The following is a 57146-nucleotide window of genomic DNA, read 5'->3' as shown; positions in this document are numbered from 1 at the left end:
AGCTCGGCGTGGGTGGTGGTCCCGTAGATCTCCGGCTGCCGTCGCCCCAGTCGACCCAGGTTCGGGCCGTTGAGCACGAGCACGGGCCGCGGCGCCTCGCTCATGCGTGCGCCCGCATCAGTGCGTCGGCGGCGCGCAGGTGCTCCTCGGCGGGCCCCGCGAGGATGCGCGGGCGGCCCACGGCGTCCAGGACCACGAGCCGCAGCTGGTCGCCCCGGGTCTTCTTGTCCAGCTTCATGCCGGCCAGCAGCTCCTCGAAGTCGGCGCCGTCGTAGCCGGTGGGCAGCCCGACGCGCGCGAAGGCGGCGCGGTGCCGGGCGGCGGTGGCCTCGTCCAGGACGCCCGCCAGCCGGGCGACCTCGGCGACGTAGCAGCAGCCGATGGCCACGCCGTCCCCGTGCCGCATGCCGTAGTGCTCGGCGCGCTCGATGGCGTGGCCCATCGTGTGGCCGTAGTTGAGCGCCTCGCGACCGGGGTGGGCGCCCGTCAGCTCGGAGCCCCCGGCCTCCTTGAGGTCGCCCACGACGACGTCGATCTTCACCGCGACGGCCCGCTCCACCAGCTCGCGCAGCACGGGTCCGTCGGTGTCGAGCACCGCCTCCACGTCCTGGGTCTCCACCAGCTCCAGGATGCGCTCGTCGGCGATGAAGCCGCACTTGACGACCTCGCCCATGCCGGCGACGAGGTCGCGGCGGGGCAGGCCGGCCAGCAGCGACAGGTCGCACAGCACGCCCGCGGGCTCGTGGAAGGCGCCGACCAGGTTCTTGCCCGCGTCCGTGTTCACGCCGGTCTTGCCGCCGACGGCGGCGTCGACCATGGCCAGCAGCGTGGTCGGCACGTGCACGACCGGCACGCCGCGCAACCAGGAGGCGGCCACGAAGCCGCCGAGGTCGGTGGTGGCGCCACCACCGAAGGTGACCACGGCGTCGGAGCGGGTGAAGCCGGCCTCGCCGAGCGCGTCCCAGCACCGTGCGGCGACCGCCGGGGTCTTGGCGGCCTCGCCGTCGGGCACGACGACCTCGGTGAGCCTGTAGGCGCCCGCGAGCGCCTCGCGCACGGGGCCCGCGAGCTCGACGAGGGCCTCCGCGACGACGAGCGCGACCCGGGTCGGCCGCGTGCCGAGGAGGTCGACGAGCCGCTGGGCGACGCCGTGACCGACGACCACGTCGTAGGGGGCGGAGCCACCCACGTGCAGGACGGTGGGCTGGTCGGTGGTGCTCATCGCGGGGCCTCCTGCAGCAGCGCGGCGACCTCGGCGGCCACCTCGGCGGGGGTGCGCCCGTCGGTGTCGACGCTGTGCCGCGCGACGGACTCGTAGACGGGGGTGCGCTCGTCGATGAGCTGCTTGACGCGGGCGCGGACGTTGCCGAGCAGCATCGGCCGCGAGGAGCCCAGGCCGACGCGGCGCACGGCGTCGGTGAGCCCGACCCGGAGGAAGACGACGGGGTGCTCGGCGAGCAGGGCGCGGGTGGTGGGGTCGAGCACCGCTCCCCCGCCCAGGGCCAGGACGCCGGGGTGGTCGGCCAGCGCCGAGGCGACCGCTGCTCGTTCCAGCGCGCGGAAGTGCGCCTCGCCGTCGTCGACGAAGATGTCGCTGATCTCGCGACCCTCCGCGGCGACGATGTCGAGGTCGGTGTCGCGCACCTTGAGGCCCAGGAGCTCACCGAGCAGACCGGCCACCGTGGTCTTGCCGGCGCCCATGGTGCCCACGAGCACCACGCGCGGGCCGCCGCTCGGCTGGCTCATCGCCGGGTCCTGGCTCATCGGTAGTTCAGCGTCTCCATGTACGAGCGGACGTTGCGCGCGACCTCGGCCACCGAGTCGCCACCGAACTTCTCCAGGACGGCGTCGGCGATGACCAGCGCGACCATGGCCTCGGCGACGATGCCGGCGGCCGGCACGGCGCAGACGTCGGAGCGCTGGTGGTGCGCGACGGCCTCCTCGCCGGTGGCGACGTCGACGGTGCGCAGCGCCCGGGGCACGGTGGCGATGGGCTTCATCGCGGCACGCACGCGCAGCACCTCGCCGGTGCTCATGCCGCCCTCGGTGCCACCGGAGCGGCCCGAGGTGCGGCGGATCCCGTCGTCGGTGGGCACGATCTCGTCGTGGGCCTGCGAGCCCGGCGTCGAGGCGAGCTCGAAGCCGTCACCGACCTCGACGCCCTTGATCGCCTGGATGCCCATGAGGGCGCCGGCGAGCTTCGCGTCGAGGCGACGGTCCCAGTGGACGTGGCTGCCCAGCCCCGGCGGGAGGTCGTGGACGACGACCTCGACGACGCCGCCGAGCGTGTCGCCGTCGGAGTGGCCCTGGTCGATCCGCTCGGTCATCAGCTTGGCGGTGTCGGCGTCCCAGCAGCGGACCGGGTCGGCGTCGAGCGCCGCCACGGTGGCCTCGGAGGCGTCCGGGGGCACCGTGCCCGCGGGGACCTTGATCCCGGCGATCTCGACGACGTGGGAGAGCAGGCGGATGCCGCAGGCCTGCTCGAGGAAGTTGGACGCCACCCGGCCGAGTGCCACGCGCGCCGCGGTCTCGCGGGCCGAGGCGCGCTCCAGGATCGGCCGGGCCTCGTCGAAGCCGTACTTCTGCATGCCCACCAGGTCGGCGTGACCGGGGCGGGGCCGGGTGAGCTTGGCGTTGCGCGCGAGGCCGTCGAGGATCTCGGCGTCGACCGGGTCGGCCGACATGACCTGCTCCCACTTGGGCCACTCGGTGTTGCCGACCTCGATGGCGACGGGGCCGCCGAGCGTCTCGCCGTGGCGGACGCCGCCGGTGAGGGTCACCTGGTCCTGCTCGAACTTCATCCGCGCACCGCGGCCGTGGCCGAGCCGGCGCCGGGCCAGCGAGTCGGCGATGTCGCCCGACGTCACCTGGACGTGGGCGGGCAGACCTTCGAGGATCGCGACCAGGGCGGGTCCGTGGGACTCCCCCGCAGTGAGCCAACGCAGCATGGGGTCAGTGTTTCACGCTCGTCACACGGCGCCCGCAGCACCGTCACGGCGCGAGACCGACGGGCCTCAGAGCAGCGCACCGCCGAGCAGCGCCCCGAGCAGGGCACCGACGATCAGGCCCGGCCCGAGGGGCACGTGGCTGCGCAGCAGCGAGCGGTCGCGGCGTGCCACCACCCGCCCCAGGCCGGCGGCGCCGACGAGCAGGAAGCCCAGCCACAGCCCCAGCACCAGCTCGCCGGGGCCCAGCCGGGCCAGCGGCAGGCCGAGGAGCAGCGCGAGCCGGACGTCGCCGAAGCCGAGGCCGGAGGCGTTGACCCGCCACAGCACCCAGAAGACGCTGCGGGCCGCGAGCGCGAGCAGGACGGCGACCAGGACCGTGCGTCCGTGCCCGGCGACCAGCCACTCCAGCAGCGCCACGACGAGCACGACGCCGGTGGCGGGGAGCACCAGCACCCGGGGCAGCAGGCGGGTCCGCGCGTCGATCACGGCCAGCCAGGTGGCCACCGGGACGACGGGCAGCAGCCACGCGAGCCACCACCCGGCGCCCAGCGCCAGGGTGAGCAGTGCGGCGGCGGCCGCGGCGGCGAGCCCGCAGCCGACGGCAAGCCACCGGCCCGAGGCCAGCTCGGACCAGGAGGGACGCGGCGGGTCGTCGGGGTGCGGCTCCCCCGCCGGCGCCGGCAGGCGCCGCACCACGGCCGGCGCGCACGCGCCCAGCACGCCGACCACCAGCGCCGCCACGAGGGCGGTGATCAGCGGGTCGGCATCCACGACGTCCAGTCTTCCCTGCTCAGCGAGCGCCGTCGTCCCGACGCGCCGCCACGGCGGCCTCGCCCGCCGCGCGCATCGCGGCGAGCGGGCCCGGCACGCCCGTGAACTGCTCGAACTGGAGCACCGCCTGGTGCACCAGCAGGTCCAGCCCGGTCACCAGCACGCTGCCCTGCGCGAGGGCGGCCGCGGCCAGGGGCGTGGGCCACGGGTCGTAGACGACCTCGAAGACCACCGGGGCCTCGGCACGCGCGCACTGGCGGGCGTCCTGCGCGTCGGCCGGCACCGTCGAGACCAGGACGTCGGCCGGCACGCCGGTCGTCAGGTCCACCGCGTCGACACCTACCCCGGGCGCGTACGCGGTCACCGCGTCGACCGTGGCCCGGGCCCGCTCCGGGGAGCGCACCAGGAAGCTGATCGCCCGGGCGCCGAGGTCCGTCAGGGCCAGCGCCACCGACGCCGCCGTCGCACCGCCGCCGAGCACCGCGACGCGCTCGACGGCGCCGCTCCACCGCTCGCGCACGGCCGCGGCGGCGCCGGGCAGGTCGGTGTTGTCCACGCGCGCCCCGCCCGGCGCGGCGGGGTCGCGCACCCAGGTGTTGGCCCCGGAGGCGGCCTCGGCGTGCGGGCTGACGCCCCAACCACGCTCCCGGGCCAGGCCCAGCAGCTCCCGCTTGAGCGGCATGGTGACCGACAGCCCGCGCACGTCCTCGGGCAGGGAGTCGAGGAACGCGGCCAGCGCGCCCTCGGGCACCTGCTGGTGCTCGTAGCCCCAGCCGCTCAGCCCGGCCGCCTCGTAGCCGGCGCGGTGCAGCACCGGCGAGAGCGAGTGCGCGACCGGGTCCCCGATGACGAGGGCCCGGCCACGCTCGCGACCGGCGGCCGGTGTCATCGACCCGCCATCAGCAGGCGTCGCTGCTCTGGCAGTACTCCTTGGCCTTCGCCACGTTGGCGAGGTGCTCGGAGTAGGTGGCGGCGAACAGCGTCTTGCCCGTCTCGAAGTCGGGGACGAAGTACAGCCAGTCGCCCTCCTTCGGGTTCAGCGCCGCGCGCATGCTGACGCGACCGGGCGAGCCGATCGGGCCCGGCGGCAGGCCGGAGTACTTGTAGGTGTTGTAGAGGGAGTCGTCCTCCCGCTCCTCGGCCGTGGTCCACACGTCGCCCTCGCGACCGCTGACGTAGGAGACCGTGGAGTCCATCTGCAGCGCCATGCCGAGGTCGAGGCGGTTGTAGATGACGGTGGCGACCTTGGCGTAGTCGCCCTTGTTGTTGGCCTCGTACTCGAGGATGCTCGCGACGGTGATGATCTCGTGCGGGGTCAGGCCCAGGGCTTCGGCCTTCGCCGCGATGCCCAGCTCCTGCTCGACCGCGGTCGTCTGCGCGACCATGTCGGTGACCAGGCTCTTGGCGGTGGTGTCCGGCGTGATCGTGTAGGTCGCCGGGAAGAGGTAGCCCTCGGGGTTGCCGTCGGCCTCGGCCGGGAGACCGATCTTCTGCGGGCTGGCGAGCAGTCGGTTCAGCTGCTTGCGGGTGAAGTTGCTGTTGGAGGCCACCGCCTTGACGATGTCGCGGACGCGGGAGCCCTCGGGGATGGTCACCGTGCTGCCGACGAGGTTGGCCGGGTCGACGAGCACGTCGATCGCGTCGGCGGCGCTCATCTGCTTGGCCAGCTCGTAGTAGCCGACCTGGATGCCTGCGGCGTCCTCGTTGACGTTCGCGGCGGCGATGCAGGCGTCGACGGAGGCGACGACGTCCTCGTCCGCGAGGACGCGGCAGATGTCGGTGGCCGTCTCGCCCTCGCCGACCTCGACCAGGACCCGGCCGCGGCCGGGGCCGTCGTAGTCCTCGGGCGTGTAGGTCAGGGAGCGGAGGAACTCGGTGCCCTTCTGCACGCCGTAGTAGCCGCCGACGCCCACGAGGGCGAGGACGACGATGACGGCGAGGTAGCCGGGCAGCCGGCTCTTGCGCCGACGTCGACGACCTCCGGGGTCGTAGGCCGAGGCGGCGGGGGCTGCCTCGGACTGCCCCGTGCGCTCCTCGGTGGGCTCCTCGGCGGGCTCGGAGAACAGGCCGCCGATCGCACCGCCCGTCGGCTCGGGGCCGACGGCGGGGTCGCGGTCGTGGTCACTCATCGTGCGGGCTCCTCGACGATCTCGCCCGGCGGCGTGCCGGTGGCGCGCTCGGTGTCGAGCGCGTGCTGAAGGATGACGACTGCGGCCGCCTGGTCGACGACCTCGCGGCGCTTGCTGCCCTTGCGCCCCTGGCCGCGAAGGATAGCCTCCGCGGCCACGGTGCTGAGCCGTTCGTCGACGAGGCGGACCGGAACGGGCGCGAACCTGGCCGCCAGCTGTGCGGCGAACTCGCGCACCTTGGTGGCCGCGGGCCCCTCACCTCCGGCCAGCGAGCGGGGCAGCCCGACCACGACCTCGACGAGCTCGGACTCGGCCTGGATGTCCCCGCCGATGCGGCGGAGGCGGGACAGGTCACCCTTGCCCCGCTTCACCGTCTCGACGGGCGTGGCCAGGAACCCGGACGGGTCGCTGCGGGCGACGCCGATCCGGGCGTCCCCCGGGTCGACGCCCAACCGGACCCCGTGCCGCACGCTGACCGCCCCGCCTCAGGCGCCGACGGCCTTGCCGACCTCGGTGGCGACCAGCGCGAGCGCCTCGTCCACCTTGCCGACCTCGGTGCCGCCGCCCTGGGCCATGTCGGGCTTGCCGCCGCCCTTGCCGCCGAGCACGGGCGCGAGGACCTTCACCAGGTCTCCGGCCTTGACCCCGCGGCTGCGGGCCTCGTCGTTGGTGGCTGCGACCAGCGCGACCTTGCCGTCGGCGACGCCGACGACCACGACGACCCCGGCCTCGCCCTGCGGCAGCCGGTTGCGGACGTCGGTCGCGAGCGTGCGGACGTCGCCGCCGCTCGCGCCGTCGGCGCGGTGGGCCACGACGTTGACGGTGCCGACCTTCGCGGCGCCGCGGGCGATGTCGCCCGCCGACGCGAGCAGCTGGGCGACGCGGACGCGCTCGAGCTCCTTCTCGGCGCCGCGCAGACGCTCGACGAGGTCACCGACACGGCCGACGAGGTCGTCGGGCTGGGTCTTGAGGATGCCGGTGAGCTCGGCGACGACGTCGCGCTCCTTGGCCAGGTACCGGAAGCCCTCGACACCGGTGAGCGCCTCGACGCGGCGGTTGCCGGAGCCGACGGAGGACTCGCTGGTGAGGACGACGGTGCCGACCTGGCTGGAGTGGTCCACGTGCGTGCCACCGCACAGCTCGCGCGACCAGGGGCCGCCGATCTCGACGACGCGCACCTGGGACTCGTCGTAGGTCTCGCCGAACAGGGCGATGGCGCCCCAGTCCTTGGCCTCGGGCAGGCTCATGTACTGCCAGGAGACGGGCAGGTCGGCGCGCAGCGCCTCGTTGGAGACGTTCTCGATGTCCTTGACCTGCTCCGGCGTCAGCGCCTGGGTCCAGCCGAAGTCGAGGCGCAGGTAGCCGGGGCGGTTGTAGGAGCCGGCCTGCAGGGCGGTGGGGCCGAGCACCTCGCGCAGCGCTGCGTGCACCACGTGGGTGCCCGAGTGCGCCTGGCGGGCGCCGGTGCGCCACGAGGGGTCGACCGCGGCGTGCACGACCGCGTCCTGGGTCAGCTCGCCCTCCACGACCCGCACCTGGTGCACGACCAGGCCGCGCACGGGGCGCTGGACGTCGAGGACCTCCAGGCTGCCGCCGTCGAACGTCAGGGTGCCGGCGTCCGCGACCTGGCCGCCGGACTCGGCGTAGAACGGCGTCCGGTCGAGGACGACCTCGCCGACCTGGCCCGCGGTCAGCGCCTGCACGGGCTCGCCGCCGGCGAGCAGCGCGAGCGCCGTCGACTCCGTCTCCAGGGTCGAGTAGGCCAGCCAGTCGGTGGCGCCGTGCTCGTCGAGCACCGCGCGGTAGAGGTGGGTGTCGGCGTGCTGACCCTTCTTGGCCTTCGCGTCCGCCTTCGCGCGGGCACGCTGCTCGGCCATGAGGGAGCGGAAGCCCTCCTCGTCGACGCTCAGGCCGGCCTCCGAGGCCATCTCCAGCGTGAGGTCGATCGGGAAGCCGTAGGTGTCGTGCAGCGCGAACGCCTGCGCGCCGGCCAGGGTGGTGCCGCCGCCGGCCTTCACCTGGTCCGCGGCGTTGTCGAAGATCTGCGTGCCGGCCGCGAGCGTCTTGCGGAACGCGTCCTCCTCGGCGAAGGCGACGCGGGAGATCCGCTCCCAGCCGGACTCGACCTCGGGGTAGGAGGCCTTCATCCGGTCGCGGCTGACCGGCATGAGCTCGGCCAGGGCGTGGCCCTCGTAGCCCAGCAGGCGCATGGAGCGGACCGCACGGCGCAGCAGGCGGCGCAGCACGTAGCCGCGGCCCTCGTTGCCCGGGGTGACGCCGTCGTTGATCAGCATCAGCGCGGAGCGCACGTGGTCGGCGACGACCCGGAAGCGGACGTCGTCCACGTGGTTCTCGCCGTAGGTCCTGCCGGAGAGCTCGGCGGCCTTCTCGATGACGGGGAAGACCTCGTCGATCTCGTACATGTTCTGCTTGCCCTGGAGCAGGTAGGCGACCCGCTCGAGGCCCATGCCGGTGTCGATGTTCTTGGCCGGCAGCGGGCCCTCGACATCGAAGTCCGCCTTGGAGCGGACCTGGGAGAGCGACTCCTGCATGAAGACGAGGTTCCAGATCTCCAGGAACCGGTCCTCGTCGGCGTTCGGGCCGCCGTCGGGGCCGAACTCGGGCCCGCGGTCGATGTAGATCTCCGAGCAGGGGCCGCCCGGGCCGGGCACGCCCATGTTCCAGTAGTTGTCCTCGAGGCCACGCTCCTGGATGCGCTCGTACGGCATCCCGGCGACCTCGTGCCACAGCTCCTTGGCCTCGGTGTCGCTGGGCAGCACCGTGACCCAGATCTTCTCCGGGTCGAAGCCGAGACCACCCTCCTCGACGGACCCCGTGATGAGGGTCCAGGCGAAACGGATGGCGCCTTCCTTGAAGTAGTCGCCGAAGGAGAAGTTGCCGCACATCTGGAAGAACGTGCCGTGGCGGGTGGTCTTGCCGACCTCCTCGATGTCGAGGGTCCGCACGCACTTCTGCACGCTGGTGGCGCGGTTCCACTGCGGCGTCTCCTGGCCCAGGAAGTAAGGCTTGAAGGGCACCATGCCGGCGTTGACGAACAGGAGGTTCGGGTCGTCCAGCAGCAGCGAGGCGGAGGGGACGACGGTGTGCCCGTTCTTCTCGAAGTGGGCAGTGAACCTGCGCCGGATCTCGGCGGTCTCCATCAGTCGGTGCCTCTCTCGTTCTCGATCGGCCGCGGGGCGGCCTGCTCGACCTGGCTGGTCTGGGTACTGCTGCTCGTGGGCTGGTCCCCTGCTACGGGCAGGGCTCGCGGTCCATCTGGCGACATGCCGAGCCGCTCGCGCAAATCGGTTTCGGCGTCGGCGCGGCCCTGGGCGACCTCGTCGCGGACCATCCGGGCGCCGACGGACAGGGCGGAGAGCCGGTCGCGGAGCCCGTCGGCCGTGAGCGCCTCGGCCGCGCGGCGTGCGCGCACCATCGCCCACATCCCCGCTCCGGCCCCGGCGACGAACCAGAGGCCGCGGCTCATGCGACGCGCTCCGCCGCGTCCGGCTGCTGCCGCTGCCGGGCTGCCCAGGCCCGTCGGGCGAGCCGGGTCTCGACGCGGCGCTGCTTGCGGGAGCGGCGCAGCTCCTGCCGCATCGCCACTCGCACCCGCGCCCGCGTCTCGGGGTCGAGCGCGCGGCGCACGCCGGCGAGCAGCGCGCCCGCCTGGACGGTGGTCTCGCGCAGCACGAGGTCGGCGAAGAGCGGGGCGGGCACGGTCGGCGCCTCGTCCGCGGCGGCGCCGGCAGGCCGGGCGTGACCGGGCTCCGACCCGAGCTCGGTGATCACGAACTCCTCGGCCGGCCGGCTGGGCGTGGCCGTCGGCCGGGCCGTGCGCTCCAGGGCGCTGAGCCGCTCCCGCAGCACCGCTGCCTCGGAGGCGGCCTCGCGCCGGACGCGGCGGAGGCCGGCGTCCAGGACGACGACGGCGGCGGCGAGCAGCGCGAGCAGCACGAGGACGGCCACGGCCGCCCACGCAGGCACACCCCACTCGCCGGTCATGGGCGGGAGCCTACCCGTCGAACCCGGGGCCCCGACCCGCGCCCGGAGGTCACCGCTTGCCCCGGATGATCCGCCGCACGCGTTCCCAGCGCTCCTTGACGCCGGCCTCGGCCCCGATCTCCTTGGGCTGGTAGTACCGCGTGTCCCCCAGCACGTCGGGGAGGTACTGCTGGGCGGCGATCCCGTAGGGCTCGTCGTGCGGGTAGGCGTAGCCCTTGCCGTGGCCCAGGTCCTTCGCGCCGCCGTAGTGGGCGTCGCGCAGGTGGGGCGGCACCTGACCGATCTTGCCCGCCCGCACGTCGGCGAGCGCGGCGTCGATCCCGACGATGACGGCGTTGGACTTGGGCGCCATCGCGAGGTGGACGGTCGCCTGGGCCAGGTTGATGCGCGCCTCGGGCATGCCGATCAGCTGCACGGCCTGGGCCGCGGCCACGGCCGCCTGGAGGGCCGTCGGGTCGGCGAGGCCGATGTCCTCGCTGGCGTGCACCACCAGCCGTCGGGCGATGAAGCGGGGGTCCTCCCCCGCCTCGATCATCCGGGCCAGGTAGTGCAGGGCGGCGTCGGGGTCGGAGCCGCGGATGGACTTGATGAAGGCCGAGATGACGTCGTAGTGCTGGTCACCCTGCCGGTCGTAGCGCACCGCGGCGGTGTCGACGGCCGACTCGGCGGCCTCGAGGTCGATCGAGGTGACGCCTCGGCCGGCCGCGGCGCCGGCCGCCGCCTCCAGGTAGGTCAGCGAGCGGCGGGCGTCCCCGCCGGCCAGGCGGACGAGGTGGTCCGCCGCGTCCTCGGCGAGGGTGAACTCCCCCGCCAGGCCGCGCTCGTCGACCAGCGCCTGGTCCACGACGCGGCGCACGTCGTCGTCGGAGAGCGACTGGAGCTTGAGCAGGAGGCTGCGGGAGAGCAACGGGGAGATCACCGAGAAGAAGGGGTTCTCGGTGGTGGCGGCCACCAGCGTGACCCAGCGGTTCTCGACGCCGGGCAGCAGCGCGTCCTGCTGGGCCTTGGAGAACCGGTGCACCTCGTCGACGAAGAGCACCGTCTCCGTGCCCCCGCGCACCAGCGTGGCCCGCGCCCCGTCGATCGCGGCCCGCACCTCCTTGACCCCGGCCGTCACGGCCGAGACCTCGACGAAGGTGCGTGACGTCTGCTGGGAGACGATCGAGGCGATCGTCGTCTTGCCCGTGCCGGGCGGGCCCCACAGCAGGAGCGAGAGCGAGCGCTGGTCCTCGATCAGCTGGCGCAGCGGGGAGCCCGGCTCGCGCAGCTGCGGCTGCCCCACCAGCTCGTCCAGGGTGCGCGGACGCATCCGCACGGCGAGCGGTGCGGAGGCACTGGTGTTGACGGACAGCGAGCCGCCCCCGGTGACGGGGGCGGCTCCTGGGACGTCGAAGAGACCGCCGTCCCCGCTGTCGGCCATGGGTGGCGGGGTCAGGCGGACACCATCTCCCGGCGCTGGAGGTCGAACCACTGCTTCTCGTAGCCGGGGCCCTCGGCGATCGCGGTCGGCGTCACGCCGGCGTCGGGGCTGCCCTGGGAGTCGACGCCCAGCAGGCCGGCGGTGACGGGGTGCTGCGGCGCCTTGCCCAGCTCGGCCGGGAAGTGGCAGGCCACCTTGTGCCGCGGGCCGATCTGCATCAGCGGCGGCTCGACCTTGGCGCAGATCTCCTTCGCGATCGGGCAGCGGGTGCGGAACCGGCAGCCGGACGGCGGGTTGATCGGGCTCGGCACGTCGCCCTCGAGGCGGATGCGCTCACGACGACCGCCCACCGCGGCCTGCTTGATGTCCGGCACGGCGGAGAGCAGGGCCTGCGTGTACGGGTGGTGGCTGCTCTTGTAGAGCGTGTCCCGGTCGGCGATCTCGACGATCTTGCCCAGGTACATCACGGCCACCTCGGGGCAGAAGTGGCGCACGACCGCGAGGTCGTGGGCGATGAACAGGAAGGCGATGTCGAACTCCTTCTGCAGGTCCTGCAGGAGGTTGATCACCTGGGCCTGGATGGAGACGTCGAGCGCCGAGACCGGCTCGTCGGCGACGAGGAGCTTCGGGTTCAGCGTGAGGGCACGGGCGATGCCGATGCGCTGGCGCTGACCGCCGGAGAACTCGTTGGGGTACCGGTTGTAGTGCTCCGGGTTGAGGCCCACCACCTCGAGGAGCTCCTGGACCCGCTTGAGCACCTGCTTCTTCGGCACCACGTTGTGGACCTCGAGCGGGGCACCCACGATCGCGCCCACGGTGTGGCGGGGGTTCAGCGAGGTGTAGGGGTCCTGGAAGATCATCTGCACGTCGCGACGCAGCGGCTTGAGCTGCCGGTTCGACATGGCGGCGATGTCCTGCCGGTTCTCGCCGAAGTACATCGAGCCCGAGGTGGGCTTGTACAGGCGGGTGATCAGCCGGCCGGTGGTCGACTTGCCGCAGCCGGACTCCCCCACCAGGCCCAGGGCGCCACCCTTGGGGACCTCGAAGGACACGCCGTCCACGGCCTGCACGTGCCCGACGGTGCGGGAGACGACGCCGGAGGACTTCACCGGGAACCACATGCGCAGGTTGTCCACGGTCAGCACGGGCGGGGCGTCGGGGTCGAGCCGCGGCGGCTGGTGCTCCTGGCCGGCCAGGTCGGCGAAGCTGGCGCCGCCGGTGGCGTCCGTGGTCGGCTCGTTGGTCTCGGTCATCGGGGGTCGTTCTCCTCGAGCGTCTCGGGCGCGATCACGGGCAGGACCTCGGCCTGGTACACGGCGTCGGGGTCCGCCAGGTGGCAGCGCTTCAGGTGCCCCGGCACGGTCGGGCTCTCGAGGAGCTCCGGCATCTGCGAGGTGCACAGCCCGCCGGCGACCTTGTCCTTGTGGAGGCAGCGGGGGTTGAAGGCACAGCCCGGCGGCGGCTTCAGCAGCGACGGCGGGTTGCCCGGGATCGGGATCAGGGGGGCGTCGGTGTCACCGGCGACGTCGGGCACGCTCGAGAGCAGGCCCCAGGTGTAGGGCATCTGCGGACGCGTGAGGACGTCCTTCGCGGTGCCGTACTCCACGCCGCGGCCGCCGTACATCACGAGGATGTCGTCGGCCATCTCGGCGATGACGCCGAGGTCGTGGGTGATCATGATGATCGCGGAGTCGAACTCGCGCTGGAGGTCCTGGAGGAGGTCCAGGATCTGCGCCTGCACGGTGACGTCCAGGGCGGTCGTCGGCTCGTCCGCGACGATGAGCGACGGGTCGTTGATGAGGCCCATCGCGATCATGGCGCGCTGGCGCATGCCGCCGGAGAACTGGTGCGGGAAGTCGTCCGCGCGCCGGTCCGGCTGCGGGATGCCGACGCGGTCGAGCATCTCGATCGCCTTGCGGCGGGCCTCGCGCTTGGAGGCGCTGGGGTGGTGCACCCGGTAGGCCTCGGCGAGCTGGCCGCCGACCTTGTAGAAGGGGTGCAGTGCCGCGAGGGCGTCCTGGAAGATCATCGAGACCTGGCGGCCGCGGATCTTGCGCATCTTGGACTCGCTCAGACCGACGACCTCCTGGCCGTCGATGCGGATGCTGCCGGTGATCTTGGCCGACTTGGTGTCGTGCAGGCCGAGCACGGCCATGGACGAGACGGACTTGCCGGAGCCGGACTCGCCGACGATGCCGAGGGTCTTGCCCTTCTCGACGGAGTAGCTCAGGCCCTGGACTGCGGTGATCTGGCCGTCCTCGGTCGGGAACTTCACCGTCAGGTCCTCGACGACGAGGAACGGCTCGCCGCTGGACGCGCCCGGCCGGGTGCTGCTGGGGGCGGTCACGGTCACGAAAGCCTCACTCTCGGGTCGAGGGCGCTGTAGACGATGTCGACGAGCAGGTTGCTGACGATCAGCACCACGGCGCTGAAGAGCGCGGTCGCAGACACGATGGGCAGGTCGCGGTCGCCAATGGCGTTGAGGGCCCACAGGCCGATACCGCTGATGTCGAAGATCTTCTCGGTGAAGATGGTGCCGGCGAGCAGGGTGCCGAAGTCGATGCCGAAGATGGTCACGATCGGCACGAGGGCGGCGCGCAGGCCGTGCTTGTAGACCACGGTGCGCGTCGGCAGACCCTTGGCCTTGGCGGTGCGGATGTAGTCCTCGCTGAGGGCCTCCACCATCGCGCCACGCGCATATCGGGTGTACTGGGTGCAGCCGAAGACGCCGAGGCAGATCCAGGCGAGCGCCAGGCCGGAGACCCAGGCCGCGGGGTTCTCGGTGATCGGCGTGTAGCCGGGTGAGCCGATGCCGGGCACGCCCCACCACACCGCCACGTACAGGTAGGTGAGGAGGGCGAAGAGGTAGTAGGGCACGGAGCTGAGCACCAGGAACGAGGAGACCAGGGCCTTGTCGGCCAGCGTCCCTCGGCGTCTGGCGGCGGCCACGCCCATGGGCACGCCGATGATCAGGTAGAGGAACGCGCCGCCGACGGCCACGGAGATGGTGGCGGGCAGCCGGTCCTTCATGTCGTCCCACACGGGCTTGCCGGTGGTGTACGAGAGGCCGAAGCAGGGGGCGGGGCACTCGGTGGTCTGGCCGGAGATGGTGACGTCACGGCCGGTGACGATGCCGCCCATGTAGCGCCCGTACTCGGCGAACATGTTGTTGTTGTAGCCGAGCTCCTCGGTGAAGCGCTCGAGCCGGTCGTCGGTGCAGTGGTTCGAGGTCTTGGACTCGCACATCGGTCGAGCCGGCGCGCTCGGGCCGAACCAGAACAACGCGAACACCGAGAACGAGACGAGGAAGAGCACCACCACTCCCGAGAGCAGTCGCTTGACGATGTAGGCGTACACGAGTCTCCTCCAGTGCCGGCCCGGTGGGGCCGACGGGTGCGGAACGGTCCGGCCGGGGCATTCCGATGTTACGGGCCCGACCGTGGTGGTGGGGGCCCCCGGAGTCCGGGAGCCCCCACCACGCTGGTGTTGCTGGGTGCTGCTGGTGAGCTACAGGCTCACGATCAGTCAGCGGGCGACGAGGTCGCTCACTGCATCACGTAGAGGTTCTTGTAGTTCGGGGCGCCGGAAGCCTCGTCGCCGGAGGGGTTGCCGATCTTCGAGCCGAAGGTGAACAGCGTGTTGTAGTTCGCCAGCGGGATGGCCGGGAAGTAGTCGGTCATGATCTGCTCGTCGAGGGAACCCCAGGCGTCAGCCTGCTCCTCCTGCGGGAGGGTGGGGATCTCGTCGATGCGGCTGTTGATGTCGTCCTCGGAGAAGTAGCCCGTGTCGTAGGCCGCGTCACCGCGGAACAGCGGCGGGATGAACGTGAGGGCCGACGGCCAGTCGGAGCACCAGGCGACGCCTCGGACGTTCAGCTTCTTGTTGGTCGGGTCGTCTGGGGACAGCCAGGTGGCGTAGGGCGACTCGGTGACACCGATGGCGTTGACCGTGAAGCCGGCGTCCTCGAAGCCCTTGGTGATGACGTCCTGCGCGGCGACGGCCAGCGGGTCCGACTCGTAGTAGATCATCGTGACGGTCGGGTCGGTCTCGGACTCGGCCAGGTACTCCTTGGCCTTGTCGAGGTCGAAGGAGATCTCCTCGCCGTCGACGTAGTAGTCCGGCTTGCCGGCCATGCCCGGGGGCATGATCGTCGTCGCGTGGGTGCGGGTCACGCCCGGCAGCGAGCCACCGGCGGTCCACGCGTCCTCGTACGGGTAGGCGTAGGCCAGGGCCTTGCGGAACGCCATGTCCGTCTTGGAGTAGTCCGGGTACAGGAAGCTAGTGCACTGCTGGCTCTGCTGGACCAGGCGGTCACCCAGCTTGTCCTGGGCCTCGGTGTAGTTCGACGCCACCAGGTCCGTCGAGAGCGACGTCTGCGACTGAGCGTTGTCGCTCAGCATGATCTGGTCGGTCTGGTCGGGGTCGGCGTTGAACTTGAAGACCCACTTGTCGGCGTACTGGTGACGCGCCGGGTCGGTGTCGGCGTCCCACTGGTCGTTCTTGACCAGCACGAGCTCGTCGCTGGGGCGGAACGACTCGACCTTGTACGGGCCGGTGGACAGCACGTTCTGGCCGTAGTTCGGCGGGTTCGAGGTCTTGCCGAGCGGGATCGGGCCATGGCCATGAACGCGCCCCAGTAGTCCATGTCGGGGAACGGCTTGGACATGTTGATGGTGACGGTCTTGGCGTCGTTGTCGAACTCGACACCGCCCCAATCCTGCCAGTCCGTCTTCTTGTCCGTGTAGGGACCCTCGAAGTCGTTGTTGGCGAAGTACTTGGTGGAGTACTCGGTGCCCGGGCCACCGGGGAAGGTGGTGGAGTCCATCGAGCGCGCGATGCCGAACGCCACCTCCTCAGCGGTGATCGGATCGCCGTTCTGCCACGTCACGCCGTCCTTGAGGGTGAACACCCACTGGGTGTAGTCCTCGTTCGGCTGACCCAGGTCGGTGGCCAGGTCGGGGACGAGGGTGGCGTTGCCGTCCTCGTCGACCGCGTACTGGGTCAGCGACCGGGTGGTGAGGGCCTGCTGGATCGAGTTGCCGGTCACGGACCAGCCCTCGGTCGGGTCAAGGTTGTCCGGGCCGGGGTCGCCGGGCAGGTACACCGTGATGGTGCCACCCGCCGTCGCGCCCTCGATGTCGGCGGCCGGACCCGTGGCGTCCGGGTTCTTGTCCTCGCCGGCGTCAGTCTCCTGGAAGGTGCTGCCGTCGGTGGGGCTCTCGGAAGAGCCGCCACCGCCACCGCACGCGGCGAGCGTCGCGAGGGCAGCAACGCCGGCGACAAGGGCCAGCGGCTTGGTCCGTCTCATTGTCCAGCCTTTCTGTTTCTTGGGTGCGCGCCCCGAGGAGGAGGTCGGGACGACGTCTCACACGCCGAGCGCCAGGCTCAGCGGCGGGTCTTGGGGTCCAGGGCGTCGCGGATCGCGTCACCGAGGAGGTTCAGTGCGAGCACGAGAGCCACGATGGCGATCAGGGGCTCGTACAGGTACAGCGGGTAGTTACTGAAGAAGCTCGTGCCCTGGTCGAGCATCTGGCCCCACGACGGACGCGAGGTGATGCCGACGCCGAGGTAGGCCAGCCCGGCCTCGGCGGCCACGAACGCCGGGAGCATCAGCGAGGTGCTCACCACGATCGGGGCCACGATGTTGGGCAGCAGCTCCTTGACCAGGATGCGGCGCGTGGGCATGCCCATGACGCGGGCCGCGTGGATGAACTCCCGCTCGCGCAGCGAGAGGACCTCGCCGCGGATGAGGCGGGCCAGGCCCATCCAGCCGAAGAAGCTCAGCACGCACACCAGCGAGATGACCTGCGCCGTCGGGTAGAAGTCCGTGTTGTCACGGAACCGCTCGTTGACGATCGGGGCGATGGTCAGCGCGACCAGCAGGAACGGCAGCGTGAGGAACAGGTCGGTCACGAAGGTGAGGACCCGGTCCACGAGACCGCCCATGAAGCCGGCCAGCAGGCCGATCACGATGCCGAGCACCGTGGCGGTCAGCGTCGCCAGCGAGGCGATCTGGAGCGAGTTGCGCGCCCCCTCCAGCCAGTAGGCCAGGTTGTCGATCGCCGTGCGCGGCGCGATGCCGAACGGGTGGTCCATCGTGAACCCGCCGTAGGGCGGGCCGAACTCGGCCTTCGGGATCATGTTCAGCTCGAGGAACTGCGTCGGGTACTGCGTGTCCGTGGTGACGCCGAACGCCTTCGAGATCAGCGGCCCGAAGATGGCCAGCAGCACGAACAGCGCCACGACGCCGATGCAGACCACGGCGATCTTGTCGCGCATCAGACGCCCGAAGGCGATCCGCAGCGGCGACTTGCCGGAGATCTCGGTCGAGCTGCCCTTGGGTCGGGACTTCAGCGGATCGAGCTCCGCCGTCTCCTCGGCAACAGGTGCCGACATGCTCACCCCATCATTTCAGTGTGCGGCGCGGGGGTCTCCCGGCCGGCGCGCTCTGGCGTGCCGCAGTGACTCTAGGTGACCCCGCCGGTCGGCGGGGTCACTCACGAGTAACGATCTGGTCTCAGCGGCCCGTTCGTCTCAGGTCGATTTTCCCTGCAATGGTGCGGCGGGTCAGGCCTCCGGTGCAAGATCCTCCGCCGGAACGGCGTCCACACCGGCCTCCTTGCGCTGCTCCTCGGTGATGGGAGCGGGCGCCGCGGTGAGCGGGTCGTAGCCACCGCCGGACTTCGGGAACGCGATGACCTCCCGGATCGAGTCCGTGCCGGCCAGCAGGGCCGTGATGCGGTCCCAGCCGAAGGCGATGCCGCCGTGCGGGGGCGCGCCGTACTTGAACGCCTCGAGCAGGAAGCCGAACTTCTCGTCGGCGGTGGCCTCGTCCAGGCCCATCACGGAGAACACACGCTTCTGCACGTCGTCGCGGTGGATACGGATGGAGCCGCCGCCGATCTCGTTGCCGTTGCAGACGATGTCGTAGGCCCACGCGAGGGCGTTGCCCGGGTCGGCGTCGAAGGACTCCAGGTCCTTGGGCGAGGTGAAGGCGTGGTGGACGGCCGTCCAGGCGCCCGCGCCGACGGCCACGTCACCGCTGGCCACGGCGTCGGAGGCGGGCTCGAACAGGGGTGCGTCGACGACCCAGGTGAACGCCCAGGCGGACTCGTCGATCAGGCCGCAGCGGCGGCCGATCTCCAGGCGCGCCGCGCCCAGGAGGGCGCGGGAGGTCTTGACCGGGCCTGCGGCGAAGAAGATGCAGTCGCCCGGCTGTGCACCGACGTGCGCGGCCAGGCCGGCCTTCTCCTCGTCCGTGATGTTCTTGGCCACGGGGCCGCCGAGGGTGCCGTCCTCGCCGACGAGCACGTAGGCCAGGCCCTTGGCGCCGCGCTGCTTGGCCCAGTCCTGCCAGGCGTCCAGCTGCTTGCGCGGCTGTGAGGCGCCGCCTGGCATCACCACGGCGCCCACGTAGGGGGCCTGGAAGACCCGGAACGGGGTCTCGGAGAAGTACTCGGTGCACTCGACCAGCTCCTGACCCATCCGCAGGTCGGGCTTGTCGGAGCCGAAGCGGGCCATGGCCTCGGCGTAGGTGATCCGCGGGATCGGCGTGACGAGGTCGTGACCGATCAGTGACCACAGGCTCTTCAGGATGGCCTCGGCGAGCTCGATGACGTCGTCCTGCTCGACGAAGCTCATCTCGATGTCGAGCTGGGTGAACTCCGGCTGGCGGTCGGCGCGGAAGTCCTCGTCGCGGTAGCAGCGGGCGATCTGGAAGTACCGCTCCATGCCCGCCACCATCAGCAGCTGCTTGAACAGCTGCGGGCTCTGGGGCAGGGCGTACCAGGACCCGGGGCGCAGGCGCGCCGGCACCAGGAAGTCGCGGGCGCCCTCGGGGGTGGAGCGGGTCAGCGTCGGGGTCTCGACCTCCACGAAGTCCCGCTCGAGCAGGACGTCTCGGGCGGCCTTGTTCACCTTCGAGCGCAGGCGCAGCGCGCCGCCGGGGCCCGAGCGACGCAGGTCGAGGTAGCGGTGCCGCAGGCGCGACTCCTCCCCCACCTCGCCCGCGGAGTGTCCGCCCTCGTCGATCTGGAACGGCAGCGGCGCCGCCGCCGAGAGCACCTCGAGGTCGCTGACGATGACCTCGATGTCGCCGGTGGGCAGGTTGGCGTTGGCGTTGCCCTCGGGACGCAGCGAGACCTCGCCGGTCACCTTGATGCAGTACTCGCTGCGCAGGGCGTGCGCGACGTCCTCGTCGCGGACGACGACCTGGACGACGCCGGTCGACTCGCGCAGGTCGAGGAAGGCGACCCCGCCGTGATCGCGCCGACGTGCCACCCACCCGGCGAGGGTGACGGTCTGGCCGACGTGCTCGGCGCGGAGGGCGCCGGCGTCATGGGTGCGGATCACTGCTTGGTCTCCTTGGTGGTTGCTGCTGGTTGCTGCTGGTTGCACTGCGGTCTCCCCTGCTCGGGGAGGTGAACGGGGTGGGCGCTCAGGCGCCCGGAACGACCTGCGGACGCAGGTCCTCGGGCGATGGTGTCCAGACCGAGGGGTCCGCGTCCACCTGGTTGCCGTCGCGGATGTCCTTGACCTGGTGGCCGCCGTCGGCCTGGGGGAACCAGACGAAGGGGATGCCTCGCCGCTCCGCCACGCGGATCTGCTTGCCGAACTTCGCGGCGGTGGGCGCGACCTCGCACGGGATCGAGCGGGCGCGCAGGGCGGCGGCCACCGCCTCGGAGGCCGGGCGCGAGTCCTCGTCGGCCAGGGCCACGAGGACGGCGGAGGGCACGCTGCGCGAGGCCGTGAGGCCCGTGCGCGCGAGCAGCGGGACGAGGACCCGGCTGACGCCGAGGGAGATCCCGACGCCCGGGTAGGTGATCTTGCCGTCGGAGGCCAGCGCGTCGTAGCGGCCGCCGGAGCAGATCGAGCCCATTGACTCGTAGCCGTCCAGCCGGGTCTCGAAGACGGTGCCGGTGTAGTAGTCGAGGCCGCGGGCGATGGAGAGGTCGGCCTCCACGCGCACCCGGTCGCTGGTCAGGTCGGCGACACCGCGCACGAGGGCGGCGAGCTCGTCCAGCCCCTCGTCCAGGAGGGGGTGCGAGACGCGCAGCCCACGGACCTGCGCGACGAACGAGTCGTCGCCGGTGCGGATCGTGGCCAGGGAGAGGACGCGGTCGGCCTGCTCGGACGTCGCGCCCGCCTCGTCCACCAGCATCTGGTGCACCTTCTCGACGGGCAGCTTGTCGAGCTTGTCGACGATCCGCATGACCTCGTCGAGGTCCTCGAGGCCCAGGCCCGCGTAGAAGCCCTGGATGAGCTTGCGGTTGTTGACCTGGAGCCGGAACGCGGGCAGGAAGGAGAGCCGGGTGAGCGCGTCGACCATGACGCGGGTGACCTCGACGTCGTGGTGGAACGGCAGGACGTCGCGGCCGACGATGTCGATGTCGGCCTGCGCGAACTCGCGGAAGCGGCCCTCCTGGGGCCGCTCGCCGCGCCAGGCCTTCTGGATCTGGTAGCGGCGGAACGGGAACTCCAGCTTGCCCGCGTTCTCCAGGACGTAGCGCGCGAACGGGACGGTGAGGTCGAAGTGCAGGCCCATGCCCGCGTGGCCCTCCTCGGACGTCTCGTGCAGGCGGCGCAGCAGGTAGACCTCCTTCGAGGTGTCGCCCTTGCGCAGGAGCTGGTCGAGGGGCTCGACGGCGCGGGTCTCGATGCCGGCGAAGCCGTACAGCTCGAAGGTGGAGCGCAGCGTGTCGATCACCTGCTGCTCGACCGCGCGCTGGGCGGGGAGCAGTTCGGGGAAGCCGCTGAGCGGGGTGGGCTTGCTCATGGGGTGGTGAGGTCCTTCAGGTACGGGTTGGTGACGCGCTCGGCGCCGATGGAGGTCTGCTCGCCGTGGCCGGGCAGGACGACGACGTCGTCGGCCAGGGGCAGCACCTTGTCGCGCAGGCTGCGCAGGATCGTCGGGTGGTCGCCCCCGGGCAGGTCGGTGCGGCCGATCGAGCCCTTGAAGAGCAGGTCGCCGGAGAACATCACCTCGGAGACGTCCTCGTGCGGGTAGGGCGTGCGGAAGGTGACCGAGCCCTGCGTGTGACCGGGGGTGTGGTCGACGGCGAACGTGACCCCGGCCAGCTCCAGGCTCTGGGCGTCGGCGAGCTCGCGGACGTCGTCGGGCTCGGCGAAGGTGAGGTCCTGGCCGAGCAGCATCCGGGCGGTCTCGGGCGACATGCCGCTCATCGGGTCGGTGAGGAGATGTCGGTCGCGCGGGTGGATCCACGCGGTGGCGTCGTGGGTCCCCGCGACGGGGGCGACGCTCCACATGTGGTCGACGTGGCCGTGGGTCACCAGCACCGCCACGGGCTTGAGCCGGTGCTCGGCCACCACCTGGGCGACGCCGGGGGCGGCGTCCTGGCCGGGGTCGATGACGACGCACTCGGAGCCGGGGCCGGTGGCCACGACGTAGCAGTTGGTGCCCCACGCTCCTGCGGGGAAGCCGGCGATCAGCACCCACCCACCCTAACGACGACACGCCCCGTCCCCCGCCTCGCCCTCGTCCTGCTCGCCCGACCAGCCATTTCCACTAGCATGGGCGCGCCAGTGTGACCTGCCCGTGCGAGCGGGCGGGCGAACCGCGATCAGGAAGCCGAGCCGTGACGAGCCACCAGTGGGGCCGGGTCGACGACGACGGGAACGTCTACGTCAGGACCGGCGAGGGCGAACGCCCCGTCGGACAGTACTCCGAGGGGTCTGCGGAGGAGGCCCTCCGCTTCTTCACCGAGCGCTACGACGCGCTCGCGTTCGAGGTCGACCTCCTCGAGAAGCGGATCGGTTCCGGGGTGATGAGCCCCGAGGAGGCCGGCGAGTCCGTCTCGACGGTGCGCGCGCAGGTCACCGACGCCAACGCGGTGGGCGACCTCGCCTCCCTCGAGGCACGCCTGGACGCCCTGGCCCCCGTGATCGAGGAGCAGCGGGAGAAGCGCAAGGCCGAGCGGGCCCAGCGCAGCGCCGAGTCCCGCGCCGCGAAGGAGAAGGTGGTGGCCGAGGCCGAGACCATCTCCACCGGCAGCGACTGGCGCAACGGCGCGAACCGCCTGCGCGAGCTGCTCGAGGAGTGGAAGGCGATCCCGCGGATCGACCGCCCCTCCGACGACGCGCTGTGGCGCCGCTTCTCGACCGCCCGCACCACCTACACCCGCCGCCGCAAGGCCCACTTCGCCGAGCTCAACGAGCGGCGCGAGGGCGCACGTGTGGTGAAGGAGCGCCTGGCCACCGAGGCCGAGGCCCTGGCCGGCTCGACCGAGTGGGGCCCCACCGCCGGCAAGTATCGCGACCTGATGCGCGACTGGAAGGCCGCCGGACCGGCCCCCAAGGACGTCGACGACGCCCTGTGGAAGCGCTTCCGGGGCGCGCAGGACCAGTTCTTCGGCGCCCGCGACGCGGCCAACGCCGCCATGGACGCCGAGTTCGCCGCCAACGCCGAGGTCAAGGAGCAGATCCTGGTCGAGGCCGAGGCCCTGCTGCCCGTCGAGGACCTGGAGGCCGCCAAGCGCGCCTTCCGTGACCTCGCGGACCGCTGGGACGAGGCCGGCAAGGTGCCGCGTGCCCGGATCAAGGAGCTCGAGGGCCGCATGCGGAAGGTCGAGAACGCCATCCGCGACGTCGAGCAGGACCAGTGGAACCGGACCGACCCGGAGAAGTCCGCCCGCGCGGACGACATGATCACCAAGCTGCAGGAGGCCATCGACCAGGTCGAGGCCGACCTGGAGAAGGCCCGTGCCGCCGGCAACCCCAAGAAGGTCGCCGACCTCGAGGAGAACCTGGCCTCGCGCCAGCAGTTCCTCGAGATGGCCAAGCGCGCCGCCGCCGACTTCTCCTGAGGTCCCGAGGTCGTCCCTCCGAGGAACGAGGAGGGACGACACCGAGGGAGGTCGAGCGAGCGCACGGCCGAGCCTGCGAGGCCGTGACCGCGGGTCGAGACCCGGTCCGACCTGCGACACGGCCGTCCCTCCGAGCAACGAGGAGGGACGACACCGAGGGAGGTCGAGCGAGCGCACGGCCGAGCCTACGAGGCCGTGACCGCGGGTCGAGAGCCGGTCTGCGTGACGGCGCGGTGTCCGATGACGCGACATGGCCATCAGCGCACGAAGGCCCGCTCCCCCAGCACTCGCCCTGGGGAGCGGGCCTTCGCCGCGTCCGGCGACGCGGGCTGCTGCTACTGCGTGACGCGGTAGGCGTCGAAGACGCCGTTGACGTGCCGGACGGCGCGCAGCACGTTGTCGAGGTGCTTGGTCTCGGCCATCTCGAAGGTGAACCGGGACTTGGCGATCCGGTCGCGCGTGGTCGAGAGGTTGGCGGAGAGGATGTTCACGTGCGCGTCCGAGAGCGCCATGGTGATGTCGCTGAGCAGGCGCGCACGGTCCAGTGCCTCCACCTGGATGTTGACCAGGAACATCGAGGACTCGTTCGGGGCCCACTCGACCTCGAGGATCTTCTCGGGGCTGCGCTCGAGCTCGGTGGCGTTGGTGCAGTCCTTGCGGTGCACCGAGACTCCCCCGCCCTTGGTGACGAACCCGAGGATCGGGTCCGGCGGCACCGGGGTGCAGCACTTGGCGAGCTTGACCCACAGGTCGCTGGCGCCCTTGACGATGACGCCGGCGTCGCCGCCGGTCGCGCTGCGCCGGCTGCGGCCGGTGATGGTGACGGCCTCGGCGAGGTCCTCCTGAGCGCCTTCGGCCCCGCCGTGGATCTCCAGGACGTACTTGACCACGGCCTGCGCCGAGAGCTGGTTCTCGCCGACGGCGGCGTAGAGCGCGGAGATGTCGGCGAGCTTGAAGTGCTCGGCGCACAGGGTGAGCGACTCGTGGCTCATGACGCGCTTGAGGGGCAGCCCCTCCTTGCGCATGAGCTTGGCGATCTGCTCCTTGCCGTCCTCGATCGCCTCCTCGCGCCGCTCCTTGGTGAACCACTGACGGATCTTCGAGCGGGCGCGGTTGGACTTGGCGAAGCCGAGCCAGTCGCGCGAGGGGCCGGCGGTCGGCGACTTGGAGGTGAAGACCTCCACCACGTCACCGTTGTCGAGGGTCGACTCCAGCGGCACGAGGCGCCCGTTGACGCGCGCGCCGATGGTGTGGTGACCGACCTCCGTGTGCACCGCGTAGGCGAAGTCGACCGGCGTGGAGCCCGACGGCAGCGCGATGACGTCTCCGCGCGGGGTGAAGACGTAGGTCTCCGCCTGGTTCATCTCGAACCGCAGGGACTCCAGGAACTCCCCCGGGTCCTCGACCTCGCTCTGCCAGTCCAGCAGCTGCCGGACCCAGGTCATGTCGTCGAGGTCGCCGCGCTGGTCGGTGTCGACGCCGGTGCGGTTGTCCTCCTTGTACTTCCAGTGCGCCGCGACGCCGTACTCGGCGCGACGGTGCATCGCGAAGGTGCGGATCTGCAGCTCGACCGGCTTCCCCTGCGGGCCGATGACCGTCGTGTGCAGCGACTGGTACATGTTGAACTTCGGCATCGCGACGTAGTCCTTGAACCGGCCGAGGACCGGGTTCCAGCGCGAGTGCAGCACGCCGAGGACGGCGTAGCAGTCCCGGTCCTCCTCGACGAGGACGCGGATGCCGACGAGGTCGTAGATGTCGGAGAACTCCCGACCGCCCACGATCATCTTCTGGTAGATCGAGTAGTAGTGCTTCGGTCGCCCGGTCACCTTGGCCTTGATCTTGGCCTCGCGCAGATCGTTCTCGACCTGGGTGATGACCTCGGCCATGAACTGGTCGCGCGAGGGCGCCCGCTCGGCCACCAGCCGCACGATCTCGTCGTAGACCTTGGGGTGCAGGGTCGCGAACGCGAGGTCCTCCAGCTCCCACTTGATCGTGTTCATGCCCAGGCGGTGGGCCAGCGGGGCGTAGATGTCGAGCGTCTCGCGCGCCGTGCGCTCCTGGCTCTTGGCCGGGACGAAGCGCAGGGTCCGCATGTTGTGCAGACGGTCGGCCAGCTTGATGACCAGCACGCGGATGTCGCGGGCCATCGCCACGATCATCTTGCGGATGGTCTCGGCCTGGGCCGAGTCGCCGTAGACGACCTTGTCGAGCTTGGTGACGCCGTCGACCAGCCGGGCGACCTCGGTGCCGAAGTCGGCGGTGAGCTCCTCCAGTGTGTACGGGGTGTCTTCGACCGTGTCGTGGAGCAGCGCCGCGGCCAGCGTGGGCTCGGTCATGCCGATGCCGGCGAGGATCGTCGTCACCGCCAGCGGGTGCGTGATGTAGGGGTCGCCGCTCTTGCGCATCTGCGTGCCGTGCAGGCGCTCGGCGGTGGTGTAGGCGCGCTCCAGCAGGGCCAGGTCGGCCTTGGGGTGGTGGGCGCGCACGGCACGGAACAGCGGCTCCAGCACCGGGTTGAACCCGGGGTTCCGGGTGCCCATCCGGGCGAGCCTGGCCCGCATGCTGCGTGCGGACGGGGCGGGCTCGGGGCTCCGACCGGCGGCTGCGCCCCGGTCCGGCCGGCGCGGCGGCCCGGCGGGTGTCGGCTGCGGCGCGGCAGCACGCGGCGGCGTCGGCCCCTCGTCGGGCGTGGACGCCGGGGACGGCTGGTGGACCCGCTCCTCGGACATTGCCACAGTCTAGGCGCAGGGCCGTGGAAGGGAACCGCCAGGTGGGGCCTGGTGCGGCGTGGTCCCTGAGGCGGGTCGGGCTGGTCCGTGCTGGTGCGGCGAGACGCGTCAGCCGACGGAGACCAGGCTGGTGACCGGCACCTCGCCCACGTTCTCGCGCCAGGGCAGGAAGGCCAGGTCCATGAGGACGGCGATGCCCACGACCTCACCGCCGCAGGCGGCCACGAGGTCGGCGGTGGCCCGGGCGGTGCCACCCGTGGCAAGGACGTCGTCGACGAGCAGCACCCGCTCGCCGGGGGCGACGGCGTCGCGGTGCACCTCGAGGGTGGCCGAGCCGTACTCGAGGTCGTAGGAGACGGCGTGGGTCTCCCCCGGCAGCTTGCCGGCCTTGCGGACGGGCACGAACCCGGCTCCGAGGCTGAGCGCCACCGGGGTGCCGAGCAGGAAGCCGCGCGCCTCCATGCCGAGCACCTTGTCGACGCAGGGTCCGCCGCCGGCGTCCCGGCCCGCGGTGGCCAGGCCCGCGACGACGGTCGCGAGCCCGGCGGGGTCCGCCAGCAGGGGCGTGATGTCCTTGAACACCACGCCCGGCTCCGGGAAGTCCGGCACGTCCCGCACGAGCCGCCCGAGGGCGGCCCGTGCGTCGGCCAGCAGCGTCCCGGCGTCGCCGACGGGCCCCGCCGCGGTCACTTCTGCGGCTTCCCGCGCTGGGAGCGCGGCTTGCGGGTCGGCTGGGTGCGGCCCGCAGAGGTGCCGGAGTCCATCGGCCCGTGGGCGGCGGGGGCGGTGCGCCCGCGGCCCATCGCGTCGGTCGAGGCGCGGCCCATGCCCGAGCGCGCCGGCTCGGCGTCCTCGTCCTCCGGGTCCGTGCCGTCGTCCTCGCCCGGCTCCTCGCCCACCGGCATGTTCTCCCGGAAGGTCGGTACCGCGGCGTAGCGGTCCGCGTTGCGGTGGTGCGCCCGCGCCCGCTTCTCGGCGATCTTCACCTCGTCCTCGCCGGCCTTCATCTGCACCAGCAGCGGCGTGGCGATGAAGATCGAGGAGAAGGTACCGGCCGCGGTACCCACGAAGAGCGCGAGCGCCAGGTCCTGCAGCGAGGAGGCGCCCAGCGTGAGGGCACCGACCCACAGGATCGAGGCGATCGGGAGCAGCGCGACCACCGAGGTGTTGATCGAGCGGACCAGCGTCTGGTTGACCGCCAGGTTGGCTGCCTCGGCGTAGGTCTGGTGGTTGCGCTTCATCGCCCGCGCGTTCTCCTTGACCTTGTCGAAGACCACGACGGTGTCGTAGAGCGAGAAGGCGAGGATGGTGAGCACACCGGTGACGGTGGCGGGGGTGACGGTGAAGCCCGAGAGCGCGTAGACGCCGATGGTGATGACCACGTCGTGCGCCAGCGCGACGAGCGCCGCGATGGACATCTTCAGCTCGCGGAAGTACGCCCAGATGAACAGGACGACCAGCACGAGGAAGATGACGAGGCCGATGAGGGCGCGCTCGGCGACCTGGGCGCCCCAGCTGGCGCCGATGTCGGACTGGGTCAGGGCGTTCTGCCCGAGACCCGTCTCGTCCAGGATCGCCTGGGCGACGACCGCCGAGTCGTCCGCGTTCATCGGCTCGGTCTGCACCAGGACGCCGTCCGCGCCCGCCGTGGTGACGACCGGCGCAGCGGCTGCCTCGACGCCGGTGTCGACGACGGCCTGACGGACGCCGTCGACGTCGTCCTGCGTCGCGCCGTCGGCGATCTGGACGCGGAAGCTGGTGCCGCCGGTGAACTCGATGCCGAGGTCGAGGCCCCGCACCGAGAGCCCGACGATGCTGACGAGGACCAGGACGGCGGAGATGCCGTACCAGACCCACTTGCGACCGATGAAGTCGATCGAGCGGCGACCTGCGTAGAGGTCGTTGCCGAGTCGTGCGAAAGCGCCCATCAGGCCTTACCTCCAGCCGGGGCCTGCGTCAGCCCGATCGCCTCGGCGTCCAGGCCGGACAGCCGGTGGCCCTTGTTGAAGAAACGGAACCGCGCGAGCCAGGAGACCATCGGCTTGGTGAACCAGAAGAACACCATGAGGTCGACCAGCGTCGTCAGGCCCAGCGCGAACGCGAAGCCCTTCACGACGCCCGCGGCGAAGATGTAGAGCACGACCGCTGCCAGCAGCGAGACGGTGTCGGCGGCCAGACAGGTCATCCGGGCCCGCTTCCAGCCGGACTCGACCGCCACGCGCATGGACTTGCCCTCGCGCATCTCGTCGCGCACGCGCTCGAAGAGCACGATGAAGGAGTCCGCGGTGATGCCGATGGCGATGATCATGCCCGCGACGCCCGGCAGGGTCATCGTGAACCCGGCGGTGGCCGAGAGCAGCAGGATCAGCGCGTAGGTCAGGGCCGCCGCGACCGCCAGCGAGGCGATGACGACGAGGCCGAGACCGCGGTAGTACAGGAGGCAGTACAGCATCACGATGCCGAGGCCGATGCCGCCGGCGATCAGGCCCGCGGTGAGCTGGTCGCCCGCGAGCGAGGGACCGATCGTCTCGACGAGCGGGTTGTCGTCGAAGGCGATCGGCAGCGAGCCGTAGCGCAGGCTGGTGGCCAGCGACTGCGCCGTCTCCTCGGTGAAGTCACCGGAGATCTGCGCCTGGCCGTTGAGGATGATCGCGTTCATGGTCGGCGCCGAGAGCACCTGGCCGTCCAGCACCATCGCGAACTGGCCGCCGTTGTTGTACAGGTTGCGCGAGATGCGACCGAAGGTCGAGGTGCCGTCGCTGTTGAACTGCAGCGTCACCACGTAGGAGAACGAGTCGGTCGGGATCTCGGCGGCGGCGTCGGAGAGGTCCGTGCCCTCGATCATCGACGGGGTCAGCAGGTAGGCGATGCCGTCCTCGTCGCAGGTGAGCAGCGGCGTGGCCGGGTCGTCGGACATGACCGAGACGGCGGTGCCGTCGGTGGGGCACTGGAACGTCTGGAAGGCGGTCACGCAGTCCGTGGTCGGGTCCTGCGCCCACTCCAGCGGCTTGGCCAGCGTGTCGTCCTTGGCCGAGGAGGCCAGGCACGCGTCGATGGCGTCCTGGTCGAACGTCGGCTCGGAGGTCTCCGTCGGCGTCGCGCTGGCGCTGGGGTCGGCGCTGGGGTCGGCGCTGGGGTCGGCGCTGGGGTCGGCGCTGGCGTCCGCGGAGGCACTGGCGTCCGCCGAGGCGGAGGCGGAGGCGGTCGCGTCGGCCGACGGGCTCGCGGACGAGGTGGAGGACTGGCGGAAGTAGGACAGGCCGGCGCGGTTGTTGCCGTTGTTCTTCTTCGTGCCGTTCTTCTTGTTGTTCGTGGTGCCGGTGCCGTCGGTGCTGGTGCCGTCGGTCGTGGTGCCGTCGGTGCTGGTGCCGTCGGTGCTGCCGCCGTCGATGACGGTGGCGTAGCAGTTGGCGTCCAGCGAGGAGCAGGCCACGACGCGGAAGCGGAGCTGGGCGGTGCGCTGGACGGTGTCCAGCAGGTCGCGCCGGTTCTCACCGGGGATCTCGACGACGATCTCGTTCGAGCCCTGGGTGGTCACCTCGGCCTCGGCGACGCCGGAGCCGTTCACGCGGTCGTCGATGATCTGCCGGGCCTCCTCCAGCGACTCCTCGGAGGGGTCGCCGGTGGCCCGGAGGGTGATGCTCGTGCCGCCCTGCAGGTCCAGACCCAGCGCGGGGGTCCAGCTGCCGGCGAGCCCGACCAGCCCGTAGATGATCGCGAGCAGCGCGAAGAACGCGATGAGCGCACGACCCGGACGTGCGGTCTTGGTTGCCATGTGGTGCTCAGTTCTCCTTGGTGCCGGGGGTGCCCGGCTCGCCGCCCGGCTCGTCGGCCGGGTCGGTCTCGCCGAGGGCGGCGTCATCGGTGTCGTCGAGGTCGTCCTCGACGGGCTCCTCGGGAGGCACGACCTGGCCGACGGCGCCTCGGACGACGGTGACGACGGTGCCGGGCGCGAGGGAGACCTCGAGCCGGCCCTCCTCCTCGTCGATCGAGACCACGGTGCCGAAGAAGCCGGAGGTCAGCATGACCTCGTCGCCCGGCTGGAGGGAGCGCTGCATGGCCGAGGCCTCCTTCGCCCGCCGCTGCTGCGGACGGATGAGGAAGAGGTAGAAGACGGCCAGGAGGAGGATCGGAAGGAGCAGTTCCACGAGGGGTATTTCTCTCCGGTGACGACGTGAGTGGGACGGTGGCGCTCGGGCACACCGGCAGCGTCGAGGGACGGGCCGGGTGCGGCGCCCGGCGAAGTCTAACCGTGGGGGTGAAGACGCCCGGCAATCCGGGGCGCCCGCAGTCGCCTCAGTCGAGGTCGAACAAGCCGTCGTCGGTGGGCGTCGGCGCGACGAGGCCCAGGTGCTCCCACGCGGCGGGCGTGGCGATGCGGCCGCGGGGCGTGCGCGCCAGGAAGCCGAGCCGCACCAGGAACGGCTCGGCCACCTCCTCGACGGTCTCCCGCTCCTCCCCCACGGCCACCGCCAGGGTGGAGACGCCGACCGGCCCGCCGCCGAAGCGGCGGCACAGCACGTCGATGACGCCGCGGTCGAGCCGGTCCAGCCCCAGCGCGTCCACCTCGTAGAGCTCCAGGGCGGCCTCGGCGACCTCGCGGGTGAGCACGCCCGAGGCGCGCACCTGGGCGTAGTCGCGGACGCGGCGCAGCAGCCGGTTCGCGATGCGCGGCGTGCCGCGGGAGCGCGAGGCGATCTCGGCAGCGCCCTCGTGCTCGAGCTCGGCCCCGAGCAGGCCGGCGGAGCGACGGACGATGAGGTCGAGGTCGGACGCTTCGTAGAACTCCAGCTGCGCGGTGAAGCCGAACCGGTCGCGCAGCGGCCCGGGCAGCAGGCCGGCCCGGGTGGTGGCACCGACCAGGGTGAACGGTGGGATCTCCAGCGGGATCGCCGTCGCGCCCGGCCCCTTGCCGATGACGACGTCGACCCGGAAGTCCTCCATCGCCATGTAGAGCATCTCCTCGGCGGGGCGGCTCATGCGGTGGATCTCGTCGATGAAGAGGACGTCGCCCTCGTTGAGGCCGGAGAGGATGGCCGCCAGGTCGCCGGCGTGGGTGATGGCCGGACCCGAGGTCAGGCGCAGGGCCGAGCCCATCTCGTGGGCGATGATCATCGCCAGCGTGGTCTTGCCGAGGCCAGGAGGCCCCGAGAGCAGGACGTGGTCGGGGGCGCGGCCGCGCATCCGGGCTGCCTCGAGCACCAGGCCGAGCTGCTCGCGGACCCGCTGCTGACCGACCACCTCGTCGAGCGTGCGCGGGCGCAGCGCCGCCTCGACGGCGCGCTCGTCCCCGTCGGCGTCCGCCGTGGTCAGCGACTCGAGCCGCTCGCCCTCCAGCGCGTCCAGGTCGTCCTCGTGCACGACTCCGAGCCTCTCAGGCCTTCGAGAGCGTGCGCAGGGCGGCCCGCAGCAGCGTGGCGACGTCCGGGCTGTCGCCGGCCTGGTCGGCCACCGCGTCCACCGCCTTGTCGGCGTCCTTGAGGTTCCAGCCGAGCCCCTGGAGGCCCTGGCGCACCTGCTCGCGCCACGGCTCCCCCGCCGACGGCACGGCGGCCGCGGCCCGGGTGGCCAGCGGGGCACCGATCTTGTCCTTGAGCTCCAGGATGATCCGCTGCGCGCCCTTGGGACCGATCCCGGGGACCCGGGTCAGCGTCTTGACGTCACCGGCGGAGATCGCGTGGCGCAGGTCGTCGGGCGCGAGGACCGCGACCATCGCCTGCGCGACCTTGGGTCCGACGCCGGAGGCCGTCTGGAGCAGCTCGAAGCAGGCCTTCTCGTCCTCGTCCGCGAACCCGAAGAGGGTCAGGGAGTCCTCACGGACCACGAGGGACGCCGCCAGGGTGGCGCGCTGGTCGGTGCCCACCTTCGGGGAGACGCTCGCGAGCGTCGCGGGGGTGCACTGGAACTCCAGGCCCACCCCGCCCACCTCGACGACGGCGCTGGACAGCGTGACGGCGGCGACGCGGCCGCTCACGAAGGCGATCAACGGGTCCTCCCGGGGAGTCGTGACTGGATGGCGCCGGCCGGCAGCGACCCGCCGCTGCGCCCGACCGGGGCGCGGCGGGCCAGCGCGTCGCGCGCCGCGGCCTGCTCGAGGCGGGTGCCGGCAGAGCCGCGCCAGACGTGGGTGATGGCCAGCGCGAGCGCGTCGGCGGCGTCGGCCGGCTTGGGCATGGCGTCGAGGCGGAGGATGCGGGTGACCATCGCGCCGACCTGCTTCTTGTCCGCGCGACCGGAGCCGGTGACGGCGGCCTTCACCTCGGACGGGGTGTGCAGTGCGACCGGCAGCCCGCGCCGCGCGGCCACCACCATCGCGATCCCGCTGGCCTGGGCGGTGCCCATGACCGTGGAGACGTCGGAGCGCGCGAAGACCCGCTCGATCGCCACGGCGTCCGGGCGGTGCTCCTCGATCCAGGCCTCGACGCCCTTCTCGATGGTCACCAGCCGCTGGGGCACGTCGAGGTCGGCGGAGGTGCGGACCACGCCGACGTCGACGAGGCTGAGCGGACGCCCGACCGTGCCGTCGACGACGCCCAGACCGCAGCGGGTCAGGCCGGGGTCGATGCCGAGCACGCGCACGTGCGAGCCGCCTCTCCGTCGTCGGGAATGCACCCGCTCGTCCGAACAGGTGTTCTAACCGTAGACGACGACGCCCCGCCGTCCCGTACGGGACACGCGGGGCGTCGTGGCGTGTGCTGCCGACCGGATCTCGCTAGGGTCCGCGTCAGGCGTCGACGGACTCCAGGACCTCGTCCGGGATGTCGGCGTTGGAGAAGACGTTCTGCACGTCGTCGAGGTCGTCGACCGCGTCCACCAGGCGCATGACCTTCTCGGCCACGTTCGCCTCGCCGACCGGGATGTCCATGGTCGCCACGAAGAGGACGTCGGCGGAGTCGTAGTCGATCCCGGCCTCCTGGAGGGCGGAGCGGACGGCGACCACGTCGGTGGCCTCGGAGTGGACCTCCCACACCTCGTCCAGGTCCTTCACCTCGTCCGCGCCGGCGTCGAGGGTGGCCTCGAGGACGTCGTCCTCGGAGACCTCCTTGTCCTCCTGGGACTTCTGCACCACGACCACGCCCTTGCGCTCGAAGAGGCGCGAGACGGAGCCGGGGTCGGCCATGGTGCCGCCGTTGCGGGTGACCGCCGTGCGGACCTCCATGGCGGCGCGGTTCTTGTTGTCGGTGAGGCACTCGACCAGGAGCGCGACGCCCTGGGGGCCGTAGACCTCGTACATGATCGTCGTGTAGTCGACGCCGCCGCCGTCGAGGCCGCCGCCGCGCTTGACCGCGCGGTCGATGTTGTCCTTCGGGACGGAGGTCTTCTTCGCCTTCTGGATGGCGTCGTAGAGGGTCGGGTTGCCGGCGGGGTCGGGACCACCCATCTTGGCGGCGATCTCGATGTTCTTGATCAGCTTCGCCCACAGCTTGCCGCGCTTGGCGTCGATCGCGGCCTTCTTGTGCTTCGTGGTCGCCCACTTGGAGTGCCCGGACATGCTCTTCTCTTCCCGCTGGTTCTCGACTGGTCCCGATCGGTTCCGTGCCGGGGCGCTGCCCTCAGGCCCGGAGGACCAGGTCCACGAACAGTCCGTGGACCCGGGAGTCGTGGCCCACCTCGGGGTGGAACGACGTCGCCATCAGGTGGCCCTGGCGGACCGCCACGATCCTACCCGCCGCGGCCTCCACCCCGGCGGCAGCCGTCTCGACGGGGTCCAGCGCGGCCAGCACCTCGACCTCCGGGCCCGCCTCCTCCACCCACGGGGCGCGGATGAACACGCCGTGCACCGGGCCGTCGATCCCGGTGACGTGCACCGGCCCCTCGAAGCTGTCGACCTGGCGACCGAACGCGTTGCGGCGCACCGTCATGTCGATCCCGCCGAGCGTCTCCTGTCCGGGCGCACCGTCGAGGATGCGGTCGGCCAGCAGGATCATCCCCGCGCACGTGCCGAAGGCGGGCAGGCCGCTGCGCAGCCGCTCGCGCAGGGGCTCGAGCAGGTCGAAGGTGCGGGCCAGGCGCCACATCGTCGTCGACTCCCCGCCGGGCAGCACCAGGCCGTGGCAGCGGGCCAGCTCCTCGGGGCGGCGGACGGTGATCGCGTCCACGTCGAGGCGGCGCAGGGTGGTCACGTGCTCGCGCACGTCGCCCTGGAGGGCGAGCACGCCGAGGGTGGGTCGTGAGGTGGGCACGAGCGATGATCCTAGGAACCCGGCCCGGCCGCCTCAGAGGCAGGTGACGGTGGTGAGCACGACGAGCAGGTCCTCGGGGTCGCTCGGCTCGCTCTCCCAGGTCTGGAACCGGGCGCGCACGGTCACCTGGCCGGCGTCCAGGATCTGGCTGACCCCGACCTCGACCGCGGTCTGGTCGGTCAGGACGTCGGGGCCCCGAGGCACGACCACCCGGTACCCAGTGGCTCCGGGGACGGCCGCCCAGGAGATCCGCGCCGTGCCGCTCAGCAGCGCCCGGCACGTGGTCACCGGGACCTGGGCGGAGGTCGTGCCCAGCGTGCTCGTCACCGTGACGTCGTCGGCCCAGCCGTCCGCGGCGACGGCCGCGCCCCCGCCGTGCGCCACCAGCACCAGGGCGACGAGCGCGGCGGCTCCGCGTGCGAGGCGGGTCTCGCGACGGCCGTGGCCGGCCTCCTCGACCACCGGAGCGCCCGCGTCACCGGCCTCCTCGACCACCGGAGCGCCCGCGTCACCGGCCTCCTCGGCCACCGGACGCGACGCGTCGTCGGGATCGTCGGGGCCCCTGTCCTCGCCGGGGCGGCGTGGCCGCAGCAGGACCGAGAGGAGCAGGGCGCCGTAGCCGCCGAGCAGCAGCATGCCGACGGGGCCGGCGAGCCAGGCCATGACGTGGCCGAGGCCCGGCACGTGCGCGACCAGGCGGTCCGCGGTGCGCACCGAGTAGGGGGCCGGGTCGACGGCGTCGTTGGCGTCGCCGCGGAGCACGAGCGTGGCCGTGCCGTCGGGGCCCCGGGTGAGGCTCTCGACGCGGTGCGTGACCCGCGTCCCGCTCGGGGCGAGCACGGAGACGACGTCGCCCACCCGCAGGTCGGCGGCGGGCACCTCCCGGGCCAGGCCGAGGGACCCCGCCGGCACGGCCGGCTCCATGGAGCCCGAGCGGAACAGCAGCACCCTGGCGTCGAGGACGAGCGCGGCGAGCAGGACGACGAGCCAGGCCGCGCCCACGAGGGCGCTGAGCGTCAGCAGGCCGTCGGCGAGGCGGCGGGTCACGACAGGTCCGAGGTGCCGGTGAAGGTGAGCGTCAGGTCGGTGCTGTGCCCGGCCAGCGAGACCGGGGCCGTGAGCGGCAGCGTCACCTCGACGCAGACGGTCTCGGACCCGCCGGCCGCGATCTGCCGCTTGGTGCCGACCAGGGTGCCGCCCAGCGAGCCGGTCACGCCGGCGAGGCTGGGGCCGCCGCAGGTCCGTGCGCTCCCGGTGCCCGTCACGGTGGTCGCGCCGGTGACGTCGACGACCAGCCCGCCGAGCAGCGGGGCGTCGGTGCCGCTGCTGGCGGCGGTCCACGCCAGCGGCACGGTGCCGCTGTTCTCCAGCGTCAGGACGGCGGCGGTGGAGCTGCCCGGCACCAGGCCGGCGAGGCTCAGGTCGTCGAACGAGGCGACCGCGTCGCTGCCGTCCACCCGCAGGTCGAGGGTGCCGGTCGTGATCGTGGCTCCGCCGACGGCCACGGTGTCGGTCCAGGAGGCCTGGGTGGAGGTGACGAGCAGGGTGGCAACCACGCCCAGCCCGAGCGCTGCCCGGAGCCGGGGCGAGCGCCAGGTGCGGCGGTCAACGCGCAGCGACATCGTGCTTCTCCTCCTCCTGCTCCTGCTGTGCATCAGTGGTCGGCTCGGCGCTGCGCCCCCGGGCGCGCTGGACGCCGGCCCGCAGCAGCAGCCAGGTGGCGTAGGCCAGCAGAGCCCGGCCACCACCCGGGACGCGGACTCGCGCTGGGCGGCGGTGAACGCGGTGGACACGTGCCCCAGCCACGGGACGGAGTACCAGCGCTCCCCCACCACCTGGACGGGCCGGACCCAGCCCGGGTCCGGGTCGGCGTTCGCGTCGCCCCGGGTCCGCAGGAGGGTGCCGCCCTCCTCGTCCGTGCCGATCGCGACGACGCGGTGGGTGACGACGTCGGGCTCGCCCGAGCGCAGCTGGTAGGTGATGACGTCGCCGGTGCGCAGCGTCGCCGCGTCGACGGGTCGGACCACGACGAGGGTGCCCGGCGGCATCCCGGGGCTCATCGAGCCGGTGAGCACGGTGTAGGGCGTGGCGCCGCCCAGCCGCGGCACGACGACGGCCACGGCCACGACGGCCAGCGCGGCGACCAGGACGAGCAGGCCCAGACCGCTGACCAGAGCGCCGACCAGGCCGCTGACCAGCCGCCCGGCCGGCCCCCGGGGAGACGGCCGGGGAGACGGCCGGGTCGCGTGCCTCGCTGCTGCGCTCATGCTCGGCGCCTCTCGTCCGCTCGGTCGGCCCGCTCGGTCCGCCCGCTCGCTCAGGAGGTCTTCTGGCTGGCGGTGACGACCAGGTTGCCGAGGGTGCCGCTCGTGTCCTCCAGGCTCTCGGCCAGGTCGGAGCCCATGGTCAGGGTGGTGACGGTCTGCACCGCGTACGAGCCCTCCGGCAGCCCGGTGCCACCGGTGTAGGGGTCGCCCCCGACGGTGAAGGACGTCGCGGCGGTGAGGGCGGCCGCGAGGTCTCCGGCGGGTGCGACCTCGGTGTCGACGGTGAAGTCGACGACCATCGTGTCGCCGGCGACGCTCAAGGTCAGCGCGCAGGTGCGGGTGAGCACGTCCCCGGGGGCGAGCAGCACGGCCGTGGGGTCGACGTCGGTGAGCAGGCTCCCGACCAGGCCCTGGAGGTCCCACTGGCAGGTGCCCGGGGTCAGGTCCAGGTGGCCGGAGGTGATCGCTCCGGGACCGGTGGTGGTCTCGGTCTCGTTCCAGTAGGCGAGGGTGCCACCTCCCCCGAGGAGGAGGACGGCGGCGGTCGCGGCGGCGAGGCCGCCCTTGACGGAGTTCTTCATGGGGGTGCTCCAGTGCGTGGGGGGTGTCCCCGGCTCCCTCCCGAGGTGCCGGACGGGACGACACTGGTCGAGGCCCGAAGGTAAAGGAACCGGATCGCACCGAGTCCGACCGATCGCTGCCGAGCCGGCTCCCGGTGTGACTGGTCCCGTCTGGTCACTCCTGACCACGCACGCGCCCCGGGGCCGGCGGGCAAGCGTTTCCGCCTCGCTCGCCGGTCTGGTCCGGATCAGCCGCACACGCCGATGAGGAAGGCCACCACGGTGACCGTCCTGCTGTTGGAGCTGTTGGAGACCCAGGTCGTGCCGAACCTGGCCCGCACGGTCACGGTGCTCGTGCCGAGCAGGCTCGTGAAGTGCTGGGTGAGGGTCGCGGCGGAGACGTCGTGGTCCGCCCCGCCGTAGGTGAGGCGGTAGCCGGTGGCGCCGGGCACCGCGGTCCAGGACACGTCGGCCCCGCCGAGGGTGAGGGCGCCGCACGAGAGCACCGGGCCCGCCGGCCCCGCGGCCGTGACGGTCGTGCCGGTGAGGGCGGCCGAGTCCGCCCAGGCAGCCTCTGCGGCTCCCCCGGTGGGCAGCACGAGGACCAGCCACAGAGCCAGCGGCGCGCAGGCCAGGCGCCGCAGGAGCCGGCTCACGAGACGACCGACGACGCGCCCGCCGTCAGTGCCACGGAGGCCGTGGCCCCCATGAGGGTCGAGGGGGCCGCCGCGTCCAGCGTGACCTGGACGCACACGGACGTGGACCCGCCGGCGGACAGCGGCCCCTGCGCGGTGACCAGCGAGGTGCTGGTCGTGCCCAGGGCGACGCTCGAAGCGAGGGCGGTGCCGCCGCTGCAGGTGGCCGCGGAACCGCTCCCGGAGACGGTGGCGCCGGAACGCACGGTGACCGTGAGGGCCGAGGCGGTGGCGTACGCGGAGGCGCCGGTGCCGGACAGCGACCCGGAGAACGTCCAGGTGAGCTTGGCCGTGCCGTTATTCTGCACCGAGACCAGCTCCGCCGAGGAGCTGCCGGGCACCATGACGGGCATCGAGAGCGTGGTCGTGGCCCGGGAGTCCGCACCGTCCAGCCGCAGGTCCAGGGAGCCTGCGGTGACGGTGGTGCCGGTCAGCTGGGCCGAGTCGGTCCAGGCCGCCCAGGTGGGGCGCACGACGAGCAGCGCGACGAGGGCCAGGCCCAGCAGCCACGCGGCCCGCCGCAGGTGCGTGCGGCCGCTGCTGCGCGCCCGGTGCGCTGGGGCGGCCCGCCTAGGCACGGTGCACCCCCGAGTGGAGGTGCAGCCTCCTCCGGTCGGCCGCACGAGCCGCCTCGCGGCTGGAGACCGACGGCGAGCGCAGCGCCCGCACCGTCGTCAGGAGGGCGTAGCCGAACAGCCACAGCGCGGCGGCCAGGGAGAGCCACCGACGCTGGTCGTGGTCGAGCAGCAGCGAGACCCGACCCAGGTGCGGGACGGAGTACCAGACGCGGCCGCGGACCTGCTCGGGCCGCACCCACTCGACGTCGGGGGTCGCGTTGGCGTCGCCCTGGGTCTGCAGCCAGGTGCGACCGTCCGGCCCCTGGGCCCGGGCCACGACCCGGTGGGTGATCACCTCCGGGCGGTCCGAGGCGACCTGGTAGGTGACGATGTCGCCGACGCGGACGTCCTCGACGGGCAGCGGCTTGACCACGACCAGGGAGCCGGGCAGGACGGTGGGGCTCATCGAGCCGGTGAGCACCGTGAACGGCTGGGCGCCGAACAGCGCGGGGAGGCCGATGCCCAGCACGAGGGCGGCCGCGGCCACCAGGCTGGTCAGGAACGCCACGCCCGTGACCACCGACCGCGCGACGCGGCGCACGCCGCCGAGCACCGTGGACCCGCGGCGGTGCGGGTCGGTCGACGCGCCGCGCCGCAGCGCGGGGGTGGTGGTCACGGCGGCCATCAGTCGTGGACCTGCGTGAGGGAGACCGTGTAGCCGCCGATGTCGGCGGTGTCGAGCTGGGTGGTGTTGTCGGCGGTGCCGTTGTAGGTGATCGACAGGGTCGCGGCGATGGTCTCGCCGTCGTTGGCCTCGGTCACCTCGGTGACGCTGGCGCCACCGACGGTGAAGGCACCCCCGACCACGAGCTCGGCCGCCAGGTCGCCGGTGGTGGTGGGCGAGGTGGTGGCCAGCGTGGCCCGCAGGTGCTCGCCGGTGGCGTCCAGGGTGAACGTGCAGCTCTTGGTGAGCACGTCCCCGGGCACCAGGGCCATGGTGACGGGGTCGAAGCTGATGCCGGGCGCCGCCTCGGCGGAGTCGATCGTCCAGCCGGCGGCGGCGCAGGTGCCGGCCGTCGTGTCCGTGAGCGCCAGGCTGCCGGCGGCGAGGCCGGTGACGCCGCCGACGCCGACGCTGTCGGACCACGATGCCAGCGTGCCCCGGATCTCCAGGAGGAGCAGCACGGCCACGACGACGGCCACGGCGCTGCGCACGTAGGCGTAGCGGCGGGATCGACCGCGGTGCGAGACGGACGGGGCGGGCATGGCGACTCCTGGGGAGAGGGAGGGTTCCTCTCCCCCATCGGTCCCTGCCCGGGGTTCCTGCGAGGTCGACGCAGGTTTTTACCCGACCGGCCGCACCGGGGGCAGGCGTCGCCCCCGGTGTGGCCGGTGGGTCACCAGCCGCGCTCGGCGAACTGGATGGAGCGCGCGGGCTCGTCGACGTTGAGGCCCACCATGGCCTCGCCCAGGCCGCGGGAGACCTTGGCGACCATGTCGGGGTCGTCGTGGAAGGTCGTGGCCTTCACGATCGCGGCGGCCCGCTGCTCCGGGTTCCCGGACTTGAAGATGCCCGAGCCCACGAACACGCCGTCGGCGCCGAGCTGCATCATCATCGCGGCGTCGGCGGGGGTGGCGATGCCGCCGGCGGTGAAGAGGACGACGGGGAGCGTGCCGGTCCGGGCGATCTCGGCGACCAGCGCGTAGGGCGCCTGGAGCTCCTTGGCGGCCACGTACAGCTCGTCGGCGGGCAGCGTGGTCAGGCGCTTGATCTCGGCGCGGATGGTGCGCATGTGGGTGACCGCGTTGGAGACGTCACCGGTGCCGGCCTCACCCTTGGAGCGGATCATCGCGGCGCCCTCGGTGATGCGGCGCAGCGCCTCGCCCAGGTTGGTGGCACCGCAGACGAACGGCACGGTGAACTGCCACTTGTCGATGTGGTGGGAGAAGTCCGCCGGGCTGAGCACCTCGGACTCGTCGATGTAGTCCACGCCGAGGCTCTGGAGCACCTGCGCCTCGACGAAGTGGCCGATGCGGGCCTTGGCCATCACGGGGATGGAGACGGCCTCGACGATGCCGTCGATCATGTCGGGGTCGCTCATCCGGGAGATGCCGCCCTGGGCGCGGATGTCGGCGGGCACGCGCTCGAGGGCCATGACGGCGACGGCGCCGGCGTCCTCGGCGATCTTGGCCTGCTCGGGGGTGACCACGTCCATGATCACGCCGCCCTTGAGCATCTCGGCCATGCCGCGCTTCACGCGGTCGGTGCCGGTCTCGGGGGCGGTCACGCTGTGCTGGGTCTCGCTCATGGCCGCATGCTACGGCCAGCCCCGCGCGGGCCGGCGACCAGTCCGGCCGCGTCAGGCTCAGCCCGGCAGCGGACGGCCCTTGGCCTGGCCGTAGACCTTCCGAATGCGGAAGACCACCGTGTAGGAGTTCGCGAACGCGAGGATCCACAGCGCGGCGAACATCAGCCACGGCAGCCCGAAGATCGCGCCCAGCCCGGTGGCCACCAGGATCAGCACGAGACGGTCGGCGCGCTCGGCGAGGCCGCCCTTGGCGTCCAGGCCCAGCGACTCCGCCTTGGCCCGGGCGTAGGAGGTGACCGCACCCATGACGAGGCAGTACAGGCTCAGGCACAGGTAGAGGTAGTTGTCGCCGGGGCCCGCGAAGTACAGCGCGAGGCCCCCGAAGACCGCTCCGTCGCCGATGCGGTCGAGCGTGGAGTCCCAGAAGGACCCGAAGAGGGACGACTTGCCGGTGCTGCGCGCCATCTGACCGTCGATGAGGTCGGAGAAGACGAAGCAGGTGATGAACACCGTGCCGGCCAGCAGGTGGCCCGTCGGGTAGAAGATCAGCGCGGCCGCGGCCACGCCGAGGGTGCCCACGAGCGTCACCGTGTCCGGGCTGACCCCCATCCGCACCAGGAGTCGCACGAACGGCGCGAGGATGACGCCCTGCCAGAAGCCCTTGAACCTGTCCAACATCTCGAGCCAGACCCTACTGGTCCTGGGCGAGGAGCAGTGCCTCGACCTCGGCCACGGCGCGCGGGGCACCGGTGATGTTCCAGGTGCGGCCGCCGGCCTGCACGAGGGCGGCGGCTCCGCCGAGGCCCAGCACCAGCGCGGCGCCGGGCAGGCGGTCCCAGTCGGGGAGGCTGTGCTGGAACTGGCAGCCCAGGCGCCCCTCGGCCACGGCCGTGGAGTCCATCGAGGACGAGCCGAGCGCCCGGATCGTGGCCACGCCCGAGACCGCACGCCGCCAGGCGTCGCCGACCGGCCCGTGCTGGAACGTGGGGTGCAGGTAGGTGGCGACCCCGCTCGAGGCCAGGTCGACGTCGGCCAGCGGGGGCAGGGGCTCCCCGTTGACGGTGGTGGGCACCCCGGGCCCGCCGACGAAGGTGCGCCCCTGCGCAGGGTCGTGCACCGCGCCGAGGAGCACGTCGGTGGCACCGGTGGTGCCGACGGTGCGCAGCGCCAGCGCCGAGCACCACCACGGGATGCCGGCGACGAAGTTCCAGGTGCCGTCCACGGGGTCGATGACCCACTCCCGGCCGGAGGCGGAGGCACTGGTCGCGCCCTCCTCGCCGAGCACGCCGTCGTCCGGGCGCTCCTGGGCCAGCCGCTCCAGGACGTGGGCCTCGGCGGCCTTGTCGGCGGCGGTGACCACGTCGGAGACGCTGGTCTTGGTGTCGGTGGCGATGCTGCCGCCGGCCTCGGCGCGCATCCGGGCGGCGAGGCCGGCGGCCTCGCGGACGAGGTCGCCGGCGAGCCAGACGTCGTCGGGGGTGACGGTGAGGCCGGCGGCGGGGGTGTTGCTGGTCGGGGCGCCCATCAGGCGGTCCACCTCTCGGCGAGGAGCGCCCGGGTGTCGCCGAGCAGCTCGGGCAGGGTCTTGGTGCGGCCGATGATCGGCATGAAGTTCTGGTCCCCCGGCCAGCGGGGCACGACGTGCTGGTGCAGGTGCGCGGCGATCCCGGCACCGGCCACGGCGCCCTGGTTCATCCCGATGTTGAAGCCCTCGGCCCGCGAGACGGTGCCGAGCGTCCTCATCGCCTGCTTGGTCAGCACGGCCATCTCCGCCGCCTCCTCCCCCGTCGTCTCGGAGTAGAGGCTGACGTGGCGGTAGGGGCAGACCATCAGGTGCCCCGGCGCGTAGGGGTAGAGGTTGAGGATGACGAAGGCCAGCTCGCCGCGCAGCACCACGAGGCCGTCCTCGTCGGTGAGGCCGGGCGCCCGGCAGAACGGGCACTGGCCGGCGGAGGCGTCCGCGGGCTTGTTCTCGCCGCGGATGTAGGCCATCCGGTGGGGAGTCCAGAGCCGGTCCAGGTCGTCGGGCTCGCCGACGCCGTCCTGCACCAGCGGGCCCTCGGGGTGCTCGTCGCTCACGTCGTCGATCCTGCCCCATCCGCGGCCGGGGCGGTCGGCGGGGCGGGGTCCTCGAACAGGTCGGCGAGGGGCTGGTCACGGTCGAGCTCGACGCCGAGGGCCCGGGCGTGCCCGTCGAGGAGGTACCAGACGGAGTCGGTGACGGTCTCGGCCAGGACGACGGCGTCCGGCCGTCGCTCCGGCAGCGCCAGCCAGCGCCGGACCGCCGCGACGACCGCCCCGACGAGGCCGTGGGTGAGCGGGTCGAGCACCGCGGCGTCGTCCTCGGTGATCTCCGCGCCCAGCAGCTGGAGGGCGGCCACGATGAGGGCCAGCACCTGCCCGGCGACCACCTCGGTGCCCTGGGTGACCGCTCCCCCGCCGGGCCCGAGGTCGGACTCGATCATCCGGTGCAGCGAGGGGTGGGCAGCCGACCACGCGACGTAGGTGGCGACGATCCGCTCGATGATGTCGCCGATGCTGCCCTCGAGCGTCACGGCCGGCAGCAGCTCGTCGAAGAGCTGCTGGACGATGTGCGCCTGGACGGCGGCGTCCAGGTCGGCCCGATCGGCGAAGTGCCGATAGAGCACCGTGCGCGAGAGCCCCGCGCGGGCCGCGATCGCGCTGACCGGCACCTCGGCGCCGGCCTCGCCCTCCTCGATCACCGCGACGGCGGCCGCCAGCACGTGCTCGCGGCGCTCCGCCTTGTGGGCGTCCCAGCGGTCCCGTCGCCCGTCGCGACGCGCGGCGGGGCGACCGGGCGGCGTGCTCGCCGTCGTCCCGCTCATGCTCCGCCTCCTGCGCCTCGTCGGCGCCCGCGGCGGGACGTCCCGCCTGCTCAGCCCGTGGGGACGGACCGGCGCCGCCTGCGAGCGTACCGGCCCAGGAGTCCCTCGCGGTGGGCAGGTGCGGAGGCGGCCCGGCGGGCCAGCCGCAGCATCTCCTCGGGCTCGACCACCTTGCAGCGGGCACGGCCTGCGGCCTGCCCGCGGCGGCGCTCCTCGGCGTCGATCGCGCGCCAGCCGGCGAGGTCCACGACCTCCACGCCACGGTCGGCGAGCAGGTCGTCGAGGCCCGCGGCACCGGCGACGCGGTGGGTGACCGCGTCGAGGTGGTCCAGCAACGAGGACACCGTCTCCTGTGCGCACGCCTTGTTCGCGCCGATGGTGCCGCGGGGGCCGCGCTTGGCCCACCCCACGACGAAGTCCTGGGGGCGGGCCGCGACGCTGCCGTCCTCGTGGACGACGGCGCCGGTCTCCTCGTCGTGCGGGAGGTCCGCCACGGGGCGGCCGAACCAGCCGACGGCCCGTACCAGCAGGCGGGCGGGCAGCAGCGCGACCTCGCCGGTGGGCAGCGGACGACCGTCGGCTGCGGGCCGGGTGGTCTCGACCTCGACGGCGCGCACGCGCTCCTCGCCCAGGACGGCGACGGGCACCGCTCCGGTGCGCAGCACGACCCGGCGCCGCGGTCGGCCGTCCGGCAGCGGGCCGCGTGGCCGGGCGGCCGCCAGGCGTGCCAGGGCCCGACCGCGCGGAGTGTCGGCGGCGGGCAGCGGCCACGCACCGGTCTCGAGGAGGACGTCGATCCCGTCCTCGGGCGCGGCGAGGGCCTCCAGCCCGAGGATCTCCGGGAGGGAGAAGGCGGCCTCGGCGGGTCCGCGGCGGCCCAGCACGACCACCTCGGTGACCGTGGAGGACGCGAGCTCGGCCCACGCGAGACCGGCCACGTCGGTGGCGCGCAGGCGAGCGGGGTCGGCGGTCAGCACGCGGGCCACGTCCAGGGCGACGTTGCCGGTGCCCACGACGACCGCACGGCGGCTGCCGTCGTCCGGCTCCTCCCCCGGGCCGCCCCGCGGCGACGCCAGGTCGACGGGCAGGTCGACCAGGTCAGGGTGGCCGTTGTACCAACCGACCAGCTCCGTGGCGGAGACGCTGCCGTCGAGGTCCTCGCCGGGGATGCCCAGGCGCTTGTCGGAGGCGGCCCCCACGGCCCAGACCACGGCGTCGTAGTGCTCGCGCAGCTCGGCGGCGCTCACGTCGGCGCGCTCGGCCGCCACGTCCTCGTCGGTGCCGACGCTCACCCCGAGCAGGTAGCGGAACCCCGGCTGGGACTCGATGCGCTCGAAGAGCCGCTGCACCCGCTTGGTGTCGGGGTGGTCGGGCGCGACGCCCGCGCGCACCAGCCCGTGCGGGGTGGGCAGCCGGTCGAGCACGTCGACGCTGACCTCGGGGTGCCGCAGCAGGTCGTCGGCGGCGTAGAGCCCGGCGGGGCCGGCCCCCACCACGGCCACGCGGACGGGGCGGCCGCTGCGAAGGCGCCGCTGCTCGGGCACCCGCGCCACCGGGGTGCGGTCGGGGTGCGGGTTGGTCTCGAAGTAGGCGGCGTTGGCCTCGAGGAACGGCATCTCGGCCAGGCTCAGCCGGGTGTGCGGCTTGATCGCGTCGACCGGGCAGGCCGTGGCGCACGCGCCGCACCCCACGCAGGCATCGGGGTCGACGTGCAGCATCTCGGCCTCGGCGAAGCCGGGCTCGCCCGGTGCCGGGTGCAGGCAGTTGACCGGGCAGGCCACGACGCAGGAGGCGTCGGCGCAGCAGGCGCGGGTGACGACGTAGGGCACGGCGGTGTACCTCGGGATCTCTGCTCGGGTCGCGTCAGGCCGCGGCCGAGGCCGGCTCGCTGCGGAACCGGGAGGCACGGCCGTCGATGCCGAGCAGGCGCCAGATGCGGCGAGCCAGCGGGTTCATGATCCCGGTGGACTCCGCGAGCATGCGGACGTCGGCGAAGAGGTCGCGCAGGAACTTCCTGGACGCGGGCTGGCGCCAGTAGACCTGCTTCATCACGTCGGCCGGGATGCCCATGTCGCGCTGCGCCTTCTTGCTCGGCACGACGATCTCGTTGCACAACCAGCGCATCAGCACCGGCACCAGCAGTGACATGACGAAGCGCTCGCCACGGCCCAGCTTGGCGGAGGTGTGCTCCAGGTACTGGTGGGCGAAGCCGATGTGGCGGGCCTCCTCCGCGACGTGGATCTGCATGATCCGGCGCAGCAGCGGGTGGGTGTTCTCCCCGGCGCGCAGCACGGCCTTCTGCGCGTGGTCGATCGGCTCCTCGCCGGCGAGGACACCCCAGAAGAAGATGGCGGGGTACTTGCGGGCGACCAGCGGCAGCAGCATCGCGGTGGCGCGGAAGAAGCGGGTGCCGCCGTCCACGTCCGCGCCCGTGCGGTTCACGAGCTGCTGGAACATCTGCGTGTGGTGGCACTCCTCCGTCGCCTCGTGCGTGGAGTAGCGGAACTCCGGGCTGCCGTTGGGCAGGGCGAAGGTGAAGTTCATGATGCCGCTGATGAGCAGCTGCTCGAACTGGAGGCCCACCTTGGCCACGCAGGCCTGGCGGTAGAGGCCGATGCGGATCTGCTCGGCCTCGGGCAGCGAGCGGTACCAGTCGGTGCCGCCGAGCACGTCGGCCTCGGGCAGCCTCCAGCGCGGGTCGTCGTCGCGGACGGCCAGGGCCGGGTCGTCCCAGTCGATGTCGGTGAAGGCGTCGAAGTGGTGGTCGACCGAGGCCTCCGACAGCGTCATCAGGCGCTGCTCGTAGCCCAGCTTCTCGAGCGCGCGCTCGTCCAGCGCGCCGTGCTCGTCGAAGAGGGGGGTCTCGGGACCGGTCGGTCGCAGGGGGGTGGTGGTCATCGCGGGTCACCTCGGGGCGTTCGGGTTGCTGAGGGAGCGGAACTGACACGACGACGTTAATGCGACACGGTGTCGCTTGTAAATGGTTGGGTGCGACAGCGTGTCGCATTCAGTCCGTATCGACCCGGCCGCTGTGCAGGTGCGGCGATCTCGAGGCTCGGCCGTGGCCGGCCTCGCACCTCGATCACCGGGAGGGCCGGACGCAGCAGCGCCCCGGACCGAGTGGTCCGGGGCGCTGCTGGTGGTGGTGCGGGTGCTGCAGGGTGGTGCGGATCAGACCTGCACGCGGCCGGCGACGGCGTCGAGGACGCGCTGGATCGCCTCGTCCACGGGCACGCCGTTGTCCTGGCGGCCGTCGCGGTAGCGGAAGGAGACGGCGCCGGCCTCGATGTCGGCGTCGCCGGCGATCATCATGAACGGCACCTTCTGCAGCTGCGCGTTGCGGATCTTCTTCTGCATGCGGTCGTCGGAGTCGTCCACCTCGACGCGCAGGCCCTGCTTGGTCATGCGCGCGGCGATCTCGGTGAGGTACTCGTTGTGCCGCTCGGCGATCGGGATCGCCTCGACCTGCACCGGGGCGAGCCACGGAGGGAACGCGCCGGCGTAGTGCTCGGTGAGCACGCCCAGGAACCGCTCGATGGAGCCGAACTTGGCCGAGTGGATCATCACCGGCTGCTGACGGGTGCCGTCGGCGGCCTGGTACTCCAGCCCGAAGCGCTCGGGCTGGTTGAAGTCGTACTGGATCGTCGACATCTGCCAGGTGCGGCCGATGGCGTCGCGGGCCTGCACGGAGATCTTCGGGCCGTAGAACGCGGCGCCGCCCGGGTCGGGCACGAGCTCGAGACCGGACTCGACGGCCACCTGCTCCAGGATCGAGGTCGCGGTCTCCCACTGCTCGTCGGAGCCGATGAACTTCGCGTTGTCCGCGTCGCGCGTGGACAGCTCGAGGTAGAAGTCGTCGAGACCGAAGTCCTTGAGCACGCCGAGGACGAAGTCGAGCAGGTGCTTGATCTCGCCCGGGGCCTGCTCCGGGGTCACGTAGGAGTGGGAGTCGTCCTGGGTCAGGCCGCGCACGCGGGTCAGGCCGTGGACGACGCCCGACTTCTCGTAGCGGTAGACGGTGCCGAACTCGAACAGCCGCAGCGGCAGCTCGCGGTAGGAGCGGCCGCGCGAGGAGAAGATCAGGTTGTGCATCGGGCAGCTCATGGCCTTGAGCTGGTACTTCGCACCCTCGAGCTCCATCGGCGGGAACATCGTGTCGGCGTAGTACGGCAGGTGGCCGGAGGTGTGGAACAGCCCGTCCTTGGAGATGTGGGGGGTGCCCACGTAGGAGAAGCCCTCCTCCACGTGGCGCCGGCGAACGTAGTCCTCCATCTCCCGCTTCACCACGCCGCCCTTGGGGTGGAAGACGGGCAGGCCGGAGCCGAGCTCGTCGGGGAAGGAGAAGAGGTCCAGCTCGCGGCCCAGCTTGCGGTGGTCGCGACGCTCGGCCTCCTCCAGGCGCTCGAGGTAGCCGGCCAGCTCCTCCTTGGAGGGCCAGGCAGTGCCGTAGATGCGCTGGAGCTGCTTGTTCTTCTCGTCGCCGCGCCAGTAGGCGGCCGCCGAGCGCATGAGCTTGAAGGCGGGGATGCGCTTCGTGGTGGGCAGGTGCGGGCCACGGCACAGGTCGCCCCAGGCGGCCTCGCCCTTGCGGTTGATGTTGTCGTAGATCGTCAGCTCGCCGGCGCCGACCTCGACGTTCGCCCCTTCGGCGGCGTCCTCGGCGTTGCCGGAGCCCTTCAGACCGATCAGCTCGATCTTGTAGGGCTCGTCCTTGAGCTCGGAGATGGCGTCGTGGTCGGAGACGGGCCGGCGCTCGAAGCGCTGGTTCTCCTTCACGATCTTGCGCATCGCGGACTCGACCTTGACCAGGTCCTCGGGCACGAACGGGGTCTCGACGTCGAAGTCGTAGTAGAAGCCGTCGGTCACCGGCGGGCCGATGCCGAGCTTGGCCTCGGGGAAGATCTGCTGCACGGCCTGGGCCATGACGTGCGCGGTGGAGTGGCGCAGGATGTCGAGGCCGTCGGGGCTGGAGATCTCGACACCCTCGACCTCGTCGCCCTCGGCCAGCTCGTAGGAGAGGTCCTTCAGGGCACCGGCGACACGGGCGGCGATCACGTCCGGGGTCTCGGTGAAGAGCTCCCAGGCCTTCGTGCCGGTCGTGACGGTCCGTTCCTCACGCGCGTCGGCGTTCACGAGGACGATCGTCAGGTCGGACACGAGATGCTCCTTGGTTCGGGTGCGGTGATGACGGGACGGCGACGGCGCCGGCCCGCAGGACAGGCTATCCGGGCCCGTGGGGTGCGGCGCACGCGGATATCCGCAGGTGCGACCCGGCGGCCCGGGTGTGCCCCCGCGCCCTGCCCGGGTCTAGCGTCGACGGCCGTCACCCGACCCCGACCGAGGAGCCCTCGCATGTGCGGCATCGCCGCTGTCCACGACCGTCGTCCGACCCCGGAGAGGCTGGAGGAGGGACGAGCGATCGGCCGGCGGATGCTGGACGCGCTCCACCACCGCGGCCCCGACGGCCGCGACGACCGGCAGGTCGGGCCGACCTGGCTGGGGCACACCCGTCTCTCGATCGTCGACCTGGCCGGCGGCCGCCAGCCGCTGACCTGCGAGGCGGTCTCCGGGAGCCGCTGGGTGGCCGCCAACGGCGAGATCTACAACCACGCCGACCTGCGCGCCCGGTTCGCCGCCGAGGACGGCGTGGCCGAGGACGCCCTCTTCGCCACCCACAGCGACTCCGAGATCGTCCTGCACGTGCTCGACCGGCTCGGCACCGACGGCCTGCACCGGCTCAAGGGCATGTGGGCCGCCGCCGTCGCCGACGAGGACGGCGGCCTCGTGCTGGGTCGCGACCCGCTGGGCGTGAAGCCGCTGTACTGGGCCGAGCACGACGACCGGCTGCTGGTCGCCTCCGAGATCCAGGCCTTCCCCGCCGAGGCACGCCCCCGCGTGGAGGAGTTCCCGCCCGGCCACCACTGGAGCAGCTCCGACGGGCTCGTCCCCTTCGCCGACCTGCGGCACGACCCGCTGGGCGACGGCGCCGGCATCGGTCCTGTGTTCACCACCCGCGAGGAGGCGCACGAGGCGATCCGGGAGTCCGTGGTCGAGTCCGTCCGGGCGCGGATGATGGCCGACGTCCCCGTGGGCGTGTTCCTCTCCGGCGGGCTGGACTCCAGCATCGTCGCCGCCGTGATGGTGCGGCTGGCCGAGCCCGGCCAGGTGATCCGCTCGTTCGCCGCCGGGACCCCCGGCTCCCCCGACCTGGTCGCCGCCCGGGAGGTCGCCGCGTACCTCGGCACCGAGCACCACGAGCGGGTCTACGACGACGCCGACGTGCTCGAGGCGCTGCCGGAGGTGGTGCGCACCATCGAGTCCTACGAGCCGACCCTGGTGCGCAGCGCCGTGCCCAACCACCTGCTCTCCGCGCTCGCCGCGCAGCACGTGAAGGTGGTGCTCACCGGCGAGGGCGCCGACGAGCTGTTCGCGGGATACCACCACCTGCGCGACCTCGAGCCCGAGGCGCTGGCCGACGCCCTGGTCGAGGGCATCGAGGTGCTCCACCACCTCAACCTCCAGCGCGCCGACCGCACCTCCATGGCGCACGGCCTGGAGGCGCGGGTGCCGTTCCTCTCCCGCGAGCTGCTCGAGACCGCGCAGCGGGTGCCGCTGGCGTGGAAGAGCCTCGGGCAGGACCACCAGGCCCGAGCCCAGGAGAAGGCGATCCTGCGCGAGGCCTTCGAGGGCTGGCTGCCCGAGCACGTGCTGTGGCGGCGCAAGGAGCAGTTCGGGGACGGCTCCGGCACCGGCGCGGTGATGGCCCGCCAGGCGGCGGCGTTCGTGCCCGAGGAGGAGTGGGGCGACGTCCGTTTCGAGGGGCTGCCGCCGGCCCGCTCCCGCGAGGAGCTGGGCTACCAGCGGGTGTTCGCCGAGCACCTCGGCGGCACGCGGGCCGAGCAGGTGCTGGGGCGCTTCGCCACGGTCTGACCGGGCGGTGCTCCGCCGGTGGCGCCACACGGGCGCAACACGGGCGGAACGCGTCTGTGCGCTGGCTGAGTCATCATCTCCGCATGACCCTGGCTCCCCCTGACGCAGGTCGGCGCGGCACCGCGGCCCCGCCGCCCCTGCGTCCGCGCCCGGACACCGTGGTCGGCCCGCACGACGGCCCGGCCGGCTGGCCGGCCGCACGCGTGGCCACCGCCGTGCGCGAGGGCGTGGTGACGGCGACCTCCGTGCTGGAGGCGCACCTGGCCCGCACGGCCCTGCACGACCCCGTGCTGCACGCCTTCGTGCACCTGGACGTCGAGCGCGCCCGCGCACAGGCCCGGGACGTGGACGACGCCGTGGCCCGGGGCGTCGACCCGGGCCCGCTGGCGGGCGTGGTGTTCGCGGTCAAGGACAACGTGGACGTCGCCGGTGAGGTGACCGCCTGCGGCTCGCTGGCGCACCCGGGCCGCCCAGCGGTCCGCGACGCCGTGGCCGTCGCCCGCCTGCGCGCCGCCGGCGCGGTGCTGCTGGGGCGCACGACGATGGACGAGCTGGCCATGGGTGCCTCCACCGTGACCGCGGCGACCGGCCCGGCGCACAATCCCTGGGACCCGCAGCGCTCCCCCGGCGGCAGCTCGGGCGGCAGCGCCGTGGCCGTGGCGGCCGGCCTGGTCTCGTTCGCCCTCGGCACCGACACCGGCGGCTCGGTGCGCGAGCCCGCCGCGCAGTGCGGGATCGTCGGCCTCGCGCCGACTCCTGGACTGGTGAGCGCCGCCGGGGTGGTGCCCTACGCCCGCGGGTTCGACCGGGTCGGCCCCCTGACCCGGGACGCGGCGACGGCCACCCTCGTCCTCTCGGTGCTGGCCGGGCACGGTGACGACGAGCACCGCGCGGACGTCGAGCAGCGCCTCGGCCTGGGCTCGCCGGTCCTCGACGGGCTGCGCCTGGGCGTCGTCCGCGAGCTCGGCGAGCTGCCGAACTCCGCCGGGGTGCGCGAGCGGGTCGCCGCCCTGCTGGCGCGCGCCGAGGAGGCCGGCGCCGAGCTGGTGCCGGTCTCGGTGCCCCAGGCGCGCGAGGCGCTGGAGGCCTACCTGGTCGTGACGTCGGTGCTCGTGGCGCCTGTGGTCGCGCCGTGGGTGGCCACCGGACGCGCCGGCGCCCACGTGGTCCGACGGCACCGCGACGGCCGCACGCTGGCGGCCGGCAGCCCGACGCTCGAGCGGGCCCGCCTCGTCCGCCGTCGGCTGCGGCTGGCGCTGGAGCGGGCGCTGGAGGACGTCGACCTGCTCGTCTCCCCCACGATGCCCACGACCGCGCCGCTGCTCTCGGCACTGGCCACCCCCGGTGGCGCCGAGGGGATCACCGACCCGGCCCTGGCCCCCTACACCGACTGCTGGACGGTCGTGGCGAACATGGCCGGGCTGCCCGCCCTGTCGCTGCCGGCCGGCCACAGCCACGAGGACGGCCTGCCCGTCGGCGCGATGCTCACCGGGCGACGCGGTGGCGACGCCCTCCTGCTGGCCGCGGCCGAGGCGCTCGCCGAGACCGACTGACGCGCTCAGCCCTCGTCGGGGGCGTCCAGCACCAGCCGCTGGTGGCCGTCGGCGAGCTCGCGGACGGCGTCGAGGTGGCCTGCGTGGGTGGCGGTCTCCACCAGCACGTGCAGCAGCACCTCGTGCACGCTGGCGTAGGGCACCCCGGTCGGTCGCGCGGGCGGGTCGTCGAGGTCGAGGGTGCGGACGACCTCGTCGCTGTGCACGCAGGCGTGGTCGTAGGCCGCCAGCAGGGCCACGTCGTCGGCGTCCTCGGCCACCTCCCAGCCGGCGTGGCCTACCGGGAGGTCGACGTCCTCCCCGGCCAGCGCGTGCGCGAACCAGTACGTCTCCACGTCCCGCGTCAGGTGCTGGACGAGGCCCAGCGGCGTCCAGCCCGACGGCAGCCGTGCCGCACGCCGGTCGTGCGGGGTCATCTCCGCCACCTGGGTGCGCACGTGCCGTCGCTTGGAGCCCAGCCAGGCCAGCAGCAGGTCACGCGTCGGGTCCGGTGCCATGGCCTCCCGCTCGGGGTCGACGAGGGGGTCGACCCGGGAGCCGAGCCGGGAGTCGATGCGGGCGCCGGCGGTCTCGTCCATGCCCACCACCCTCCCGCGCGGCGTCGGCGGGCGCCAGCCGGTGGCCTCGACGGCCAGGGATGATGGGGCGGTGGAGCCGACCCAGCAGCGCGCCGCCGTCCGCGCGCACTACGACGCCCGCGCCACCACCTACGACGAGAGCGCCATGCACCGCGACCTGGTCGCCGCGGTGGCCTCGCTGGTGCGGTCGCGACGACCGGAGCCGCGGCCCGGCCGGGTCGTGCTCGACGTCGCCACGGGGACGGGCCTGGCGCTGCGGGCGCTGCAGGCTCCAGGGGCATCGGCCGACGACCGCCTCGTGGGGGTGGACCTCTCCCCCGCCATGCTGGCCGTGGCGCGGGCCCACCTGCCGACCGCCGGGCTGCTGCGTGGTGACGCCTCGTGGCTGCCCGTGGCCGACGGCGTGGTCGACGTCCTCACGTGCGTGACGGCGCTGCACCTCCTGCCGGAGCCGGACACGGCCGTGCGGCAGTGGCGCCGCGTCCTGCGCCCCGACGGCCTGGTGGTCACGGCCACCTTCGCCGACGCCGTCGACGGGCCCCGACCGACCCCGCGGCGCGACCCGGCGCTGCCGCAGGGGTTCGCGCGTCGGCACGAGCCCTTCAGCACCCCGCCGCGGGTCGCCGACCTGCTCGCGCCGCACGGCCTGCGGCTGCGTGAGCACCGCCGCCTCGTCCTCGGCCGCGACGCGCTGCTGCTGTGCGCCGCGGAGGTCGCCGCTCAGTAGCGGGCGGCGTGGTGGCCGGCGACGTCGTCGACGTAGCCGGCGAACTTCTCGCTGGACGGCGTGCCCGGCCAGCCACTGAGGCCGCCGGAGCCGATCCGCCAGTACCCGGAGAAGCTCTGCGAGACGGTGTTGGTCGAGGAGCCGACCTGGGCGCCGTCGACGTAGAGCCGCATCCCGGCGGCGGACATGGTCGCGGCGACGTGGTGCCAGGCGCCGTCGTTGTAGGCGGCGCTCGAGGCGATCGTGATGCTCGGGCCGGCGCCGCAGACCAGGCGGCCGTCGTTGCGCATGTAGACCATCCGGTCGTACGACCAGCCCCACGCGGTGGTGCCGGACTCGAACCCGATCAGCTTGCCGCCGCTGGTGGTCGTGGTGCTGAACCACAGCTCCACGGTGTAGACGGACGGGGCGGTGTACGCGGTCGTGCTGACGACGAAGTCGTCGATCCCGTCGAGGCGCACCGACGTGCCGGTGTCGGTGCCGCAGGCGCGACCCTGGGCGAGGGCGGGGCCGCCGTGGTAGGTGCCCGTGTTGCCGGTGCCGGAGGCGTCCGCCGCCGTGGTGCCACCGGTCTCGTCCAGGCGCCACGCGAGGACCGGGCCGTGCGCGAGCGGCGCGCGCTGGCAGGAGTACCAGGCGGCCGTGGCCGAGTAGGGGCTGGTGCTGGTGGTCGAGCGGTAGGCCGCCGAGGCCGGCGCGAGCACGGCCCCGGCGCCCGGGAGCACGGCACTCGCGCCCAGGAGCAGGGCCAGGGCGACGGGCAGCAGCACTGGCAGCAGGCTGAGCACCCCGACCGCGGGACCACGGAGCCGGTCGGGCACGCCCGTCGGGTCGGCCGCGGCGGCGCGGCCGGCGCGGTCGGCGCGGTCGTCCTGGTCGTGCTGGTCGTCCCACTCCTCGGGGCCCTGGCGGTACCACTCCGCGAGCAGCACGACGAGCAGCAGGCCGAGCCCGGTGCCGAGCGCTCCGGGGGTCAGCGCGTGCCCGTCGTGCCACCACAGGAAGGGGCGTCCCACGTACGGCACGCGCAGCCGCGCGAGCCCGAGCACGTCCTCGCGGGCCACCGGGTCGCTGTCGGGCTCGGCGTTGGCGTCACCGCGGGTGATCGCAGAGCCGTCCTCGCGCACCTCCACGACCCGGTGGACCAGCAGCGTCCCCGGCTGCGCCGGGCTGTCGACCAGCACGATCCAGCCGGCCCGCAGGTCGGTGCCCGGGTCCAGGGGCGCGGAGACGACCACGTCCGAGGGCTCGATGCGGGGCAGCATCGAGCCGGAGACGGTGACGGTCGAGTGCCACCCGAGGGCGACCGGGAGCACCGACCAGACGACCAGGCCCGCCAGCACGGCCAGGACGGCGCGCGCTGCCGTGGTGACCAGCAGCGCGCACCAGCCGGTGCGGGCGGGGCCCAGGGTCAGGAGGACTGGGCTTCCCACGTGAACCCCAGCCCGGCCGTGCCGCCCTGGGTGGAGTCGGGCGCGGCGGCGTCGAGGGAGTAGGCGATCCGGTACACCCGGGTCTCGGTGGGGGTGCCGGTCAGCGACCAGGACCCGACGCCGGTGCCGAAGGAGGTCTTGGTGCTGAAGCCGGCCAGGGTGCCGGTGTAGGCGGTGCTCGAGGAGACGAAGCCGGCGCAGGACGGGAACGTGCTGCCCGTCCCCTCCTGGACCGTGACGTTGATGGACGCGGCGAGGTTGTTGGTCGTGCTGTAGCCGGTGGCGTAGAGCTTGACCGACCCGGCCACGGTGGAGGCCGAGGAGACCTTGATGCAGGCCTCGCCCGCGCTGCCGGGCTTCAGCCCGTTGATGGTGAACAGCGCGGTGCCGGTGTCGTCGTCGGTGATCGAGACGACCCCCGAGCTCCAGCTGTTGCCGGCGTTGGCGGTCGTGGAGGTGTAGGCCGAGCTGGAGGCCTGGTAGACGAGCAGCGAGCTGCCCACGAAGGCCGCGAGGACGCCGACGGCGCTGACCACGACCGCGGACCGCCGACGGGGGCCGCGGGAGAGTCGTCGACGTCCGGGCATGGGGTTCTCCTGGTGAGGTGAGGGTGGGACCAAAGTCCCTGTCACCGGTCCGAAACGGTAGACCCCCGGCCGGGATGAGGCGCCTTCACGCCATCCTCACAACCGTTTGCTCAGATCGTCGGCGACGCCACCTCGAAGACCTTGCCGGGGTTGAGGACGCCGGCGGGGTCGAGCGCGGCCTTCACGGCGCGGTGCATCGCCAGCACGGCGGGGCTCAGCTCCTGGTCGAGGCCGTGCCGCTTGAGCAGCCCGACCCCGTGCTCACCGGTGACGGTGCCCCCGAGCGCCAGGGCGTCGCTGATGATCTCCTCGAATGCCGCCTGGGCGCGCTCCTGAGAACCCGCGTCGTCCGGGTCGGCGACGAGCAGCGGGTGCAGGTTGCCGTCGCCGACGTGGGCGATGTTGGCGATGGTGATGTCGTGCCGGGCCGCGATCGCGTCGATCCGCCCGAGCATCTCGGGCACCGCGGCGATCGGCACGCACACGTCCTCGGTGAGCACCGGGCCCAGCCGCTCGAGCGCCGGGAACGCCAGCCGGCGGGCGCTGAACAGCATCTCCGCCTCCTCGGCGGTCTCCGAGCGCTCGGCCCACCCCGAGCCGGCACCGCGGAAGCAGCGCAGCAGCTCCTCGGCGTGCGCCTCGGCGGCCGCCCCGCCGTCGTCGAACCGCGCCAGGAGCAGCACGTCGGCCTCGTCCGCCAGGCCCATGTTCTTCCAGGCGTCCACGGCGCGCAGGCAGTGCCGGTCGACCAGCTCGAACGCGGCCGGGCGCAGGCCGGCGGCCGTGGCGGCCCGCACCGCCTCGCCGGCCGAGACCGAGTCGTCGAAGTAGCCGGCCACGGTGACGCCCTGCGGCGGCAGCGGGCGCAGGCGGACGGTGACCTCGGTGACGATGCCGAGGGTGCCCTCCGCGCCGACCATGAGCCCCAGCAGGTCGTAGCCCGCCACGCCCTTCGCGGTGCGGCGCCCGAGGCGCACGACCTCGCCCGTGCCGGTGACGACCTCGAGGCCGATCACGTAGTCGCGGGTCACGCCGTACTTCACGCAGCACAGGCCACCGGCGTTGGTGGAGACGTTGCCGCCGATCGTCGACCAGGGCGAGCTCGCGGGGTCCGGCGGGTACCAGAGCCCGTGCTCGGCGACGTGGCCACGCAGGTCGTCGTTCACGACGCCGGGCTGGACGACGGCCAGCCGCTCCAGCGGGTCCACCTCCAGCACCTCGTCCATCGCGTCCAGGGCCAGGACGACGCAGCCGTCGAGGGCGTTGGCGCCACCCGAGAGGCCGGTCCCGGCGCCCCGCGCCACGACCGGCACCCCGTGCTCCAGGCACGCCCGCACGACCGTCTGCACCTCCGCCGTCTCCCGCGCCCGGGCGACGGCCGCGGGCCGACCCACCGGGGCCCAGACCGCCTGGTCGGCGGAGAGGCCGGCCATCACGTCGGGATCGGTCACGACCCGTCCCTCGGGCAGGCGCTCGAGCAGCGTCGCGAGGACGGGCGGCGTCGCTGCCGCCCGGGTGGAGTCGGTCAGTGTCACGGTGCGCACCTCGTCAGGAGTCGTCGGCCGGCGGTCGAGCTGATGGTTGCCGGGGACACCCATCAGACCACTCGCCCTCGCACCGGCCGGGCAGGGCGTCCGCGCAGCGGGACGACGCCGCGCCGCGCCGCGGCGCGTCCCGCGAAGGACAAATCCCCGAGAAACACCCGGGATCGCTCGACCGGACCACTCATAGTTCCAGCGTCCGGTCCGTTGGACCAGACATCGCCAGCGGCCTCACCCGACGCCGCCGCTTCCCTGGGGGGACCCTCGTGCTCAGCACCACTCGACGCCGCCGCGCCGCCACGCCCTCGTCCGCCATGCCCACGTCCGCCACGCCCTCGTCCGCCGCACGGTCGGTCGTCGCGCTGGCCGCGACCGCCGGCCTGCTCCTGGCCGGGCTCGGCAGTGGCGCCGTCGCCGCCGACCAGGCCTCCCCCACCACCGGCACCCCCACCACCGGCACCCCCACCACCGGCACCCCCACCACCGGCACCCCCACCACCGGCACCCCCACCACCGGCACCCCCACCACCGGCACCCCCACCACCGGCACCCCCAC

General features: G+C 72.9%; 54 protein-coding genes and 1 pseudogene (1 of these 55 running past the window's edge). 5 read left to right on the top strand and 50 right to left on the bottom strand.

Annotated features, from left to right (window positions below):
* From M8330_RS17635 to M8330_RS17535, 21 genes and pseudogenes are all read right to left on the bottom strand, one after another.
* Positions 1 to 104, bottom strand: the 5' portion of a protein-coding gene (locus M8330_RS17635; RefSeq protein ID WP_250051693.1) for a type II 3-dehydroquinate dehydratase. It extends 361 nt beyond the left edge of the window; only the first 104 of its 465 coding nucleotides appear in the window; the start codon lies at positions 102 to 104; its stop codon lies off the left edge, out of view.
* Positions 101 to 1222, bottom strand: a complete 1122-nt coding sequence (gene aroB, locus M8330_RS17630) for a 3-dehydroquinate synthase (protein ID WP_250828397.1) — start codon at positions 1220 to 1222, stop codon at positions 101 to 103. Before aroB ends, M8330_RS17635 begins: the two co-directional genes overlap by 4 nt.
* Positions 1219 to 1746: a shikimate kinase gene (locus M8330_RS17625; protein WP_250828396.1), complete on the bottom strand. Its 528-nt coding sequence runs from the start codon at positions 1744 to 1746 to the stop codon at positions 1219 to 1221. The genes aroB and M8330_RS17625 overlap by 4 nt, the downstream gene beginning before the upstream one ends.
* Positions 1747 to 1760: 14 nt before the next feature.
* A complete protein-coding gene (gene aroC / locus M8330_RS17620) occupies positions 1761 to 2948 on the bottom strand; it encodes a chorismate synthase (protein WP_250828395.1) in 1188 nt (395 codons plus the stop codon).
* 66 nt (positions 2949 to 3014) lie between these two features.
* Entirely contained in the window at positions 3015 to 3719 is a 705-nt protein-coding gene (locus tag M8330_RS22565; RefSeq protein ID WP_250828394.1) for a prepilin peptidase, read from the bottom strand.
* 19 nt (positions 3720 to 3738) lie between these two features.
* Positions 3739 to 4608: a shikimate dehydrogenase gene (locus M8330_RS17610; RefSeq protein ID WP_250828393.1), complete on the bottom strand. Its 870-nt coding sequence runs from the start codon at positions 4606 to 4608 to the stop codon at positions 3739 to 3741.
* Positions 4609 to 4618: 10 nt separating this feature from the next.
* Complete coding sequence (gene mltG, locus M8330_RS17605) at positions 4619 to 5848, bottom strand: endolytic transglycosylase MltG (RefSeq protein ID WP_250828392.1); 1230 nt, start codon at positions 5846 to 5848, stop codon at positions 4619 to 4621.
* Complete coding sequence (gene ruvX, locus M8330_RS17600; protein ID WP_250051681.1) at positions 5845 to 6318, bottom strand: Holliday junction resolvase RuvX; 474 nt, start codon at positions 6316 to 6318, stop codon at positions 5845 to 5847. Before ruvX ends, mltG begins: the two co-directional genes overlap by 4 nt.
* A gap of 15 nt (positions 6319 to 6333) precedes the next feature.
* Positions 6334 to 9009, bottom strand: coding sequence for an alanine--tRNA ligase (gene alaS, locus M8330_RS17595; protein ID WP_250828391.1), 2676 nt, complete (start codon positions 9007 to 9009; stop codon positions 6334 to 6336).
* Positions 9009 to 9335 (bottom strand): DUF6167 family protein, encoded by a 327-nt coding sequence (locus tag M8330_RS17590; RefSeq protein ID WP_250828390.1) that lies wholly within the window; start codon positions 9333 to 9335, stop codon positions 9009 to 9011. The genes alaS and M8330_RS17590 overlap by 1 nt, the downstream gene beginning before the upstream one ends.
* Positions 9332 to 9853: a hypothetical protein gene (locus M8330_RS17585; protein ID WP_250828389.1), complete on the bottom strand. Its 522-nt coding sequence runs from the start codon at positions 9851 to 9853 to the stop codon at positions 9332 to 9334. Before M8330_RS17585 ends, M8330_RS17590 begins: the two co-directional genes overlap by 4 nt.
* A gap of 49 nt (positions 9854 to 9902) precedes the next feature.
* Positions 9903 to 11273, bottom strand: a complete 1371-nt coding sequence (locus M8330_RS17580) for a replication-associated recombination protein A (protein WP_250828388.1) — start codon at positions 11271 to 11273, stop codon at positions 9903 to 9905.
* Positions 11274 to 11284: 11 nt separating this feature from the next.
* The gene (locus M8330_RS17575; protein ID WP_250828402.1) at positions 11285 to 12394 is read right to left on the bottom strand and encodes an ABC transporter ATP-binding protein; all 1110 of its coding nucleotides are present in this window, start codon (positions 12392 to 12394) and stop codon (positions 11285 to 11287) included.
* A 128-nt stretch (positions 12395 to 12522) separates the two neighbouring features.
* Positions 12523 to 13626 carry an ABC transporter ATP-binding protein gene (locus M8330_RS17570; protein ID WP_372490256.1) on the bottom strand — a complete coding sequence of 368 codons (1104 nt, stop codon included), beginning with the start codon at positions 13624 to 13626 and terminating at the stop codon, positions 12523 to 12525.
* Positions 13623 to 14630: an ABC transporter permease gene (locus M8330_RS22560; RefSeq protein ID WP_250051669.1), complete on the bottom strand. Its 1008-nt coding sequence runs from the start codon at positions 14628 to 14630 to the stop codon at positions 13623 to 13625. The genes M8330_RS17570 and M8330_RS22560 overlap by 4 nt, the downstream gene beginning before the upstream one ends.
* A gap of 188 nt (positions 14631 to 14818) precedes the next feature.
* A complete protein-coding gene (locus M8330_RS17560; protein WP_250828386.1) occupies positions 14819 to 15838 on the bottom strand; it encodes an ABC transporter substrate-binding protein in 1020 nt (339 codons plus the stop codon).
* Positions 15839 to 15903: 65 nt separating this feature from the next.
* Positions 15904 to 16581: pseudogene (locus tag M8330_RS17555) on the bottom strand (ABC transporter substrate-binding protein); the annotation flags it as partial.
* 77 nt (positions 16582 to 16658) lie between these two features.
* Positions 16659 to 17669, bottom strand: a complete 1011-nt coding sequence (locus M8330_RS17550) for an ABC transporter permease (protein WP_250057124.1) — start codon at positions 17667 to 17669, stop codon at positions 16659 to 16661.
* Between the two features lie 171 nt (positions 17670 to 17840).
* On the bottom strand, positions 17841 to 19625 hold the full coding sequence (gene aspS / locus M8330_RS17545) for an aspartate--tRNA ligase (protein ID WP_250828385.1): 1785 nt from the start codon (positions 19623 to 19625) through the stop codon (positions 17841 to 17843).
* 85 nt (positions 19626 to 19710) lie between these two features.
* Complete coding sequence (hisS, locus tag M8330_RS17540; protein ID WP_250828384.1) at positions 19711 to 21048, bottom strand: histidine--tRNA ligase; 1338 nt, start codon at positions 21046 to 21048, stop codon at positions 19711 to 19713.
* Positions 21045 to 21725, bottom strand: a complete 681-nt coding sequence (locus M8330_RS17535) for an MBL fold metallo-hydrolase (protein ID WP_250828383.1) — start codon at positions 21723 to 21725, stop codon at positions 21045 to 21047. Before M8330_RS17535 ends, hisS begins: the two co-directional genes overlap by 4 nt.
* A gap of 143 nt (positions 21726 to 21868) precedes the next feature.
* Here M8330_RS17535 and M8330_RS17530 point away from each other — a divergent pair, with 143 nt between their 5' ends.
* Positions 21869 to 23095 (top strand): DUF349 domain-containing protein, encoded by a 1227-nt coding sequence (locus M8330_RS17530; protein ID WP_250828382.1) that lies wholly within the window; start codon positions 21869 to 21871, stop codon positions 23093 to 23095.
* 335 nt (positions 23096 to 23430) lie between these two features.
* Here the strand turns inward: M8330_RS17530 and M8330_RS17525 are convergent, their stop codons facing one another.
* From M8330_RS17525 to thrS, 25 genes are all read right to left on the bottom strand, one after another.
* Positions 23431 to 25656: a RelA/SpoT family protein gene (locus M8330_RS17525; protein ID WP_250828401.1), complete on the bottom strand. Its 2226-nt coding sequence runs from the start codon at positions 25654 to 25656 to the stop codon at positions 23431 to 23433.
* Between the two features lie 276 nt (positions 25657 to 25932).
* Positions 25933 to 26475: an adenine phosphoribosyltransferase gene (locus M8330_RS17520; protein ID WP_250057134.1), complete on the bottom strand. Its 543-nt coding sequence runs from the start codon at positions 26473 to 26475 to the stop codon at positions 25933 to 25935.
* 35 nt (positions 26476 to 26510) lie between these two features.
* Complete coding sequence (secF, locus tag M8330_RS17515; protein WP_250828381.1) at positions 26511 to 27752, bottom strand: protein translocase subunit SecF; 1242 nt, start codon at positions 27750 to 27752, stop codon at positions 26511 to 26513.
* Positions 27752 to 29599 (bottom strand): protein translocase subunit SecD, encoded by a 1848-nt coding sequence (secD, locus tag M8330_RS17510; protein WP_250828380.1) that lies wholly within the window; start codon positions 29597 to 29599, stop codon positions 27752 to 27754. The genes secF and secD overlap by 1 nt, the downstream gene beginning before the upstream one ends.
* Before the next feature lie 7 nt (positions 29600 to 29606).
* Positions 29607 to 29972, bottom strand: coding sequence for a preprotein translocase subunit YajC (gene yajC, locus M8330_RS17505; RefSeq protein ID WP_250057110.1), 366 nt, complete (start codon positions 29970 to 29972; stop codon positions 29607 to 29609).
* Positions 29973 to 30120: 148 nt separating this feature from the next.
* The gene (gene ruvB, locus M8330_RS17500; RefSeq protein ID WP_372490255.1) at positions 30121 to 31185 is read right to left on the bottom strand and encodes a Holliday junction branch migration DNA helicase RuvB; all 1065 of its coding nucleotides are present in this window, start codon (positions 31183 to 31185) and stop codon (positions 30121 to 30123) included.
* A gap of 13 nt (positions 31186 to 31198) precedes the next feature.
* Entirely contained in the window at positions 31199 to 31810 is a 612-nt protein-coding gene (ruvA, locus tag M8330_RS17495) for a Holliday junction branch migration protein RuvA (protein ID WP_250828379.1), read from the bottom strand.
* A complete protein-coding gene (gene ruvC / locus M8330_RS17490) occupies positions 31807 to 32403 on the bottom strand; it encodes a crossover junction endodeoxyribonuclease RuvC (protein WP_250057106.1) in 597 nt (198 codons plus the stop codon). The genes ruvA and ruvC overlap by 4 nt, the downstream gene beginning before the upstream one ends.
* Positions 32404 to 32548: 145 nt before the next feature.
* The gene (locus M8330_RS17485) at positions 32549 to 33316 is read right to left on the bottom strand and encodes a YebC/PmpR family DNA-binding transcriptional regulator (protein WP_250828378.1); all 768 of its coding nucleotides are present in this window, start codon (positions 33314 to 33316) and stop codon (positions 32549 to 32551) included.
* A gap of 61 nt (positions 33317 to 33377) precedes the next feature.
* Positions 33378 to 34007, bottom strand: coding sequence for a pyridoxal 5'-phosphate synthase glutaminase subunit PdxT (gene pdxT / locus M8330_RS17480; RefSeq protein WP_250828377.1), 630 nt, complete (start codon positions 34005 to 34007; stop codon positions 33378 to 33380).
* A gap of 33 nt (positions 34008 to 34040) precedes the next feature.
* The gene (locus M8330_RS17475; RefSeq protein ID WP_250828376.1) at positions 34041 to 35054 is read right to left on the bottom strand and encodes a S24/S26 family peptidase; all 1014 of its coding nucleotides are present in this window, start codon (positions 35052 to 35054) and stop codon (positions 34041 to 34043) included.
* Positions 35051 to 36274, bottom strand: a complete 1224-nt coding sequence (locus M8330_RS17470; RefSeq protein WP_250828375.1) for a signal peptidase I — start codon at positions 36272 to 36274, stop codon at positions 35051 to 35053. The genes M8330_RS17475 and M8330_RS17470 overlap by 4 nt, the downstream gene beginning before the upstream one ends.
* A 50-nt stretch (positions 36275 to 36324) precedes the next feature.
* Entirely contained in the window at positions 36325 to 36855 is a 531-nt protein-coding gene (locus M8330_RS17465) for an alternate-type signal peptide domain-containing protein (RefSeq protein WP_250828374.1), read from the bottom strand.
* Between the two features lie 227 nt (positions 36856 to 37082).
* A complete protein-coding gene (locus M8330_RS17460; protein ID WP_250828373.1) occupies positions 37083 to 37490 on the bottom strand; it encodes a hypothetical protein in 408 nt (135 codons plus the stop codon).
* Positions 37487 to 38107: a SipW-dependent-type signal peptide-containing protein gene (locus M8330_RS17455; RefSeq protein ID WP_250828372.1), complete on the bottom strand. Its 621-nt coding sequence runs from the start codon at positions 38105 to 38107 to the stop codon at positions 37487 to 37489. Before M8330_RS17455 ends, M8330_RS17460 begins: the two co-directional genes overlap by 4 nt.
* Positions 38100 to 38762: a signal peptidase I gene (locus M8330_RS17450; RefSeq protein WP_250828371.1), complete on the bottom strand. Its 663-nt coding sequence runs from the start codon at positions 38760 to 38762 to the stop codon at positions 38100 to 38102. The genes M8330_RS17455 and M8330_RS17450 overlap by 8 nt, the downstream gene beginning before the upstream one ends.
* An 8-nt stretch (positions 38763 to 38770) precedes the next feature.
* Positions 38771 to 39352, bottom strand: coding sequence for an alternate-type signal peptide domain-containing protein (locus tag M8330_RS17445; protein ID WP_250828370.1), 582 nt, complete (start codon positions 39350 to 39352; stop codon positions 38771 to 38773).
* Positions 39353 to 39483: 131 nt separating this feature from the next.
* Positions 39484 to 40395: a pyridoxal 5'-phosphate synthase lyase subunit PdxS gene (gene pdxS, locus M8330_RS17440; RefSeq protein WP_250057086.1), complete on the bottom strand. Its 912-nt coding sequence runs from the start codon at positions 40393 to 40395 to the stop codon at positions 39484 to 39486.
* A gap of 57 nt (positions 40396 to 40452) precedes the next feature.
* Positions 40453 to 41073, bottom strand: coding sequence for a phosphatidylinositol phosphate synthase (gene pgsA, locus M8330_RS17435; RefSeq protein WP_250828369.1), 621 nt, complete (start codon positions 41071 to 41073; stop codon positions 40453 to 40455).
* A 13-nt stretch (positions 41074 to 41086) separates the two neighbouring features.
* Positions 41087 to 41920, bottom strand: coding sequence for an inositol monophosphatase family protein (locus M8330_RS17430; RefSeq protein ID WP_250828368.1), 834 nt, complete (start codon positions 41918 to 41920; stop codon positions 41087 to 41089).
* Entirely contained in the window at positions 41920 to 42474 is a 555-nt protein-coding gene (locus M8330_RS17425; RefSeq protein ID WP_250828367.1) for an HIT family protein, read from the bottom strand. Before M8330_RS17425 ends, M8330_RS17430 begins: the two co-directional genes overlap by 1 nt.
* On the bottom strand, positions 42471 to 43241 hold the full coding sequence (locus M8330_RS17420) for a TetR/AcrR family transcriptional regulator (protein ID WP_250828366.1): 771 nt from the start codon (positions 43239 to 43241) through the stop codon (positions 42471 to 42473). Before M8330_RS17420 ends, M8330_RS17425 begins: the two co-directional genes overlap by 4 nt.
* Positions 43242 to 43291: 50 nt before the next feature.
* Entirely contained in the window at positions 43292 to 45070 is a 1779-nt protein-coding gene (locus tag M8330_RS17415) for an FAD-dependent oxidoreductase (protein WP_250828365.1), read from the bottom strand.
* A gap of 34 nt (positions 45071 to 45104) precedes the next feature.
* Positions 45105 to 46139, bottom strand: a complete 1035-nt coding sequence (locus M8330_RS17410; RefSeq protein WP_250828364.1) for an AurF N-oxygenase family protein — start codon at positions 46137 to 46139, stop codon at positions 45105 to 45107.
* Positions 46140 to 46412: 273 nt separating this feature from the next.
* On the bottom strand, positions 46413 to 48398 hold the full coding sequence (gene thrS / locus M8330_RS17405; RefSeq protein WP_250828363.1) for a threonine--tRNA ligase: 1986 nt from the start codon (positions 48396 to 48398) through the stop codon (positions 46413 to 46415).
* 195 nt (positions 48399 to 48593) lie between these two features.
* Here thrS and asnB point away from each other — a divergent pair, with 195 nt between their 5' ends.
* Together asnB and M8330_RS17395 are read left to right on the top strand one after the other, a co-directional pair.
* Positions 48594 to 50171, top strand: a complete 1578-nt coding sequence (asnB, locus tag M8330_RS17400) for an asparagine synthase (glutamine-hydrolyzing) (RefSeq protein ID WP_250828362.1) — start codon at positions 48594 to 48596, stop codon at positions 50169 to 50171.
* A gap of 83 nt (positions 50172 to 50254) precedes the next feature.
* Entirely contained in the window at positions 50255 to 51724 is a 1470-nt protein-coding gene (locus tag M8330_RS17395) for an amidase (protein ID WP_250828361.1), read from the top strand.
* Between the two features lie 5 nt (positions 51725 to 51729).
* Here M8330_RS17395 and M8330_RS17390 read toward each other — a convergent pair whose 3' ends face one another.
* On the bottom strand, positions 51730 to 52302 hold the full coding sequence (locus M8330_RS17390; protein WP_250828360.1) for a mycothiol transferase: 573 nt from the start codon (positions 52300 to 52302) through the stop codon (positions 51730 to 51732).
* Here M8330_RS17390 and M8330_RS17385 point away from each other — a divergent pair.
* A complete protein-coding gene (locus M8330_RS17385; protein ID WP_250828359.1) occupies positions 52301 to 53029 on the top strand; it encodes a class I SAM-dependent methyltransferase in 729 nt (242 codons plus the stop codon). The genes M8330_RS17390 and M8330_RS17385 overlap by 2 nt on opposite strands.
* Here the strand turns inward: M8330_RS17385 and M8330_RS17380 are convergent.
* The 3 genes from M8330_RS17380 to M8330_RS17370 all read right to left on the bottom strand — a co-directional run bounded on the left by M8330_RS17380 (position 53023) and on the right by M8330_RS17370 (position 56584).
* Positions 53023 to 54462 carry a signal peptidase I gene (locus M8330_RS17380; protein WP_250828358.1) on the bottom strand — a complete coding sequence of 480 codons (1440 nt, stop codon included), beginning with the start codon at positions 54460 to 54462 and terminating at the stop codon, positions 53023 to 53025. The two genes, M8330_RS17385 and M8330_RS17380, sit on opposite strands and share 7 nt — an antisense overlap.
* Positions 54441 to 55049 carry a hypothetical protein gene (locus M8330_RS17375; RefSeq protein ID WP_250828357.1) on the bottom strand — a complete coding sequence of 203 codons (609 nt, stop codon included), beginning with the start codon at positions 55047 to 55049 and terminating at the stop codon, positions 54441 to 54443. The genes M8330_RS17380 and M8330_RS17375 overlap by 22 nt, the downstream gene beginning before the upstream one ends.
* 110 nt (positions 55050 to 55159) lie before the next feature.
* A complete protein-coding gene (locus M8330_RS17370) occupies positions 55160 to 56584 on the bottom strand; it encodes an FAD-binding oxidoreductase (RefSeq protein ID WP_250828356.1) in 1425 nt (474 codons plus the stop codon).
* 272 nt (positions 56585 to 56856) lie between these two features.
* Between M8330_RS17370 and M8330_RS17365 the strand changes: the two genes are divergently transcribed.
* The coding region (locus M8330_RS17365) for a hypothetical protein (protein ID WP_250828355.1) at positions 56857 to 57146 on the top strand (290 nt) is incomplete at its 3' end.

Origin of the sequence: Nocardioides bruguierae (assembly GCF_023656415.1) — a bacterium.
GTDB classification, from domain to species: Bacteria; Actinomycetota; Actinomycetes; order Propionibacteriales; family Nocardioidaceae; genus Nocardioides; species Nocardioides bruguierae.
This window is presented reverse-complemented; position numbering and strand designations above follow the sequence as displayed.

Coding starts and splice junctions, on each gene's coding strand:
- aroB (WP_250828397.1), bottom strand. CDS start 1,222: ATGAGCACCACCGACCAGCCCACCGTCCTGCACGTGGGTGGCTCCGCC.
- M8330_RS17625 (WP_250828396.1), bottom strand. CDS start 1,746: ATGAGCCAGCCGAGCGGCGGCCCGCGCGTGGTGCTCGTGGGCACCATG.
- aroC (WP_250828395.1), bottom strand. CDS start 2,948: ATGCTGCGTTGGCTCACTGCGGGGGAGTCCCACGGACCCGCCCTGGTC.
- M8330_RS17610 (WP_250828393.1), bottom strand. CDS start 4,608: ATGACACCGGCCGCCGGTCGCGAGCGTGGCCGGGCCCTCGTCATCGGG.
- mltG (WP_250828392.1), bottom strand. CDS start 5,848: ATGAGTGACCACGACCGCGACCCCGCCGTCGGCCCCGAGCCGACGGGC.
- alaS (WP_250828391.1), bottom strand. CDS start 9,009: ATGGAGACCGCCGAGATCCGGCGCAGGTTCACTGCCCACTTCGAGAAG.
- M8330_RS17590 (WP_250828390.1), bottom strand. CDS start 9,335: ATGAGCCGCGGCCTCTGGTTCGTCGCCGGGGCCGGAGCGGGGATGTGG.
- M8330_RS17585 (WP_250828389.1), bottom strand. CDS start 9,853: ATGACCGGCGAGTGGGGTGTGCCTGCGTGGGCGGCCGTGGCCGTCCTC.
- M8330_RS17580 (WP_250828388.1), bottom strand. CDS start 11,273: ATGGCCGACAGCGGGGACGGCGGTCTCTTCGACGTCCCAGGAGCCGCC.
- M8330_RS17575 (WP_250828402.1), bottom strand. CDS start 12,394: ATGTGGTTCCCGGTGAAGTCCTCCGGCGTCGTCTCCCGCACCGTCGGG.
- M8330_RS17550 (WP_250057124.1), bottom strand. CDS start 17,669: ATGTCGGCACCTGTTGCCGAGGAGACGGCGGAGCTCGATCCGCTGAAG.
- hisS (WP_250828384.1), bottom strand. CDS start 21,048: ATGAGCAAGCCCACCCCGCTCAGCGGCTTCCCCGAACTGCTCCCCGCC.
- M8330_RS17525 (WP_250828401.1), bottom strand. CDS start 25,656: ATGCGGGCCAGGCTCGCCCGGATGGGCACCCGGAACCCCGGGTTCAAC.
- secF (WP_250828381.1), bottom strand. CDS start 27,752: ATGGGCGCTTTCGCACGACTCGGCAACGACCTCTACGCAGGTCGCCGC.
- secD (WP_250828380.1), bottom strand. CDS start 29,599: ATGGCAACCAAGACCGCACGTCCGGGTCGTGCGCTCATCGCGTTCTTC.
- M8330_RS17485 (WP_250828378.1), bottom strand. CDS start 33,316: ATGTCCGGGCACTCCAAGTGGGCGACCACGAAGCACAAGAAGGCCGCG.
- M8330_RS17470 (WP_250828375.1), bottom strand. CDS start 36,274: ATGAGCGCAGCAGCGAGGCACGCGACCCGGCCGTCTCCCCGGCCGTCT.
- M8330_RS17465 (WP_250828374.1), bottom strand. CDS start 36,855: ATGAAGAACTCCGTCAAGGGCGGCCTCGCCGCCGCGACCGCCGCCGTC.
- M8330_RS17445 (WP_250828370.1), bottom strand. CDS start 39,352: ATGCCCGCCCCGTCCGTCTCGCACCGCGGTCGATCCCGCCGCTACGCC.
- pdxS (WP_250057086.1), bottom strand. CDS start 40,395: ATGAGCGAGACCCAGCACAGCGTGACCGCCCCCGAGACCGGCACCGAC.
- pgsA (WP_250828369.1), bottom strand. CDS start 41,073: ATGTTGGACAGGTTCAAGGGCTTCTGGCAGGGCGTCATCCTCGCGCCG.
- M8330_RS17430 (WP_250828368.1), bottom strand. CDS start 41,920: ATGGGCGCCCCGACCAGCAACACCCCCGCCGCCGGCCTCACCGTCACC.
- M8330_RS17420 (WP_250828366.1), bottom strand. CDS start 43,241: ATGAGCGGGACGACGGCGAGCACGCCGCCCGGTCGCCCCGCCGCGCGT.
- M8330_RS17410 (WP_250828364.1), bottom strand. CDS start 46,139: ATGACCACCACCCCCCTGCGACCGACCGGTCCCGAGACCCCCCTCTTC.
- asnB (WP_250828362.1), top strand. CDS start 48,594: ATGTGCGGCATCGCCGCTGTCCACGACCGTCGTCCGACCCCGGAGAGG.
- M8330_RS17395 (WP_250828361.1), top strand. CDS start 50,255: ATGACCCTGGCTCCCCCTGACGCAGGTCGGCGCGGCACCGCGGCCCCG.
- M8330_RS17385 (WP_250828359.1), top strand. CDS start 52,301: ATGCCCACCACCCTCCCGCGCGGCGTCGGCGGGCGCCAGCCGGTGGCC.
- M8330_RS17390 (WP_250828360.1), bottom strand. CDS start 52,302: ATGGACGAGACCGCCGGCGCCCGCATCGACTCCCGGCTCGGCTCCCGG.
- M8330_RS17375 (WP_250828357.1), bottom strand. CDS start 55,049: ATGCCCGGACGTCGACGACTCTCCCGCGGCCCCCGTCGGCGGTCCGCG.